The organism is Vibrio sp. B1FLJ16 (assembly GCF_905175385.1).
Classification (GTDB): Bacteria; Pseudomonadota; Gammaproteobacteria; order Enterobacterales; family Vibrionaceae; genus Vibrio.
In genome coordinates this window covers 1268774-1326444 of the sequence record NZ_HG992749.1, presented here as the reverse complement: position 1 = coordinate 1326444, position 57671 = coordinate 1268774, and the positions used below count along the sequence as shown (strand labels likewise).

46 protein-coding genes and 2 pseudogenes (2 of these 48 running past the window's edge) are annotated in these 57671 nt (G+C 44.4%); 25 read left to right on the top strand and 23 right to left on the bottom strand.

Annotation, left to right across the window (positions count from 1 at the left end):
* Positions 1-481, bottom strand: the start of a protein-coding gene (locus KHN79_RS06020) for a cysteine desulfurase-like protein (protein ID WP_182008012.1). Its footprint begins 755 nt before the window's first position; the window shows 481 of its 1236 coding nt (coding positions 1-481); it begins with the start codon at positions 479-481; its stop codon lies off the left edge, out of view.
* Positions 465-1121 (bottom strand): 2OG-Fe dioxygenase family protein, encoded by a 657-nt coding sequence (locus KHN79_RS06015; protein ID WP_182008013.1) that lies wholly within the window; start codon positions 1119-1121, stop codon positions 465-467. Before KHN79_RS06015 ends, KHN79_RS06020 begins: the two co-directional genes overlap by 17 nt.
* Positions 1122-1480: 359 nt before the next feature.
* On the opposite strand from KHN79_RS06015, the gene trxB reads away from it, so the two are divergent.
* From trxB to cydC, 3 genes are all read left to right on the top strand, one after another.
* On the top strand, positions 1481-2440 hold the full coding sequence (gene trxB, locus KHN79_RS06010) for a thioredoxin-disulfide reductase (protein ID WP_182008014.1): 960 nt from the start codon (positions 1481-1483) through the stop codon (positions 2438-2440).
* A gap of 104 nt (positions 2441-2544) precedes the next feature.
* Positions 2545-4332, top strand: coding sequence for a cysteine/glutathione ABC transporter permease/ATP-binding protein CydD (cydD, locus tag KHN79_RS06005; RefSeq protein ID WP_182008015.1), 1788 nt, complete (start codon positions 2545-2547; stop codon positions 4330-4332).
* Entirely contained in the window at positions 4325-6046 is a 1722-nt protein-coding gene (cydC, locus tag KHN79_RS06000; protein ID WP_182008016.1) for a cysteine/glutathione ABC transporter ATP-binding protein/permease CydC, read from the top strand. The genes cydD and cydC overlap by 8 nt, the downstream gene beginning before the upstream one ends.
* A gap of 97 nt (positions 6047-6143) precedes the next feature.
* On the opposite strand, the gene KHN79_RS05995 is transcribed toward cydC, so the two are convergent.
* The 3 genes from KHN79_RS05995 to KHN79_RS05985 form a co-directional block, all read right to left on the bottom strand.
* Positions 6144-6836, bottom strand: a complete 693-nt coding sequence (locus KHN79_RS05995) for a PEP-CTERM sorting domain-containing protein (protein ID WP_182008017.1) — start codon at positions 6834-6836, stop codon at positions 6144-6146.
* Positions 6837-7123: 287 nt separating this feature from the next.
* Complete coding sequence (serC, locus tag KHN79_RS05990) at positions 7124-8227, bottom strand: 3-phosphoserine/phosphohydroxythreonine transaminase (protein WP_182008018.1); 1104 nt, start codon at positions 8225-8227, stop codon at positions 7124-7126.
* Between the two features lie 242 nt (positions 8228-8469).
* Positions 8470-9717: a DUF945 family protein gene (locus KHN79_RS05985; protein ID WP_211907273.1), complete on the bottom strand. Its 1248-nt coding sequence runs from the start codon at positions 9715-9717 to the stop codon at positions 8470-8472.
* 204 nt (positions 9718-9921) lie between these two features.
* On the opposite strand from KHN79_RS05985, the gene KHN79_RS05980 reads away from it, so the two are divergent.
* The 3 genes from KHN79_RS05980 (at position 9922) to KHN79_RS05970 (ending at position 13104) form a co-directional block, all read left to right on the top strand.
* Positions 9922-11862, top strand: coding sequence for an ATP-binding protein (locus KHN79_RS05980; RefSeq protein ID WP_182008020.1), 1941 nt, complete (start codon positions 9922-9924; stop codon positions 11860-11862).
* Positions 11859-12356: a response regulator gene (locus KHN79_RS05975; protein ID WP_182008021.1), complete on the top strand. Its 498-nt coding sequence runs from the start codon at positions 11859-11861 to the stop codon at positions 12354-12356. The genes KHN79_RS05980 and KHN79_RS05975 overlap by 4 nt, the downstream gene beginning before the upstream one ends.
* 202 nt (positions 12357-12558) lie before the next feature.
* Positions 12559-13104 (top strand): hypothetical protein, encoded by a 546-nt coding sequence (locus tag KHN79_RS05970; protein ID WP_182008022.1) that lies wholly within the window; start codon positions 12559-12561, stop codon positions 13102-13104.
* Positions 13105-13462: 358 nt separating this feature from the next.
* On the opposite strand, the gene KHN79_RS05965 is transcribed toward KHN79_RS05970, so the two are convergent.
* Positions 13463-14050: a TfoX/Sxy family DNA transformation protein gene (locus KHN79_RS05965; RefSeq protein ID WP_182008023.1), complete on the bottom strand. Its 588-nt coding sequence runs from the start codon at positions 14048-14050 to the stop codon at positions 13463-13465.
* A gap of 371 nt (positions 14051-14421) precedes the next feature.
* Between KHN79_RS05965 and KHN79_RS05960 the strand changes: the two genes are divergently transcribed.
* The 5 genes from KHN79_RS05960 (at position 14422) to KHN79_RS05940 (ending at position 20121) form a co-directional block, all read left to right on the top strand.
* Entirely contained in the window at positions 14422-15342 is a 921-nt protein-coding gene (locus KHN79_RS05960) for an HDOD domain-containing protein (RefSeq protein ID WP_182008024.1), read from the top strand.
* Between the two features lie 122 nt (positions 15343-15464).
* Complete coding sequence (locus KHN79_RS05955; protein WP_182008025.1) at positions 15465-16370, top strand: lysine exporter LysO family protein; 906 nt, start codon at positions 15465-15467, stop codon at positions 16368-16370.
* A 209-nt stretch (positions 16371-16579) separates the two neighbouring features.
* On the top strand, positions 16580-17092 hold the full coding sequence (locus KHN79_RS05950) for a hypothetical protein (RefSeq protein WP_182008026.1): 513 nt from the start codon (positions 16580-16582) through the stop codon (positions 17090-17092).
* Positions 17093-17309: 217 nt separating this feature from the next.
* Positions 17310-18956: a pyridoxal-dependent aspartate 1-decarboxylase PanP gene (panP, locus tag KHN79_RS05945; protein ID WP_182008027.1), complete on the top strand. Its 1647-nt coding sequence runs from the start codon at positions 17310-17312 to the stop codon at positions 18954-18956.
* Between the two features lie 310 nt (positions 18957-19266).
* Positions 19267-20121 carry a MurR/RpiR family transcriptional regulator gene (locus KHN79_RS05940; protein ID WP_182008028.1) on the top strand — a complete coding sequence of 285 codons (855 nt, stop codon included), beginning with the start codon at positions 19267-19269 and terminating at the stop codon, positions 20119-20121.
* 79 nt (positions 20122-20200) lie between these two features.
* On the opposite strand, the gene KHN79_RS05935 is transcribed toward KHN79_RS05940, so the two are convergent.
* Entirely contained in the window at positions 20201-21439 is a 1239-nt protein-coding gene (locus KHN79_RS05935) for an iron-containing alcohol dehydrogenase (protein WP_182008029.1), read from the bottom strand.
* A 295-nt stretch (positions 21440-21734) separates the two neighbouring features.
* Here KHN79_RS05935 and KHN79_RS05930 point away from each other — a divergent pair, with 295 nt between their 5' ends.
* Both KHN79_RS05930 and KHN79_RS05925 read left to right on the top strand, forming a co-directional pair.
* Positions 21735-22004, top strand: coding sequence for a GrxA family glutaredoxin (locus KHN79_RS05930; protein WP_182008030.1), 270 nt, complete (start codon positions 21735-21737; stop codon positions 22002-22004).
* 175 nt (positions 22005-22179) lie between these two features.
* Positions 22180-23862 carry an aspartate:alanine antiporter gene (locus tag KHN79_RS05925; RefSeq protein ID WP_182008031.1) on the top strand — a complete coding sequence of 561 codons (1683 nt, stop codon included), beginning with the start codon at positions 22180-22182 and terminating at the stop codon, positions 23860-23862.
* Positions 23863-23952: 90 nt separating this feature from the next.
* Here KHN79_RS05925 and fabV read toward each other — a convergent pair whose 3' ends face one another.
* From fabV to KHN79_RS05885, 8 genes are all read right to left on the bottom strand, one after another.
* The gene (gene fabV, locus KHN79_RS05920; protein WP_182008032.1) at positions 23953-25155 is read right to left on the bottom strand and encodes an enoyl-ACP reductase FabV; all 1203 of its coding nucleotides are present in this window, start codon (positions 25153-25155) and stop codon (positions 23953-23955) included.
* A gap of 176 nt (positions 25156-25331) precedes the next feature.
* Complete coding sequence (locus tag KHN79_RS05915) at positions 25332-27614, bottom strand: acyl-CoA dehydrogenase (RefSeq protein WP_182008033.1); 2283 nt, start codon at positions 27612-27614, stop codon at positions 25332-25334.
* An 81-nt stretch (positions 27615-27695) separates the two neighbouring features.
* The gene (locus KHN79_RS05910; protein ID WP_182008034.1) at positions 27696-28322 is read right to left on the bottom strand and encodes a TetR/AcrR family transcriptional regulator; all 627 of its coding nucleotides are present in this window, start codon (positions 28320-28322) and stop codon (positions 27696-27698) included.
* Positions 28323-28854: 532 nt separating this feature from the next.
* Entirely contained in the window at positions 28855-30009 is a 1155-nt protein-coding gene (gene nhaA, locus KHN79_RS05905; RefSeq protein WP_182008035.1) for a Na+/H+ antiporter NhaA, read from the bottom strand.
* Positions 30010-30332: 323 nt separating this feature from the next.
* Positions 30333-31454 (bottom strand): lipocalin-like domain-containing protein, encoded by a 1122-nt coding sequence (locus KHN79_RS05900; RefSeq protein ID WP_182008036.1) that lies wholly within the window; start codon positions 31452-31454, stop codon positions 30333-30335.
* Positions 31454-33907 carry an ABC transporter permease gene (locus tag KHN79_RS05895; RefSeq protein ID WP_182008037.1) on the bottom strand — a complete coding sequence of 818 codons (2454 nt, stop codon included), beginning with the start codon at positions 33905-33907 and terminating at the stop codon, positions 31454-31456. Before KHN79_RS05895 ends, KHN79_RS05900 begins: the two co-directional genes overlap by 1 nt.
* Positions 33888-34559, bottom strand: a complete 672-nt coding sequence (locus KHN79_RS05890) for an ABC transporter ATP-binding protein (RefSeq protein WP_182008038.1) — start codon at positions 34557-34559, stop codon at positions 33888-33890. Before KHN79_RS05890 ends, KHN79_RS05895 begins: the two co-directional genes overlap by 20 nt.
* 194 nt (positions 34560-34753) lie before the next feature.
* A complete protein-coding gene (locus KHN79_RS05885; protein WP_182008039.1) occupies positions 34754-36130 on the bottom strand; it encodes an MATE family efflux transporter in 1377 nt (458 codons plus the stop codon).
* A gap of 94 nt (positions 36131-36224) precedes the next feature.
* Here KHN79_RS05885 and KHN79_RS05880 point away from each other — a divergent pair.
* A pseudogene (locus KHN79_RS05880) lies at positions 36225-37666 on the top strand (DUF2867 domain-containing protein).
* Between the two features lie 172 nt (positions 37667-37838).
* Here the strand turns inward: KHN79_RS05880 and KHN79_RS05875 are convergent.
* Together KHN79_RS05875 and KHN79_RS05870 are read right to left on the bottom strand one after the other, a co-directional pair.
* A complete protein-coding gene (locus KHN79_RS05875) occupies positions 37839-38444 on the bottom strand; it encodes a NapC/NirT family cytochrome c (RefSeq protein ID WP_182008040.1) in 606 nt (201 codons plus the stop codon).
* Between the two features lie 30 nt (positions 38445-38474).
* Positions 38475-39086 carry a cytochrome c-553 gene (locus KHN79_RS05870; RefSeq protein ID WP_244812609.1) on the bottom strand — a complete coding sequence of 204 codons (612 nt, stop codon included), beginning with the start codon at positions 39084-39086 and terminating at the stop codon, positions 38475-38477.
* A 584-nt stretch (positions 39087-39670) separates the two neighbouring features.
* Here KHN79_RS05870 and KHN79_RS05865 point away from each other — a divergent pair.
* The 3 genes and pseudogenes from KHN79_RS05865 to KHN79_RS05855 all read left to right on the top strand — a co-directional run bounded on the left by KHN79_RS05865 (position 39671) and on the right by KHN79_RS05855 (position 45009).
* Positions 39671-41976: pseudogene (locus KHN79_RS05865) on the top strand (OmcA/MtrC family decaheme c-type cytochrome).
* 53 nt (positions 41977-42029) lie between these two features.
* Complete coding sequence (locus tag KHN79_RS05860) at positions 42030-43022, top strand: DmsE family decaheme c-type cytochrome (protein WP_182008042.1); 993 nt, start codon at positions 42030-42032, stop codon at positions 43020-43022.
* Between the two features lie 10 nt (positions 43023-43032).
* Positions 43033-45009 (top strand): MtrB/PioB family decaheme-associated outer membrane protein, encoded by a 1977-nt coding sequence (locus KHN79_RS05855; RefSeq protein ID WP_182008043.1) that lies wholly within the window; start codon positions 43033-43035, stop codon positions 45007-45009.
* A gap of 82 nt (positions 45010-45091) precedes the next feature.
* Here the strand turns inward: KHN79_RS05855 and KHN79_RS05850 are convergent, their stop codons facing one another.
* From KHN79_RS05850 to rsuA, 3 genes are read right to left on the bottom strand one after another with little or no spacing between them, the layout of a single operon-like run.
* The gene (locus tag KHN79_RS05850) at positions 45092-45751 is read right to left on the bottom strand and encodes a DUF2913 family protein (RefSeq protein WP_182008044.1); all 660 of its coding nucleotides are present in this window, start codon (positions 45749-45751) and stop codon (positions 45092-45094) included.
* Positions 45751-46953 (bottom strand): Bcr/CflA family multidrug efflux MFS transporter, encoded by a 1203-nt coding sequence (locus KHN79_RS05845; protein WP_182008045.1) that lies wholly within the window; start codon positions 46951-46953, stop codon positions 45751-45753. Before KHN79_RS05845 ends, KHN79_RS05850 begins: the two co-directional genes overlap by 1 nt.
* Positions 46954-46988: 35 nt before the next feature.
* On the bottom strand, positions 46989-47690 hold the full coding sequence (rsuA, locus tag KHN79_RS05840) for a 16S rRNA pseudouridine(516) synthase RsuA (protein WP_182008046.1): 702 nt from the start codon (positions 47688-47690) through the stop codon (positions 46989-46991).
* 154 nt (positions 47691-47844) lie between these two features.
* On the opposite strand from rsuA, the gene KHN79_RS05835 reads away from it, so the two are divergent.
* The 7 genes from KHN79_RS05835 (at position 47845) to KHN79_RS05805 (ending at position 55581) form a co-directional block, all read left to right on the top strand.
* A complete protein-coding gene (locus tag KHN79_RS05835; protein ID WP_182008047.1) occupies positions 47845-49596 on the top strand; it encodes a DEAD/DEAH box helicase in 1752 nt (583 codons plus the stop codon).
* Between the two features lie 72 nt (positions 49597-49668).
* Entirely contained in the window at positions 49669-50091 is a 423-nt protein-coding gene (locus KHN79_RS05830) for a hypothetical protein (RefSeq protein WP_182008048.1), read from the top strand.
* A gap of 10 nt (positions 50092-50101) precedes the next feature.
* Positions 50102-50761, top strand: coding sequence for a response regulator transcription factor (locus tag KHN79_RS05825; RefSeq protein WP_182008049.1), 660 nt, complete (start codon positions 50102-50104; stop codon positions 50759-50761).
* On the top strand, positions 50751-52103 hold the full coding sequence (locus KHN79_RS05820; protein WP_182008050.1) for an ATP-binding protein: 1353 nt from the start codon (positions 50751-50753) through the stop codon (positions 52101-52103). The genes KHN79_RS05825 and KHN79_RS05820 overlap by 11 nt, the downstream gene beginning before the upstream one ends.
* A 283-nt stretch (positions 52104-52386) precedes the next feature.
* Complete coding sequence (rplY, locus tag KHN79_RS05815) at positions 52387-52665, top strand: 50S ribosomal protein L25 (protein ID WP_041156551.1); 279 nt, start codon at positions 52387-52389, stop codon at positions 52663-52665.
* A gap of 577 nt (positions 52666-53242) precedes the next feature.
* On the top strand, positions 53243-54946 hold the full coding sequence (ushA, locus tag KHN79_RS05810; RefSeq protein WP_182008051.1) for a bifunctional UDP-sugar hydrolase/5'-nucleotidase UshA: 1704 nt from the start codon (positions 53243-53245) through the stop codon (positions 54944-54946).
* Between the two features lie 413 nt (positions 54947-55359).
* On the top strand, positions 55360-55581 hold the full coding sequence (locus KHN79_RS05805) for a hypothetical protein (protein WP_182008052.1): 222 nt from the start codon (positions 55360-55362) through the stop codon (positions 55579-55581).
* Positions 55582-55664: 83 nt separating this feature from the next.
* Here the strand turns inward: KHN79_RS05805 and KHN79_RS05800 are convergent, their stop codons facing one another.
* Positions 55665-55913 carry a DUF1289 domain-containing protein gene (locus KHN79_RS05800; protein ID WP_182008053.1) on the bottom strand — a complete coding sequence of 83 codons (249 nt, stop codon included), beginning with the start codon at positions 55911-55913 and terminating at the stop codon, positions 55665-55667.
* 167 nt (positions 55914-56080) lie between these two features.
* Between KHN79_RS05800 and KHN79_RS05795 the strand changes: the two genes are divergently transcribed.
* Positions 56081-56527 carry an META domain-containing protein gene (locus KHN79_RS05795; protein ID WP_182008054.1) on the top strand — a complete coding sequence of 149 codons (447 nt, stop codon included), beginning with the start codon at positions 56081-56083 and terminating at the stop codon, positions 56525-56527.
* A gap of 113 nt (positions 56528-56640) precedes the next feature.
* Here KHN79_RS05795 and KHN79_RS05790 read toward each other — a convergent pair whose 3' ends face one another.
* Both KHN79_RS05790 and KHN79_RS05785 read right to left on the bottom strand, forming a co-directional pair.
* Positions 56641-57237 (bottom strand): response regulator, encoded by a 597-nt coding sequence (locus KHN79_RS05790; protein ID WP_182008055.1) that lies wholly within the window; start codon positions 57235-57237, stop codon positions 56641-56643.
* Positions 57227-57671, bottom strand: partial view of a sensor histidine kinase gene (locus tag KHN79_RS05785; protein ID WP_182008056.1) — the end only. Its footprint extends 1358 nt past the window's final position; the window shows 445 of its 1803 coding nt (coding positions 1359-1803); its start codon lies off the right edge, out of view — the gene reads right to left on this strand; its stop codon occupies positions 57227-57229. Before KHN79_RS05785 ends, KHN79_RS05790 begins: the two co-directional genes overlap by 11 nt.

Genomic DNA, 57671 nt, shown 5'->3' with positions numbered 1-57671 from the left:
ACAACAAACTCTGCAGATGTTCCAGATCAAGCGTACAGTCATGTTCATTTACGCGCACCTGATGAACGATCGCACCTTTATCTTCAGCGGCTTGCTGCCAGCTTGAAACATTAGAATAGTGGTCTAAGGCAGAAACAATAATTTCATCACCCGCTTGCCACTCACGACTGATTGCACGGCTGAGCTGGAACGTCAGCGATGTCATGTTCGCGCCAAACACAATGTTGCCAGAGGATGGCGCATTCAATAATGCCTGTGCTGACTCACGTGCACTTTGCATCACATCAACCGTCTTCTGACTGGAGAAGTAGTGCCCGCCTAAGTTGGAATTAAAATGACCAAGGTAGCCAACCATAGTCTCGAGCACAGACTGAGGAACCTGTGATCCGCCTGGCCCGTCAAAAAAGGTAACAGGTTTATCGTTATGATACTGTGCCAGCGCAGGAAACTGCTCTCTGATGTGATTAAGATTGAAGTTCATTGCGCTTATCCGTCGCCGTTAGAACAAACACGTCCATATGACCGGCCTGGTCATCAATCACTGATCGGATCGGACAAGCGTTATGCCAAAGTTTGCTGTCTGCCAGAATGGCGACTTCACCATTTTCTAATACCTTGCGAAAAAATGGTGCTTGGTTGTGACTGCTGTATAGCATGATATCGCCACCAATAATGTTATGACGACCAACGCCAACCATCGCGATATGATCAAATCCGTCCTGATGCACACCTTCTGGCGCGACTTGCGTTTCCTGCTCTAAAGCAGTGATGCGGATTTGGTGGATTTCGATCTCTTGTCCATTTTCTAAGTGATTAGCGCTGACAAACAACTCGCACATTTCTCGGAAGCCATCACTGCTCAGGATGTTCTTTTCAATCTGTTCAAACTGACGAACAACGTCACCCTGGAATCGGTTAATATCAGAAGATTGTACAAAGCTGTTTTTGTTTAAATCAACGACTTGTCCATCGGTAAAACGCACCACGGAATAACGTCTCAATCGGTATTGACCATCAGCATGTTCGGTATGAGGTAATGTTTCGAATGATGGTGAAAGTTGCTCAATTGCTGCCATGCTGAGCTGAGTTAAATGCAGAGTGTTCTCGCGTGAATGTAACATCATTTGCTCCTTTAATGAGGCACATTTAATTAACATTTAATTTACACGATAGATTACGCAAATATTCTGCAATTGCCAGCTTTTGACGTCGATAGCTTCAACAAAACACAAAAAACACAACAAATAACTAACAAAGCCACTCCATACAGATTCATGTTTCAGATTTTAACTTTCACAACATTTGAAACTAGTTTTCTCTACTGCGGACAGAATTATATACTGCAATAAAAATAGTCTGCACCACGATGGCAAGTTCTATTCTATAACCAATTATTAGAACTCAATCCTTGTTTATGCTTTAAAAGCTATAAGAATTTCCATACAATCGAGAGAAATGTTCAGCCCTTTTTGGAGCCATAATGAGCGACGTAAAACATTGTAAACTATTAATTCTGGGTTCTGGCCCTGCAGGTTATACAGCAGCTGTATACGCTGCGCGTGCAAACCTAAACCCGGTTCTTGTAACAGGAATGCAGCAAGGTGGTCAGTTGACCACAACAACTGAAGTTGAGAACTGGCCTGGTGACGCAGAAGGTTTAACTGGCCCTGCACTAATGGAACGCATGAAAGAGCATGCAGAGCGCTTTGAAACAGAGATTGTGTTTGACCACATTAATGAAGTTGACTTATCTCAGCGCCCTTACCGCTTGAAAGGTGATTCTGGTGAATACACTTGTGATGCATTAATCATCTCAACAGGTGCCTCAGCGAAATACCTGGGTCTTGAATCTGAAGAAGCATTCAAAGGTCGCGGCGTGTCAGCTTGTGCAACGTGTGACGGTTTCTTCTACCGTAATCAGAAAGTTGCCGTTGTTGGTGGTGGTAATACAGCCGTTGAAGAAGCGCTATACCTGTCTAACATCGCCTCTGAGGTTCACCTGATTCACCGCCGTGATTCATTCCGTGCAGAGAAGATTCTTGTAAACCGTCTGATGGATAAAGTGGAAAACGGTAACATCATTCTGCACACTGATCGCACTCTTGACGAAGTGCTTGGTGACGATATGGGTGTAACTGGTGTTCGTATTAAAGATGTTAACACCGGCGCAACGGAAGACGTTGATGTAATGGGTGCATTCATTGCGATTGGCCACCAGCCAAACACTCAAATCTTCGAAGGCCAGCTAGAAATGAAAGATGGCTACATCATTGTTAAGTCAGGTCTTGAAGGAAATGCAACTCAAACCAGTATTGAGGGTGTGTTCGCAGCAGGCGATGTAATGGATCACAACTACCGTCAAGCGATTACCTCTGCAGGTACTGGCTGTATGGCAGCATTAGACGCTGAGCGATTCTTAGACGCGCTTAACGACAAATAACTTTTCACATTTGTGTCATATCCTTAAAACCCAGCGGTATTCCCGTTGGGTTTTCTTTTGTATACTACCGCCTCATTAAAACAATTATCATTAAGCCTTCAATAATGGATAAGAAAAAGCAAAGCAGCTTGAATAAGTGGCTTAAGCAACAAAGTAAGTTAGCCAAGCGCTGGCTTATGATTGCGATAGGCCTAGGCGTACTTTCAAGCGTGTTTTTACTGGCTCAAGCAGCCCTTCTCGCCTCCATTCTTCACCAACTTATCATAGAGCAAGTCGATAAAAGTGACCTTATATGGCATTTTGTTGCTTTAGTCGCTACCGTAATCGGCCGTGCCGCTTGTACCTGGGGGCGTGAATTAGCCGGATATCGCTGTGGTGAACAGATCAGAGTTTATATTCGTCAACTTATCTTAGATAAAGTACATCAACTTGGACCGGCATATATAAAGGGTAAACCAGCAGGTAGCTGGGCAACACTGATATTGGAGCAAGTTGAAGATATGCAAGAGTTCTTCTCCCGCTACCTGCCTCAGATGTCACTGTCGGTTCTGATCCCTTTCATGATTCTTGTCGTCGTGTTCCCTGTGAACTGGGCTGCCGGGTTAATCTTCTTAGTCACGGCTCCTTTGGTTCCGATTTTCATGGCACTGGTTGGTAAAAAGGCGGCTGACGCGAACCGTAAAAACTTCAAGGCATTACAGCGTTTGTCCGGTCACTTTTATGACCGTTTGCAAGCCATGACAACCATCCGCTTATTTGACCGAACTAAGTCTGAAACAGAGATTCTCAGAGGAGCATCTGAAGTTTTCCGTACTCGCACTATGGACGTACTTAAAATTGCCTTCCTTTCATCGGCGGTACTTGAGTTTTTCACATCGATTTCCATTGCAATAACCGCGGTATATTTTGGTTTTAGCTACATTGGCGAGCTTAACTTTGGCTATTATGGTGCCGGTGTGACTCTGTTTGCAGGCTTGTTCATTCTTATTCTTGCACCGGAATTTTATCAACCTCTGCGGGATTTAGGTACGTACTATCACGCTAAACAACAGGCGGTTGGCGCGGCAGAAAGCATCGTAGAGTTCCTTGAATTAGAAGTCGATCAAGTCCGAGACGGCAGTCAAACCTTAGATAAAGAAGCGCCCGTTCAAATTGAAGCAAAAGATTTAGTTATCTTTAGCCCAGAAGGAAAGCAACTCGCTGGTCCCCTGTCCTTCTCATTAGAAGCGAACCAAAGTACAGCTCTCGTTGGCCCTAGTGGTGCGGGTAAAACCAGTCTGGTAAATACCATTCTTGGCTTTATGCCATATCAGGGCAGCTTAAAAATTAATGGCTGCGAACTTTCGCAACTCGATCTCGCTACCTGGCGAGGAGCTGTCAGCTGGATCGGTCAAAACCCGATGTTGCTTCATGGCAGCATTCGTGACAATGTCACACTGGGTAAACTCAATGTTCAGGATGAAGCCGTCAATGCTGTTTTGAAAGATTCCCACGCAGCAGAGTTTGTTGACATGCACGGCTTAGATTACCCGATCTCTGACCGATCTGGTGGATTATCTGTCGGCCAGGCACAGCGCCTCGCTCTTTCCAGAGCTATGCTTCAAAATGGCCGCTTTTGGTTGTTAGATGAACCTACTGCCAGTTTAGACGCCCGCAGTGAACGACTAGTGATGGAAGGTATCAGTAAATATACCCAATCGACCACCAATCTGATGATCACTCACCAACTTGCGCCACTGAAAAACGTCTCGCAAATATTAGTGATTCAAGACGGCCAGATAGTACAGCAAGGTGACTATACTACTCTCGCGTCAGAAAACGGGTTATTCAAAGACATGTTAGCGGCTAACTTAGCGCAACGAGAATCAGACAAGGGGAACTTAGATGCGTGATTTACTCCCTTATCTAAAACTGTATAAAAAGCATTGGTTTGGTTTGTCATTAGGAATGCTACTGGCATTTCTGACACTTGCCGCCTCTATCGGGCTATTAACGCTTTCTGGTTGGTTTATTTCCGCCGCTTCCGTAGCTGGCTTAACCATTGCCCGTGAGACGTTCAACTACATGCTGCCCGGAGCGGGTGTTCGTGGCGCCGCGATGGCCCGTACCGCAGGTCGCTGGGGTGAGCGGGTCGTCAGTCATAATGCAACTTTCAAGTTGCTCACCGATTTACGTATTTTCTTCTTTGAGAAACTTGCTCCGCTGATCCCGGGAAGGGTATCTACTATGCGTGATGCCGATGTACTCAACCGTTTGGTTGCGGATGTCGATGCAATGGATCACGTATACCTGCGTCTTATCAGCCCTGTCATAATTGGTATATTCGGAATTCTGACTCTGACTGCCGTTCTGGCATTCTTTGACTGGCAATTAGCACTGCTGTTGGGTGCAGTTCTGACGGTAATGCTTTTAGTATGGCCGGTATTGTTTTACAAACTTGGCAAAAACAATGGCGCGCATTTAACTCACCGTAAAGCTGAGCTACGTGTAGCAACGCTTGACTGGCTACAAGGCTATAGCGAACTTAGTATCTTCGGAGCTGAAGAGCGCTATCGCAACATGATTTTAGAGAAACAAAAGCAGCTTCTTTCAAATCAGTATGTTAATGCAAATCTTACCGGATTGGCATCGGGACTTCTTATGTTGGTTAACGGCCTGACACTGGTCGTGATGTTATGGTTCGCAGCAGATGGCGTTGGGGGGCGAGCTCCCGATCCATGGATTGCCCTGTTTGCATTTGCCACCATGGCAAGTTTCGAGATCCTGATGCCTATCGCAGGTGCCTTCCAGTATTTAGGTCAGACCCTGACTTCAGCCCGTCGTTTAAACGAAGTCATTCTGGCTAAACCTGATGTGGTTTTCCCTTCGCAATCTAATCGCGATGACAATCAACTTGATATTGAGTTTGACAACATCAGCTTTGCCTATCCTGACGGTCAGAAGAAAGTGCTGAACAACTTGTCTCTGTCACTCCCGCTTGGCTCGAGAACGGCAATTGTTGGTCAGACTGGTTCAGGTAAATCAACACTAATCCAGTTGTTATGCCGATACTGGGACGTGAACCAGGGTGAAGTTCGTATCGGTGGTGCTGCACTTCAAGACTGGAGCGAGTCAGACCTTCGTGCTGCTATTACCGTTGTCAGCCAACGTGTTGATGTACTCAATGGCACGCTGCGTGACAATTTACTGATGGCAGCGCCGCAAACCAGCGATGAGGAACTCGCCGAGATATTAACGCAGGTAGATCTGGCTGGCCTTCTGCAAGAACCTGGCTTGGATGCCTGGTTAGGCGATGGCGGTCGTCAGCTATCTGGTGGTGAAAAACGACGAATCGGTATTGCAAGAGCACTATTGCGTGATGCGCCGATCCTTCTGTTGGATGAGCCAACTGAAGGTCTTGATAAACGCACTGAACAAAAAGTGATGGCGTTATTCAATCAGCATTTTGCTAATAAGACGGTGATTTTCATTACTCACCGACTCATCGAACTAGAGAACATGGACAATATATGCTTGATGGAGCAAGGGGAAATCATTGAGCAAGGTAATCACCAGACACTGATAGCGCAGCAAGGCCGCTACCACCAGCTATTGCAGTCTCTGTAAGGTAACATCATACACACTATAAAGGGCTCATCTTCTGATGAGCCCTTTTAATTTGAGTCGTAGGAAAATATTGCCGTATCTTAATAAAGTTCAGTTACTAATTCATTTGTTTGCGTCTTAATAAGCCAATACCAAATAACGCTAAAGCAAATAGTGAAAGTGGTGCTGGCTCAGGAATGGTTCCCACTTGTGTATCTGGATCCTCAAATGATCCTCCAAGCAATTTTGATGAAGCAATGAAATTCATATTCCCTTCAACACTTTGAACTCTCATTCCAAACAATTGCTCGTCAAAAAGGACTTCATCTAATCCGGCGATCGTTAAATCAAAACTCAGGGTTTGAATAAATCCACTGGCCGCGCCATTTTGACCAGTTTCGACCACTAAATCCCAAGCACTCGTACCCGTACCATTTAAGTTATTGTTACCACCAAGTGCATTAGTAGCAAAAGCATCTTCACCAAACAGTAAAGACGACCCACTGAAGAACTCACTGCCCCCAATCGAGCTACCGTTGATAGATATATTACCCAAACTCGCTGTAGCCCCCAGACCAGAGAAGTCAGATAAATTAAACCAAACAGAAAGAATATCACCTTGGGTGAGGCCTGGGTTGATAGGATCTGCGATATCGGCAGTGATCGTAACTGTATCAGCAGCCGTATTTTCAACTGCTATTTTGGCGTATAGACCACCGCCTTCGGATACATCGACTAAGTCCGAGATAACAGTTGCTTGTACGTTCGTACAGAACAACAATAAACCACTATAAAACAATATTTTTTTCATGGATATATCCTTATAAACATGGTGTGAGACATCAGAACAAGAAGCAAGGATAAGTAAGCAAGAATAAGACCAACTATAAAACCTCTTTATTATCAATCATTTAACTTCAAGCAGTTTTATAGAATGTAAACCCATTTGACACAGTTTCTACAGACAGTAGGTTTACTTCTAAGCATTTAATAGTAAGGCACATTTGAAGTATAAATTAGCATTGGCCATTATGCACAAATGCGCATAAAAAAGCGCCGCAATTGCGGCGCTTAAATAGAGATGAAAGTTTACGTTAATTATGCGTATTTTCTCTCAAATTCTTTCATAAAGTCGACAAGCGCCTGAACACCTTCTAATGGCATTGCGTTGTAGATAGACGCACGCATACCACCTACAGCACGGTGGCCTTTAAGAGACTTAAGACCTCTCGCATCAGCGAGTTCTAAAAAGGTACCATCGAGTTCTGGTTTCGCAAGTTGGAACGGTATGTTCATTAGAGAACGGTTTTCTGGGTGGATACCATTACGGTAAAAAGCAGATTGATCAATGAAATCGTATAATAACTTAGCTTTTTCACGATTCACTTTTTCAATACTCTTTACACCACCTTCCGCTTTTAGCCATTTGAAAACAAGGCCAGAAAGATACCAGGCAAAAGTCGGTGGAGTGTTAAACATGGACTCTTTTTCAGCTAGAACTGTGTAATCTAAAACACTCGGTAAAACCTGCTTTGCCATACCCAATAGATCGTCGCGAACAATAGCAATCGCGATTCCTGATGGACCAATATTTTTCTGAGCACCTGCGTAAATAACGCCATACTTAGAAACATCGATCTCACGCGACAAAATGGTAGACGACATATCCGCTACAATCGGCTTGTCGGTCTCTGGCAGATCATTGATTTCGATACCGTCGATTGTTTCGTTCGGACAGAAGTGAACATATGCCGCGTCTGGTGCTATTTTCCATTCACTGGCAGGCAGTACTGCCGTTTTGCCATCAATTTCCGTTTTCGCATCAAAAACATCTGGTTGACAATATTTTTTCGCTTCTGCAACTGCGCTCTCAGCCCAGTAACCGCCATCAATATAGGTCGCAGTTTCAGCATCGCCTAAAAGGTTTAGCGGAACAGCAGCAAACTGTGCACGCGCACCGCCTTGGCAAAAGAGTACTTTGTAGTTATCTGGGATGTTCAAAAGGTCACGTAGGTCTTGCTCAGCTTCTTCAGCAACTTTGATGAACTCTTTGCTTCGGTGACTGATTTCCATCACTGAAGTACCAAGGCCTTGCCAGTCCAATAGTTCTTTTTGTGCTTGTTGCATAACCGCTTTTGGCAGACCTGCTGGTCCTGCGCTGAAGTTAAATACGTTGTCCGTATTTTGTTCCATGATGCTCATCGCTCCTGCTATGTAAATATGTCGAAATTAATGTACTCAAATAATCTCGAGATGCGTGGTTCAGAGAGATGTTCTTGGTTATCAACACAGCCTCATTTGTCAGGCTCTGGCCCATGAACAACGTTCTGATCCCTTCATCTTGATATATGTTGGGTATATCACGTTTTAACAACGATAAAAACAAGAAAAGAGGTCTTATGACCTCTTTTTAAACTGAAAATGCTAAATAATCTCAGCTTGGGCTAATTTTGCATAAGCGCTGGCATCAATAAAGCCATTAACGGGAACTCATGGCCGTTCTCAAACTTTAATTTTCCATCATCAATTTGCGCTTTAAGTCGGTATCCGCCTTCAACTTTTTCAATCAATTCCATAATGATAAGCTCATCAATACCCTCTTGTATGAAAGGATAATGTTCAACTAATTCATCGGAAAAGTATGTACTTAATTGACCGTTTGTTGCGGTCATCAGCTTCATCGGATCCTGGGTTATCTTGTCTGTTCCTTGCGGTACAGATAACTGCCATTCATTGTGAAACTTACCTTCGCCAAACGCGAGTGACAACTCATTGACTGACAGGCTAAAACCCTTGCTAAACAGGGTATCGATATGCGGTAGCAAGTCTGCTATATCCTGATCGCTTAACGTTGAGGCGCTTTGGTAAATCGACATAATCTGATCAAACGACTGACTATCTACATCTGCAATGGAGAAATCTAATTTAAAACTATCAACGTCCGTTCCATCTGTCAGGCGCATTTTTTGTGCATCAATATTAAACTGACTATTCAGCTTTTCACCTGATTCATCAGCAGCAGTATTTCCGCTGTAGTTGGCGTTTTCGATTAAAAATAAAGGAGTCGTAGTTGAGTCAACCACATCCAGTTTCTCTAAAGAAAATACCTGCTCACCAAGCCAATACCCTTTAACTTGCTTTCCTTTCCCCTGCCCCTTTAATCCATTCAAATGCAATTCCTCGCCATTGACGAAGTCCACCTGAACAGAAGGAATGGAAACTTGATAATTGAGGTCGCCTAAAACAGTAACATCACCAGTGACTTGAGCAGGACTTGAGGATAGAGAAAGACCTTCAGCCTCATTCCGATAATGCCAACTATCCAGATCCAACGTAAACGCGGTGTTACCATTGAGCTGAGTTTTGCTGTGCATAGTGAGTGGCAGGAAGTCATTATCTACAAACTTCGAATCTGCGGTTAAACTAGTCAGGCCGTGGCTTACATCACTGGTTACTTCAAAGTGAGTCGGCATTCCATCTTGAGTAAGCAGCGCCTTAAGCTCAGGGTCTACGACCGTATATCGAGTTAGCACTACAGAAGAAAGATAACCACGTTGGTAATCAACCACCTCTCCTTTGACCATCGTATCGCTCATATTAGCAATGCCGTCTTCAATAATGGATTGACCAATTTGACCAACCGCAAGCGGCCAACAAAGTGCTAATGAAATTGCACCACCAATGGCGCCGATTTTTTTTTAGATCTTGCATAACGTCACTAATAAAGAATTTGCACTCAGTCTAACCCAAAGCGTGGATGGATAAAACATTGAGATAAATCAGGTATTGTTGCGTATTCAGGATTAGTCATCAGGAATCATACTCAGCTCGCACTCACCGCTCAATTTTATTGATAAAGTGTAGCTGGCCAAGTTTCAACCGGAGCTCAAACACTCGTGAATCGTTACGCTGTATTGTGTCTCGACAATAATCCGATTAGTGCTGAACAATTCAGATTGGAGCTGTCTGCTTTCTCAGGAAAATTTGATATTTTTTCTGTTGAATCAATAGAAGAAGCACAGAGTGCACTTACCTATCTCGAGCAGAAAGATCAGTCAGTTGCGTTAGTCATCGCCAGTCATCATGCTCAGTTCAACGGCGTGGAATTTCTGATCAGCCTCGACAAAAAGCCACTCACAGAGCGCGCCCGGAAAATTCTTATTAGTTGCTCTTCAGATATCGACGCCATTCTTACCGCAGTTAATGAAGGTCGATTAGATCACTGCCTGACGAAACCACTTCCAGATAAAGTACTGTTCAACACCGTCCAAAAAGAGCTCACTCAGTTTATATTGCGTAATGGTAACGAAGATTTACTCAGCTATAGCCAGGTATTAGATCAGCACAAATTACTCCGGGCACATATCGAAAACCAGATGCAAAAATATCAAGCGGGGTTTCTCCATGATTATCACTCTTTGTCAGATAATGAACTCGCAGAACAAGTCATTAGTGGCCTACAACTGTTTTTTAAGGACAGAGATGATATCCATGCCTGTCGAACCTATTCGCCAGAGCACTTGCTGACAGTTGAAGGCGAACCAAACAACTTTCTGTGGTTTATCACCGGTGGCGAAGTGGCACTATACAAGAGAGATGACCAGGGAGCCCAACGCGAGGTAGTACGCTATACCAAAGGCAATATTGTTGGCAGTATGTCATTTGTCACCGGCGAAAACTCGTTCTCCACTGCTTTGACGTTAACAAAAACCGAAGTGATCAAGCTCGATCGCACGGTGTTTCAAAAAGTTATGCAGAATGATTCAAATCTCTTACCCCTGTTCACTAACCTATTACTCCGTCATTTTAATCGCCGACTGCAGCGGAGTATTAATACTAAGCTGAAACTACAAAAAACTTTAGAGTCTTTAGAATCAGCTCACCAACAACTGATCGAAAGGGAAAAAATGGCCATGCTCGGCCAACTCGTTGCCGGGGTTGCCCACGAGCTAAACAACCCTGTTGCCGCTATTTTAAGAGGGGTAGAAAACCTCACTCATACTCTTGAAGGTTTGCTTACCCAAATCCCTACCCCAGATGCACAAGCTAAAGGAGTACAACTCCTGACTCAAGCACAAAACTCAAAGCCCGAGTCGACCTCTGAATTACGGACGCGGGCAAGAGAACTCAGTAAAATCCTACCTGATCGTGCATTAGCGAAGAAAGTCGTTAATCTCGGGTTAGAAGCGGATCATCAGTTAGTAAATCAGTTAGCAAAGAGAAAAGATAATGCATCCGACGTACTTGGTTCGTTGGAGCAATACCATAAAGCCGGTGCAACTCTTCGTTCTATTAACGTGTGTGCAGCCCGAATTGCCGATATGGTAAAAAGTCTCAAGGGGTATGCTCGTTCTGATGATGAGAGTTTGCATTACTCCGATATCCACGAAGGAATTGAAGACACGCTGGTAATCTTCGAAAACAAACTGAAGCTTCATCAAGTTTCGACCGATTATGCCAAGTTACCACAAATGCTTTGTCAGCCTATCGCGCTGCAACAGGTCTGGACCAACCTGGTATCAAACGCCATAGATGCATTCCCGGAAAAAGGAGTATTAAAAATCCAGACCAGGATTCAAGAGAAAGATAACAAAAGCTATGCTGTTATATCATTCGAAGATAATGGATGCGGTATTCCGGAAACGCAAAAAGAAGCTATTTTCGAACTCAATTTTACCACTAAAAAAGTCGGCAACTTTGGCTTAGGTATTGGACTTTCAATCTGCCAGCAGATAGTTAACGCCCATAAAGGATGGATTGAAGTTGACTCAGAAGTTAACAAATACACTCGTATGACCGTCTGGTTACCAGTCATCGAAGAAGGAGATAAATTATGACCAAGTATCTGATTTTATGCGTCGATGACGAAAGAGAAGTCTTAGACAGTGTATTGCAAGACCTATCGCCTTTCGAAGAACACTTCATTCTTGAAGGCGCTGAGTCTGTAACGGAAGCTCGACAGGTTATTGAAGATATGGCAGATGAAGAAATTAAGCTCGCATTGATTTTATGTGACCACATCATGCCAGAACAAACCGGTATCAGCTTTTTGATCGAACTAAGTCAAGATGCCGAAACAAGAGGCGCACGGAAAGTGTTACTGACAGGTCAGGCAGGCTTAGAAGACACCGTGGAAGCCATCAACCATGACAGTTTAGATTATTACATTGCTAAACCGTGGAAAGGTGATGAACTAAGGCAAGCTATTACCGCTCAGCTCACCTCTTTCGTGATTGAACATGATGATGACTTGTTATCCTGGACAACAGTCCTGGACTCCGAAGCTATTCTGAATGCCATGGCGGAGCGAAGAGCAAGTTTTGGCGAGTAGTTTACGCTTGTAGCATTGTATTTCTTAGTGTCTTATGGCTCATTTTTTGCTTAAACCTCAAAACAATTAAGTTAATTGACAAAATATCGACACATTATATTGGTCGTTGGCCATTCTTTTTATTATGATGTCGGGCAAATTCGAATACGGTTCAAGTGCTTGCTTGAACCCATGGAAAAATAAACAAGGTTTATCGTTAGTTATGCGTAAGACACTATTAGCCACAGCCCTTTTGTTCGCATCAAGCCATGCTCTAGCTGCAAACGGCAATGCACCTGCAACTATGAGTAACTTTAGCTACGACTATTTCGAAGCTCGCATCGGCGCAAGCCCTGTGACATTTGGTGCTGGTGCAAGTAAATCAATTCACCCAAATGCGCACGTCCTGGCTCGTATTGATTCTGAGTTCGATGGCGACTTTGATTCTGCAGTAGGTTTTGGTTTCCACTCACCACTTAACAACTGGGCAGATCTAACTGGTGAAATGCTAATGCGTGTTGTCCAACCGACAAATTCAAGTAGCACAGATCTTGGTATGGAGCTGAATTTAGGCGTTCGTCAGTGGTTAGGCCCTCAGCTAGAAGTAGGTGGTAAAGTAGGCTACGTTTCTATTGACGACGACGATGATTGGATGGGCTCTGCTTATGCTCGCTTCCACTCAACAGAACTATTTTCTCTTGGCGCAGAAGCGCGTATCAACGACTTCTACGGTGATCAGGTGATGTTCACTACACGCTTTAAGTTCTGATAAGCGTAGAGTTAAATAAAGTAAACGTAAAAAACCGAGGCAATTGCCTCGGTTTTTTTATACCTATGCCAATAATTTAATTATCAGAAAATTGCACAGGAAAAATCGTTTAGTGCAAGGCAGAATTTGAAGTAACTAGTAGTTCTAATTATAAAAATTCTAACGTAGCAATAAGCGATTTTAACCAGCAAGAATGATGAGATAATTACTGGAATTGGTATGATTTCAAGTATTGTAATGACTAACTCAAATGAAGCGGCTAAAAGCATCAACTTCCATTTTCCGCTTTCAACACTTACTTTTGTGACTCGCTAACTTCATAACGACGAGTCAGTCATCATTGCATGAACTATGACCTCTATTCACACAGTGACAGTAACTGTTGTTTACGCGGTTCCTGGATGAGTTTCCAGTGAATACCATCAATAGCACCAGCAAACTTCCACAACAACTTAACATCAACGTCATTGCCATATGCTTGCTTCACTTTATTGAAAACCTCAACAGGGCCAAGTTCCAAAAACGCCTCCACGTCTTCAACACCGGCTTTCTTCACCATACGCTCAAGCGTAAGTTGCATGTTAGGTAGGTCTCTCAGCCGTCTGCTCGCCGAAGATTTTTGGTATTTTCTTTCCTTAATTGAGTAGTCTATTGACTTTTGTAACAGCTCATCAAGACCCGAAAAACCGGATTCGAACAGATCAGTCACATCATAATAGTTAACTGTTGCTGTCGTCTGTTTCTTGACGTGCTTATATTTTTCACAATTGAGTTGTATTAACTCTTCATCTAAACCATTACCACCGCGCAAATAACAACTATCGTTACTTACTAGCGCAAACATGGCGTCATCACAAAATAAACCGATGCCGCCAAACATGGAGCGTTTCTGATATTGACTAAAATTGCGTACGTATTTAAAAAAAGCTTGGTCTGTCATGTCCATTGACCTCTTTAATCTGAATAAATTACCCCGATTAGCGATGTCACCAGATGAACAGCAGCTTATAGCGAATTATAAAATGTCGAATTGTTGGCGATATATTTGTGAGTTGTGTTCACCAACTTGCTTAATCATACTTAACAATGAAAAATAAGTTAGGACTTCAGTCACAATTTCAGAAAGGTCAATTTACTCATACGTGATTGATTTCACAGTTACCTCTCGTTCGCGGTAGTTTTTTGACACCCCACTCTTCAGTAAACAACGAATAACAATGATCTGCTTGGCATTTGCGTATTATCCATAAGCATTTGATTGATAATACGCACAATCTAAAGGTACACTGTACGAAAGAAATTAAGTACAACGTCGCAATGGAACATCTATCATTTTATTGGCTACCAAATAACAAAGATAAGCTTTTAGAAGCACTTGAGTCAGAATTCGCGCAACTGGTGGAGCAGTCTATCGCTCTTGGAAAAATATCCCTTCCTCCAATACCAGATGTCGTGCTCAAAATTCAGCAGTTATCGCAGGAAGAAAATACCACTATCGCCGATGTGGCAAATTGCCTGTTGGAAGATCCCGGGTTAGCAGCGGTTGTGGTTCGAGTTGCCAACTCAGTAATTTTCAATCGTCGGAATATCACCTGTAATGATTTAACAACCGCAGTCTCTCGTTTAGGCATTCTGCGTGTACGTGATATTGTTACCGCTCAAGCAATCGAACAACTTAAGCATTCTCTTAACTTAACCAAAGAATGTAGTGGGATTATGGTGAAAAGCGCAGCTGTATCGCGTGAGCTTGGTGCCGCTATGGTTTTAATTACACAAGAATTCCGTAAGCATGATGCCCTTGCCTACGGCCACTTAGAACAAGAAAAAGCCTTGTTGGTTGGCCTGCTCGCGGACATCGGTTTGTTCTGCCTGATAAACGAATACAACCTGTATCTGGATAGAGGAAATTACCTTGACCCAGAGCTAGCACTGCAAATATTCCAGACCCGTTGCTCCGAGACAAGCAAACTGGTTCTCGAACGATGGGGATTTGACAACGATTTTCGTGAAGTTTCCTCTAACCAAAAATATCAGGAGACCCGTCCTGATGTCAGTTACTTGGATATAGCCAGAATTGCAAATCACTTATTGATGTTCCGCAATCAAGATGAGCGCATTGACGAACACGAAGTAGAGTTCAACGTAGTCGGCGCAGAAGTTCTATATGACCTGAGCAATATGAGTGACGCAGACTTCCGCAATGAAATGAGTGTAGTGTTAAGTGCTAGTGGCATGTAAACCCGTTACTCAATAAACCTTACTAAGTAAACGTTATTCGCGATAGATGAATCACTCAAGGTTGAGTGATGCTAGTCTTTGGCTTGTCCTAGTCTTATCTCATAAAGGAATCATGGAGTTTTATGTTTTCAGGGATGCTATTCATTTTTGCCCCATTAGTTGTCGGGTATCTAATTCCTATTTCTCGCGCTTCGGTGCTTGAGAGAATTAACCAATCTACATCACACCTTATTTATGTCATTTTGTCGCTAATGGGCCTAAGCCTTGCGGCTTTAGATAACCTGAGTAGTAACTTACAAAACATATTACTTTATGCGAGTACATTCTTTGTATGCCTGAGCGTATGTAACTTACTTGCTCTGCCAATAGTGGATAAAATTATCCCCCTTAAGACTGATAACACCCACACTAAGTTACCCTTATCATCCATGGCGTTAGAGTCTGCCAAGCTGATTGTTGTTGTTGGTGGCGGTTTACTGGCGGGGCTTATTTTGCCTATCGATTTATCTTGGGTTGATTCCGCGAGTGAATGGATACTTTTTCTTCTATTGTTCTTCATTGGTATCCAGCTGCGAAACAGCGGTCTGACACTGAGACAAATTTTATTGAACAAACAAGGCATGGCCATTGCTGCTGTCATCGTTGTAACTTGTATGGTCGGTGGTGTTATCGCGTCTTTTATTTTAGATCTTCCGCTCTATCAAGCACTGGCAATGGCGTCCGGATTTGGCTGGTATTCTTTAGCGGGTATTTTGATGGGCGACGCATTTGGTCCAGTATTTGGTGGCGCCTCATTCCTGATAGAACTTATGCGAGAATTAGTGGCCCTAGTAGCTATCCCCCTATTCATTCGCCATTATCCATGTTCCGCTATTGGTTACGCCGGGGCAACAGCAATGGACTTTACTTTGCCGGTCATTCAAACAACCGGAGGAGTACGCTGTGTACCCGTCGCTATTGTTAGTGGCTTTATTTTAAGTCTTCTAGTTCCGGTTATGATGCTTTTCTTTGTATCACTTGCTAGCTAGATCTCAGGTTTTATCTTTAACATCCATTACAATACGGCAAAAATTTAAAAACCTAGTTAACGTAGAAATGGTCGTTATAATATCGGTCTCTTAGCTCTCTTTTTATTTACAGCCCAATGATTCATTTGAATTCGATGAGATCTAAGAGTTATGCATCATATATTGCATGTTCACGTTAACTAAAGGTTTAACCACCAGAAGGAAGAAGTATGAAACGCTTTGTCGTTGCCGCGATCCTCGCGACGAGCTCAACTTTTACGTTTGCCGCAGATCAACAATGTCTGGCTAACAAATACGATGGCTATGTCGACGCTTCGCTACAATGGTATCAAGATCTCGTTGATTTGACCGTTACTCAATACCCTGACCTGGATGACGTTAGCCAATGGTTCCTAGATGGCCGTAAACACCATTTTGAGCTTAACCGAGAAGCCGTTCACTATTTTCTAAAGCACGATCCGAGTCGGGTTGCGACTGAGTTACCAGTTGAAGCATGGCTAAAGCTTGAGCAACACGACGTAAAACAGCTTGCAAGCCGCAGTGACAAACTGGGCGAAGCAGCACAGAAAACATTTACTGACCGCCAGTCTACAAACCACGAGAAAAACTACGAGCTTCGCTCTGCGTTTGCAGATTTGCTAAGCCACCCTCAAAAAATTGACTCTGCTCTTAATAAGTACAACCAGTCGATCGAGAAACTAGAAAAGCAGAAATGTAATTAAAACCCTATAACCCCAGAGCAGAAAGTGAACCAAGCTGCAAGACGCGATTCACTGCTAGAATAACCTGATAATGTTCAAGCTGTAATCTGGGGTTACTAAATGACTGCATTTCCATTTCTTCAACATGGCCTTTCATAATTAAAACGGGACTTTAAATCCGTTTTGGTTTAGATTGTGCCGCTCGCATTACCTAAATAATTACAAATGATTCTTTGCCATGGTTAAGGAACAAAAAACTGCTGACGTCAGCTTTGAAAGCTTGTTGAGGATCTTCACTATTCCAGAAGGTCCGGACTCGACGTTGACAAAAATTGACGAAAGTCTCTCTCGCAACTTGAACCAATTTCTTCGTGAGCACATCGTGGCAGAAGAAAAGCCTTTACGTGAAATCGAGAAAGACTTTTCTTCTGCTCAGATTCCCGAGCAACCTTCGTTTGTGTCGGACCACACCGAACACCTGCTCGATACCTTAGTATCGCACTCGGTTCATACATCTGCTCCAAGTTTTATTGGTCATATGACATCCGCACTGCCGTACTTTCTGATGCCTCTGTCGAAGATCATGATCGCTCTAAATCAGAATCTGGTTAAGATCGAAACCTCAAAAGCGTTTACACCACTAGAGCGTCAAGTTCTGGGCATGCTGCATCGTTTAATCTATGGCCAGTCAGAGTCGTTCTATAACCAGTGGATGCACAGCGCCAATCACTCCCTGGGTGCGTTTTGCTCCGGTGGTACCATCGCAAACATCACTGCTCTTTGGGTTGCACGGAACAAAGCGTTAAAAGCTAACGGCGAGTTTAAAGGCGTAGAAAAAGAAGGCCTCTTCAAAGCCATGAAGCATTATGGTTACGAGGGTTTGGCAATTCTGGTTTCTGAGCGCGGTCATTACTCGCTCAAAAAAGCTGCAGATGTACTCGGATTGGGTCAAGAAGGTTTGGTCGCTGTCAAAACCGACTCTAAAAACCGCATCATTGTCGACGATCTGAAAGCAAAAATCAGCGAGTTGAAAACACAGAACATCAAACCGATAGCTGTAGTTGGCGTCGCGGGTACGACAGAAACTGGTAACGTAGATCCTCTGGCTTCTATTGCTAAAGTTTGCCAGGAGCAAGACTGTCATTTTCACGTCGACGCCGCTTGGGGTGGTGCGACTTTAATGTCAAATCATCATCGCCACCTGCTAGACGGCATTGAGTTGGCGGATTCTGTCACTATTGATGCGCACAAACAGCTTTACATCCCAATGGGCGCCGGCATGGTGCTGTTCAAAGACCCTGATGCGATGAGATCGGTTGAACACCATGCGCAATACATTTTACGTAAGGGTTCTAAAGACTTAGGCAGTCATACCCTGGAAGGTTCTCGCTCTGGCATGGCGATGCTCGTGTATGCGGCTATGCACATCATTAGTCGACCGGGTTACGAGCTTTTAATTGATCAGAGTATTGAGAAAGCACGCTACTTCGCTGATTTAATTCAAAAACAAGAAGATTTTGAGCTGGTTTCAGAGCCAGAGCTTTGTCTGCTCACCTATCGCTACTTACCAGCAGACATCCGTAAAGCGCTAGAGAAAGCGCAAGGCGCTCAGAAAGAAAAGCTGAACGAGTTAATCAACCAGTTAACTCAGTTTATTCAGAAACGTCAACGAGAAACAGGTAAGTCCTTTGTTTCCCGTACCACTCTGAATCCGGTACAGTGGCAGCGCATGAGCACGATTGTCTTCCGTGTTGTTCTTGCAAACCCGTTAACCACCACAGACATATTTGATTCCGTACTGAATGAGCAAAGAGAAATTGCTCAGCAAGCACCAAGTTTGACCACAAAAATTCAGGAAATGGTTTCTGATATTCTGGCATCCTGACGAAAAGTTCGAGTTACATTGACTTGAAAATTTCTTTCTTTTTAATGTAACTCAATAATCATTATCGCTAAGGTATTGCAACAAACCTTCATTTCCACATTCATTTCTGTAGTTTTCAGAAAATTTTGTTTGAGGTTTGTCAAATTCTTATTAATTATTAACCGTTATTGGTTTAGTCGAGTTAAAGATCAGGTTTATACTGAATCTATGGCGCTGGTAGCTTTCGTTAACGAGCATATTACCGTAAATCCTGTGTGTTTCTATGCGTTAACAGAGCCAGCGAGTTGTTCTCTATACCCTCGTGAACACTATGAATACATTAGAAAAAATCCAAAAGAACCTGGAGAATTTCAGTAAGTCTGAGCGCAAAGTTGCAGAAGTAATTATGGCGTCTCCACAAACTGCAATTCATTCAAGCATTGCCACGTTAGCTAAAATGGCTGACGTAAGTGAGCCCACTGTAAACCGCTTTTGTCGCCGCCTGGATACTAAAGGTTTTCCAGATTTTAAACTTCACTTGGCACAGAGCCTTGCTAACGGAACACCATATGTAAACCGCAACGTAGAAGAAGACGATGGTCCTGATGCTTATACGCACAAAATCTTCGAATCTACGATGGCTTGCCTGGATGTTGCCAAAAATAGTCTTGATGCGATGCAAATCAATCGTGCAGTAGATTTGCTTACTCAGGCGAAGCGTATTTCTTTCTTCGGACTAGGCGCTTCATCTGCCGTAGCTCGCGACGCTCAAAACAAGTTTATTCGCTTTAATATTCCTATTACTTGCTTTGAAGATATCGTCATGCAACGCATGAGCTGCATAAATTGCAGTGACAATGACGTCATCGTTCTTATCTCTCATACTGGCCGCACGAAGAGCCAAGTAGAGATTGCGAATCTAGCTCGTGAAAATGGTGCAACCGTTATCGCAATAACGGCGAAAGACTCTCCATTAGAAAGAGCAAGTTCATTAGCAATTACGTTGGACATTCCTGAAGATACCGACGTTTACATGCCAATGGCAAGTCGTGTTGTTCAGATGACTGTTATCGATGTTCTGGCAACGGGCTTCACACTTCGTCGCGGTACAGGTTTCCGCGAGAACCTGAAGCGAGTAAAAGATGCGCTGAAAGACAGTCGTTACGACAAGCTTAGCCAATACTAATTGTCTATATCGATAAAGAAAGGGGAGCTACATGCTCCCCTTTCTTTCTTCATACCGTTATTTTCATTTTAACTATCGTTTATTCATTAACGCTCGATAGATCATTTCTCGATCCTAACACCTCAACAGTGCTAACTTTCGGCACCAGTTCTGTTTCGCAATCACTTCGACAATCACATACTTGTTTAAGAATATAGATCAGACGCTCCTGATTGAGAGGTAATGGATTCCCTTTTATCGCCATAGATTTAAGTGCATCTTTCGCAACCTGCTCAAATGAAGTCTGACATACGCCGAACTTACCTAAAGACGGTAATTCTAGCTTGTCTAACACCATACTTACCCATAAAACGCCATCGTGCTCATTTGCATTTGTACGATTCGTTACTATTTGGGCAATCTTTCTGTAACGATCGACCACATCTGCCCTGCCCGCTTTTTTCGCAGCGTTGATATTTTCCTGCATCACGTGAGGAGCCAGACGTGCCGTTATCACACTATGAGGTGCATCCAACTTTCCGCCCAGTGCGGAGGCCAGTCCATGGGCAGCACCCAATTTCGCGTTGGTGATCGCCATACCACCAAGCAAAGCTGCAAAAGACAAGTCCGAGCGCGCGCTATAGTTATCCTCTTTGCATCCGGCTACAACCGACTGGCTTAGACGGCGCAACCCTTCTTCACAAACCATATCAGTCAGTGGATTAGGAGCCCCGCAAACGTAGGCCTCCATCAAATGTGTGAAAGCATCCATCGCACCTCGGCCCGATGTATACTGGTCCGTACCATAAGTTAATGTCGGATCGACAATGGCGACGTCTGCCAACATCTCAGGGCTTCTTAGGCTGACTTTTACCTTATCCTGCCCGGACTTTAGCACGGCATTTCTAGTCACTTCTGAACCAGTGCTTGCCGTGGTTGGAATTGCAATAAAAGTGAGAGGCTTAGCCTTTAACGGGACATTGCGACCGACCACTTCAACGTAGTCATAGACATTCCCTTGATTGGGGATGATGGCCGCTAGCGCTTTACCCATATCGAGAACGCTCCCTCCGCCAATCGCAACTACCATATCTGGTTTAAACTTTCGGCCAATAACGGCTGTTTCCTCCACCATGGTAATATTTGGCTCACCGTCAATTGCGACATGCTGATAACGCATGTTTTGTGCTTTCAAGTAGTTCAGTATTGGTATAGCTCTTTGTCTGTCTTTGCCAGTCACCAACAGAACACTGTAGCCAAACTGATTAATAACGGTGAGTGAATCCCGTAGTGCACCCTCGCCGAATATAATCCTGGTTGCAGTCATGAACTGAAACATACACTTCCTCCCCGAACGATAACTTCTAGTAGAGTGCTATGGTTTGCAGTAAAAAAAGTTGACCTATTCCACCTTGCCATCAATATCCACATAAAAAATAAGTTTTTATGCGTCACTTCACAGCACTAATTCAAGAACATTTTTTGCTCGATAGATTTTACCTATATAACTAAGAGGGAATTGTTACTTTATTTCCTCAAAGGGATCGGGCATAGTTAGCCAAGTAAAAGAGAGCCACTTAAGCAATGCGTTTTTGTCTGCTTTCACTCAGAATAGATTTAGGAGAAATTAAAATATGTTCGTTGTTATCTTCGGTCGCCCAGCATGTCCTTACTGTGTTCGTGCAAAAGAGCATGCAGAAACGCTTAAAGCAAAACGTGATGACTTTAACTACCGCTATGTTGATATTCACGCTGAAGGCATTTCAAAAGCAGACCTAGAGAAAACAGTAGGTAAGCCAGTTGCAACCGTTCCTCAAATCTTTATCGACCAAGAGCACATTGGTGGTTGTGATGATTTTGAAGCTTACGCGAAAGAGCACTTAGGTCTATTTGACGCAGCGTAATATAACCAGATTTTCTAAAAAGCCGCTTCTAGCGGCTTTTTTGTTATTTATCAGACTGTTACTTCCCTAAGATAGCTAATGAAAAAAGATAAAAAATTTCACTTATCTTTTTGCTATATTTAGTTACAATCTCCGTCTATAACCTATCTTGGCACCCACTTTACCGAGCCACACAGTGAACATAGACGTCGTATATCTTCTCGAACAGAACCCAATTCTTCTCATCTTCGTCGTATTAGCCATCGGCCTTACCTTTGGAAAAATCCGTTTTGGAACGTTGCAACTCGGGAATTCCATCGGTGTTCTGATTACTTCCCTCATCATGGGCCACTTGGGCTTCTCATTTAATGCCGAAGCGCTAACTATCGGCTTTATGCTGTTTATCTACTGTGTTGGTATTGAGGCTGGACCTAACTTTTTTGGTATCTTCTTCAGAGACGGAAAACACTACTTCGTTTTAAGCATGACGGTACTTGTTTCGGCAGTAAGCTTAACTTATGGCCTTAGCCACTACTTTGGCCTCGAATATGGGCTATCCGCAGGTATGATGGCTGGGGCACTGACAGCAACGCCAGTACTTGTAGGTGCGCAAGATGCTCTTAATTCCGGACTTGCATCAGTACCGCGTAATATGGACTTTTCTCTGGTATTAGAAAATCTATCCGTAGGTTATGCGATGGCTTATCTGATTGGTTTAATCAGCATGATCATGTTTGCCAAATTATTACCAAAACTGCAAAAGCAGAACCTTTCCGACTCAGCGCAACAAATCGCTCAGGAACGTGGACTTGGCAACTCCGGGCAAAGAAAAGTCTACCTTCCGATCATCCGTGCATATCGCGTAGGTTCTGAACTGATTGACTGGACAGACGGAAAAAACTTACGCGAGTTAGGTATCTATCGTCAAACCGGTTGCTACATTGAGCGAATCCGCCGTAATGGTATTCTCGCACACCCTGATGGTGATGCCATCTTACAAGAGGGCGACGAGATTGCACTTGTCGGCTTCCCTGATAGCCATGCTCGATTAGACTCAAGTTTCCGTAACGGTAAAGAAGTATTTGATCGAAACTTACTCGACTTGCGCATTGTGGAAGAAGAAATTGTTGTAAAAAGTGATGCCATTGCTGGTAAGCGTCTATCTGATCTTAACTTATCAGAGTTTGGTTGTTTCCTTAACCGTGTGGTTCGAGCCCAAATTGAAATGCCAATGGACTTAGACATTGTGCTAGCCAAAGGTGATGTACTTCAGGTCAGTGGTGAAAAGAGTCGTGTGCACGGACTTGCTGAAAAAATCGGTTTTATCTCGATTCACAGTCAAATGGCAGACTTGCTCGCATTCTGTAGCTTCTTTATTCTTGGCATTATGTTTGGTTTGGTCACCATGACATTTGGCCAGGTTTCATTTAGCTTAGGTAATGCCGTAGGCCTGTTACTCTCCGGTATCACATTGGGCTTCTTACGAGCGAACCACCCTACTTTCGGTTACGTACCACAAGGGGCACTGAACATGGTGAAGGATCTCGGTTTAATGTTCTTTATGGCCGGTATCGGATTGAGCGCCGGTGGCAAAATGTTTGAACATTTAACCCAAGTAGGCCCGAAAGTCATCGGCTTAGCATTTATTGTCAGTGTGGTTCCAGTGGTTCTGGCATATTTGGTCGGTGCCTATTTACTTAAGATGAACCGCGCTTTGCTTTTTGGTGCAATCATCGGTGCACGTACCTGTGCCCCTGCAATGGATGTGGTGAACGACTACGCTAAATCGACGATTCCCGCACTGGGCTACGCAGGTACATACGCAATAGCAAATATTTTGATGACCCTAGCAGGTACAATTCTCATTATATTAAGTTGATTCGGGTACTCCCCCGCCCGCCCTAAAAATACAAAAAAGGCGCTCATTAAGCGCCTTTTTTACTAAGTAAGATTTAACCAATCAATAGCATTAGATTTGAATGAAATCTGCTTCTACAGCCGGGTTAACATCTGCTTCGTAATCCACACCGTCAACACCAAAGCCGAACAGCTTCAAGAACTCTTCTTTGTACTCAACGTAGTCAGTTAGCTCTTTAAGGTTTTCAGTTGTAATTTGCGGCCATAGTTCACGACAGTGTTGCTGAATGTCGTCACGCAATTCCCAGTCGTCCAGACGCAGACGGTTCATGTCATCGACTTCTGCCGCAGAACCATCTTCTTTATAAAGACGCTGGCTGAACATTCGGTAGATCTGTTCCATACAGCCTTCATGCACGCCTTCTTCACGCATTTTCTTGAATACCATTGCAATGTACAGCGGCATTACAGGAATCGCAGAGCTCGCCTGAGTTACAACAGATTTAAGTACCGCAACGTTAGCGCTGCCGCCAGTCGCAGATAGCTTATCGTTAAGTGCTGTTGCTGCGCGGTCTAGGTCCATTTTCGCTTTACCTAGCGCACCATCCCAGTAGATTGGCCATGTTAGCTCAGTACCAATGTAGCTGTAAGCAACGGTCTTACAACCTTCAGCCAGAACGCCCGCTTCAGATAGAGCATTGATCCAAAGTTCCCAGTCTTCACCGCCCATTACGGTTACTGTGTCTTTGATCTCTTCTTCTGTTGCAGGTTCAACACTTGCTTCGATGATCACATCTTTATTGGTATCAACCGCTGTAGACGTGTAAGTCTCACCGATTGGTTTAAGTGCTGAACGAACCAGTTCACCTGTCTCAGGCATTTTACGCACAGGAGAAGCCAGTGAGTAAACCACCATATCAACCTGACCAAGGTCTTCTTTGATCAGTTCAATGGTTTTTTCTTTTGCTTCGTTTGAGAAAGCATCGCCGTTTAGGCTCTTCGCGTACAGACCTTCTTCACGAGCCAGCTTCTCGAATGCCGCTGCATTGTAGAAACCCGCTGTACCTGGCTTTTTCTCAGTACCTTCTTTTTCAAAGAAAACACCGATAGTTGATGCACCGCCACCAAATGCCGCAGCGATACGAGAAGATAGACCGTAGCCACTTGATGCACCCACAACAAGAACGCGTTTTGGCGCGTTTTTAATTGGGCCTTGCGCTTTAGTGTAAGCGATTTGTTCTTTTACGTTAGCTTCACAACCAACAGGGTGCGTTGTAGTACAGATAAATCCACGAATTCTAGGTTTGATGATCATATTCAACTTCCTTTAAAAAACTTTGTAAGGATAAAAGTTTCGCTCCGAGTTCGCATCTAATTTCTGTCAAAATGCTCCTAAAATGCAAGTGGTTGGAGCACTCCGTTATCAATTTTTGTTCAACAAACAAAAAAGCACCTCAAAGAGGTGCTTTCATCGATAACTTTATTCGCTGATTAAGCGGCTGACGTCAGATGTGACTTTTTTGGCGCATCAGTGCGCAGCTCCGAAAAGTCATGACTGAAATGGTCAACCTGAATCGCTTTGTAACGCAGTTTATCCGCAGCTTTAATCTTATCGATTTCTTCTTGCGTCAGTACGCCAGCGTCAAATGCTTGCTGTAAGCGTTCATCCAGAAGACCTTTACGTGCAACTTTACCATCTTTCACTGCTTTAATAAGCTTGCGCTCTAGAGGCTTGATGTCGTACATCGCTAAGAACGCGTTTTCCATCAGACCGATGTTGTCATTTTCTGCTTTGCCGATGTAACACAAGTGAGTCAAACGGTCACGTTGTGCACCTGGAGTCATCATAGCCTCTGCAATGTTCACACTCAGTTCGTCACTAGGTTTGTTGAAGTGATTACCTAACGGGAACAGAAGCCCTTTCAGCACGCCGCCAACATATTTCACCGGGAAGTTCGTGTACGCTTCGTTCAGTGATTTAGCTGCATTATACAAACAGTGCTGTACTGCGTAGTGAACGAAATCCAGATCGCCTTGTTGACGTCCTTCATCTTCGTACTTCTTAAGTGCTGCTGATGCCATGTACAAGAAGCTCAGGCCATCGCCAAGACGAGCAGAGATCATCTCTTTACGTTTCAGGTCACCGCCCAATGTCAGCATCGCGAAATCTGCGCTCACAGCTAGTGCTCGGCTAAGACGTTTAATGTCTTTGTAGTATTTCTGCGTCGGACCGCTCATTTCTGCTTTAACAAAACGAGAACCAGTTAATGCAGCGCCGAGGGCACCAAATGTATTACCCATTGCGTGTTTGATGTGTTTGAACAGCAGTTCATCAAACTCTTTCGCACCTTGCTCAGTATCCGGATTTGCCGCAGCTTCCATTTCTTTTAGTACATATGGATGACAGCGAGTAGCACCCTGACCAAAGATCATCAGGTTACGAGTCAGAATGTTTGCACCTTCAACCGTAATCGCAACCGGAATACCTACATAGTGTTTCGCCAGGTAGTTCATTGGGCCATCCTGGATAGCGCGACCTGCGTGAATATCAAATGAGTCATTCAGAAGCGTACGGGCGATTTCTGTCATGTGGTATTTTGCGATTGCCGTAACGATGCCAGGTTTCTCTTTCATATCAAGTGACGTCGTTGTCAGCGTTCGAGTCGCTTCTAGAAGGTAAGTCAAACCACCAATACGACCCATCGCTTCTGCGACACCTTCGAACTTACCGATAGACATACCGAACTGTTTACGAACGTAAGCATAAGCACCGGTTGTTCTTGTTGTAAGGCTACCAATGGCCGCACCTAGTGCAGGCAACGAGATACCACGCCCGGCTGAAAGACATTCAACCAACATACGCCAGCCTTTACCTGCATAATCAGAACCACCGATCAGCCAATCCATTGGGATGAAGACATCTTCACCACGCGTTGGACCATTCATAAATGCTGAACCTAGCGGGTCGTGACGCTCACCGATCTCAACACCTTCATGGTCAGCAGGAATCAGCGCACAAGTAATACCGACATCTTTCTTATCACCAAGCAGGCCTTCTGGATCCTGAAGTTTAAATGCAAGGCCAAGTACCGTCGCAACTGGTGCTAGAGTAATGTAGCGCTTATTCCAGCTAAGGCGAACACCAAGTACTTCTTTTCCTTCGTGCTTACCGTAACAAACTACGCCCTGGTCCGGAATACCACCTGCATCTGAGCCCGCTTCAGGACCAGTAAGTGCAAAACACGGAATATCCGTACCATCAGCAAGACGTGGTAACCAGTAGTCTTTTTGCTCCTGTGTTCCGTAGTGAGAAAGAAGCTCACCAGGGCCTAGAGAGTTCGGTACCATGACCGATACTGCAGTACTGATGCTTCTGGTCGCGATAGTCGAGACAATTGTAGAGTTAGCCAGAGACGAAAATTCGCGACCACCGTACTCTTTAGAAATAATCAGAGAGAAGAACTTCTCTTTACGTAAAAACTCCCATACCTCCGCAGGTAAATCACGGTCCTCTTTTACGATCTTTTGATCGTCAAGCATTTCAAGAAGCGTTGCGAGCTCATTATCCATAAATGATTGCTCTTCCGCTGTCAGGGTCGGAGTCGGATACTGGTGTAACGTTTTAAAATTTGGTTTGCCGGAAAATAGCTCTGCATCCCACCACACGCTCCCCGCTTCCATCGCTTCTTTCTCAGTGCTGGACAACGGAGGGAGTACTTTTTTAAACATCTTAAATGCAGGGTCACTAATCCATTTTCTTCGTAGAGAGCTCATTGTTCAGATCCTTTTGTTCACGTCACCGCTTACGGCATAATTTTATTATTGGTTTAACTAAAAGCTTACTTGCTTGACCTATTACTTCACTGACATACCTGCAGACAAGTAAGGAATTAATGAATCGACTATGGACTTAACATCCACTTCTTTTTCGAATTTACTTTCTGCAAGCTCAAACAAAGCTTGGCTGGACGCCATCGTGAATACGCAAGTTCCCAGGGTGAAGTGCAGACGCCAAAACAGCTGTTCTTCCGTTAGGTCTGGGTTCGCTTTCATGATCGAGTCAGTAAACAGTTTCAATACTTCATTGTAACGAGTGGTAATAAACCAGCGTAAGTGGCCTTGCACATCCGTGTAACCCCGGCCTACCAAAAGCATAAACAAAGCGGTGCCGTTAGGACGTACATCATTTAGGCCACGCAATGGTAAGCGCAGCGATTCAAACACTTCTTCCATTGTGTAGTTTTCACGGGTATTCAGCTCTATCAGAGAGGCTTTGATACTTGGCATAAGTGCTTCTAAGTATCTGTCTAAAACTGCCCTGACGAGCGTTTTTTTGTCTCCAAAGTGGTAATTTACCGATGCAAGGTTTACATTCGCTCTGCCGGTTATGGTTCTCAGTGACGTATCATTGAACCCATGCTCCGCAAATAACCCTTCTGCGACATCGAGTATTTTTTCTTTTGTTGAAGTTCTCGGGGCCATTTTTATTTCAATCACTCGTATTAAACAACTGTTTGAAATATACATCCGAACAGGTGAGTTAACAAATGATTAACATCACATTTTCAAAAATTATTCTTTTAGCGAAAACACTCAACGTTTTAATGGACTGAATTTCCAATAATTGTAGCCAAAGCCAGAAACCGATTCAGAAAGGGAAATAATTTAATTTCTGTTAAACGATGGGCAGCTATGCTAACCACCTGACTTTCCTATCGAAAAAGCTAACAGGTTAAGAAGTATCAGCTGGAACAAAATTTTTTTGAAAAAAAAATGGAACTGACTGGGTAAAGCTCGGTCTGAATAACTGTAACAACTAGGGCATTATGAGTTTCACTGGCCGTCAAACTTTTCCATCTGATTGTTACGTTGCTGCTTTTTTCTTATTAACTCCTATGTTTGTATCCGCCCAGTCAATTTTTAGACTGGGCTTTTTTTCGCCTATAATTTATGCCTGTCCTCCAGGCATAAAAAAACCTCCCAAGCGGGAGTTTTTTCTTAGTTCATCAGCGTACTACGCATCTGCGTTTTTATTCGGCAGAGAAATACGTAACAACACATAACCAATGATTGCAGCCGTAGTTGACCCCATGAGGATACCAAGTCTAGCGTAGGTATCGAACTCTGGACTCACATTCGCGAATGCCAGTGAAGAAATGAAGATCGACATTGTAAAGCCGATACCACATAGCACAGACACTGCGAAGATATGCTTAAAGTTAATGCCTTCTGGTAGCTTCGCGACGCCCATTTTCACAGCAGCCCAGCTGAAAGTGAAAATACCCAGTGGCTTACCAACCAACAAGCCTAAAGCAATTCCTAGAGGAAGCATTGAAGTCAGACCAGACAACGACACACCTTCTAGTGAGATACCTGCGTTTGCAAATGCGAACAACGGAAGAATACCAAACGCCACATATGGGTGAAGTGCGTGCTCCATATGCTTAAGCGGAGAATGCTCGCCTGGCTTACCTTGAAGCGGGATTGAGAAACCAATTACCACACCAGCTAGAGTAGCGTGAACACCCGACTTAAGTACTGCAAACCATAGGATTGCACCTACAATCATGTATGGAGTCAGTTTGGTCACTTTCTTGGCGTTAAGCATGAACAGCACGCCCGTCATGACGAAGCCCACCAATAATGCCGTTGTAGACAGATCACCCGTGTAGAACAATGCAATGATCACAACAACACCTAAGTCATCGATAATAGCTAGCGCTAAAAGGAATACTTTTAGAGCAATCGGCACACGCTTGCCTAGAAGCGCCATAATGCCCAATGCGAATGCAATGTCAGTTGCTGCCGGAATAGCCCAACCAGAAATCGCCTCTGCGTCACCCGCGTTAAATGCAACGTAAATAAGTGCAGGTGCCAACATACCACCTACAGCAGCAATAGCTGGGAAGATCGCTGTCTCTTTTGATTTCAACGCACCTTCAAGTAGCTCGCGCTTAACCTCAAGGCCAATAAGCAAGAAAAACACAGCCATCAGGCCGTCATTAATCCAGTGGGATACTGACATGCCTAATACATAACTATGCAAAGCCGCCTGGTAAGTTTCGCCCAGCGGTGTGTTTGCAATGGTCATCGCAATTGCCGCAGCAATTACGAGAAGAATACCACCTGCTGATTCCATTTTGAAAAAGTCACGAATGACATCGTTCATAGCTTAATCCTTATTATAATCTCAATAAACGATTTACGAAGTAGATCCAGAGTTTATAACTGTCGAATGCTTTAGAATAATCGCTTGTTCAGAGTATAAACTTCGACTTTTCCGAACATTGGGATGCAATACATCGTATTTTCCAGCAGTAAAAATGTTATTATTATCTCTAAGAGTTATTCATTAATTAGTAGCATATTATAAAACTAGTTGATAAATCAGCATAACACGGTTGTGGTAGTTATGAAAAACAGAGCTATTTCACAAGCGTTTTTGCCTTATAGGCATAAACAAAAACCACCATCCTGGTGGTTTTTTAGCATTTAATAACCCGTCAACTGCATAAATCCCCATGCTTCGTTCGAGCCGGAAGCTGTTATTGGCCCTTCCCAATAAGGAATAACAAAGGGAAGCCACATATCTGAATTTGCAACTCGCGTAGTCAATTCTATGTTGTAAGCTGGGATATTGATAAGCCACTGTAACGGAAGTCGTTTATCTCCGGATAAACGAGCCACATGCATTGGTTTGATCGTGATCTCTTTTTCAGAAAGATTAATCACTTTACCAGAGCGAGTTGATAACGTACCAAAAATATGTGGCGTTTGACTATGATGTCGGTAGCGGCTGACAGTCAAAGCTCTTCCGTCATCTAAATTAAAAATGAACCAATCCCATCCTTTCTGTCCTTCTCCTATGAGACCACTTCCCCACTCTTTTTGTGTCCATGCAGAGCCAGATACCGCGATGAGTTTTCCTTCAATGTTCAAGGTACCTTTCACTTTGAGAAATGGAGCGCTGAAACTAAATGACGCTATAGACTGTAAGGCGTGTTTAACCTGAAACCCTCTGTCGCCATTTATAGCAAAAGGCCCGTTTGTCCTTGTATTAAGATCGACACTGAATTTATCCGTCGCCGCAACAAGCTTGCCAGGGAAAGGAGTAGTCCCGAGTGAACGCCAGTTCCAGTTATCTATCCACAGGCTAAATGGTCGGTTTTGCATCCCGGCCTGACCAATGCCTCCTCTGGCAACACGTTGCTCTTTCCAAACTTTAGAACCATGGCTGATAACGATGTGTGAGATATATAGCTGAGGATTTTGCCATCCACTCGTATCACGCTCATCCGTCGCAACTCGGAAGTAACTCCACTGAACGTTATAAGTTTCACCGTCGTTATCTTTAAGCTTTGCAAAGTAATTCCACCACTCGTGCTGATATTTGGGATGGAACTTAAAGTCAGCAGGTAGCGAAACGTGCTCGTTAGGCAAAACCGGTTCAAAAATGGTTTTGTTTTCTCTTGTCAGAATCGAACTGATTTCGCTCTCTTGTGTTGGAGTTTGTACTGGCCAAAATTCTGAGCGAATCAAACCTGCCAGAGTAGCAATAGCTACAACAACTAATACCAATAGTAAGACGCGTTTTTGTAAGTTCAGTTTTTTCACTACAACGCATCCCTTAATGACTTCATTGGCGTACTTTTTATCATTCTTATTACTGGTAGTGCGCCTGCGAGCATGATAGCTAACATTGCCCACGCGATGGTCTTAGCGTATTCCCAGGGAATCGTTTGTAGCTCTAGTGACCAACCAAATGACTGCTTAATAATGATATCCACGATCAGGTGAGCCAGAGCCAGACCTAACGGAACTGCGATCATCGCTGAGATAGCACCAAAGGCAAACAACTGAAGACCACCAAGCAAGACCAACTCTTTACCAGATACTCCCATACATCGGAGCAGTGAGAAGTGACGCTGGCGAGATAGTTCCCCTGCGAGTGTTGCGAAGAATAATCCAAAAACTGCAATGATAAGCGTAATGTTGCCTAACGTACCTGCTATAGCAAACGTATGGTCAAACACACGCATTGCCTGATTATAGATATTGCTGTTATCGAAAACGCGATCCTGAGGTAATCTGAACACATTCTCCAATCTATTCTTAAGTCCTTCACCATTAACATTATCGGTAAGCACTATACCCAAAGCGACATTACCCGTGCCGGCAAATGCGTAAAGCCAATTACGATGTGACATCAAGACCTGATTATAAGGATTTCCATAATCATAATAGACACCAGCAACTTGCCATCCCTCACCGAGTGGCGCTTGAAGATCAATCACATCACCAGGCCGGATATTGAGCTTTAATGCCATGGATTCACTGACCATCAAGCTTTTAGTGTTATTTAACTGGTACCAATAATTAGGCACACCCAATTTAACGGTTAAAGAATCCAACTCGCCTTCTGATGCGCCAGTACTTACAACTTGCAATGCGCCTTTATCTGTCGGAATCTCTTTCTCCCAACGCCACCATACCGCATCGACTTCAGGTTGCTTCTGCAACCAACCGCTCATACGTGCGGCATTGTTGTTGTTAGGATAAATATAAATATCCGCGGCCAAACGCTGATTGAGCCATTTATCAGTTGTGTCCCTGAAACTCCCCACCATGGTTTCCACACCAATATTTGCTGCCAGAGCAAGCATAAATGCCATGGTTGCTACGCCGCGATAACTCATACTTGCCGCAGCATCGGCAAAAAACCATCTGACGCGAACCCAGCGTAATGAGTATGAAAAACTCTGAAAGACATGCCACATGATAAACGGCATCAGCAAGGCCACACTGATCATCATAAGAGCGATAATAGAAAAGCCTGTTTCCTGTGTTTTAGGTGCTTGATAAATAGCGACCGCAGCAACACAAAAAGCGCATGCAGCCAGTGCTTGCCAAGAAAATTCGCGCCCAGCGAATCGCATCAGTGAAAGACGCGAAGAAAGGCGAATTGGCTGCGACTTAAGCAAACGAATCAACGGCCATAAACAAGATATCAACGCCCCCAGCGCAGACATAATTAAGCTGTAGATACTGGCCTGCCACGACCACTCGATCGACAAGCCGACGTTTGCATCATACAAATCACTGAGACTCGCTGACACCGTCGGAATAAGTTGATTCGCGAGTATTATCCCGAAGAAATTGCCGCATGCCCATGCGATAGTCACTAATATACTTAGCTCAAGTAATAGTGCTTGAGCAAGTTGCGTACCGCTAACACCAGCCTGTCGCATGATACCAACCAAACGCTGGCGTTGAATTAGCGATAACGACATCGCTTGATAAAAAATAAACAATCCGACTAAGAACGATAGCATACCCATAGCGGTTAAGTTCATATGAAACGCTTTCGTCAGTGATTCAAGTTCATTGCGGGTATTACGATTCAGCGACAGACCATTTGGTAACATTTTTTTCAATGCTGACAGTTTTTCTTCTGGCATTTCCCCACACAAAATTGAGGACAAACCGGAACTGCGTTTCAGCATTCTAAGGAGAGAAATGTCAGTGATTAACCTAGTACCTGAAAGCAAGTTATGTTGATCAACCTGCACCGGACCCAGACGACTACCGTCACTCATCTCAATAAAGTCACCATCTTTCCAACTCATATAAGATGCAAGATCCCGACTCATCAGAATCGGATAAGGTGGCTTCATTAATGACAATACTGGCATTTCACCTAACGACTTCCCTTGGTTCAGGGGAATCATAGACACTGGATCCACCCCCACCAGCATAAGGTCCATATCCGTTTTTGTGTCTAGGTGAAGTACGTCAAAAGGAGCACACTGATTAAAGCCAGCACGGCGTAATTGAATATAAAAGCCTTGAGGAACTTTATTAGCAGAATGCTTAGCGCTAATTCGATATGGCAGAGGGTTTGAAAAGAGCTTTTCGCCCGTGGCGTAACTCTCTTTCGCATGCTGGTTGATAGAAGTAACACCAACAAGAAGAGATACGCCCAGAGTTAGACCTAACCAGACGAGAATAATTTGCAGTGGGTAACGACGGTAATGACCGAGTAGTGCTTTAACTACGGGCCATAACATGCAGTTGCCCTCCCTGAAGCCGGATTTTGCCTTCCATGTGGTCTGCGACTTTTTCACTGTGAGTCACTAACAACAAGGTGCAGTTGAGTTGACGAGCTAAAGTGGTCAGCAAACGCATTACCGCTTCAGCGTTTCGCTCGTCCAAACTTCCTGTCGGCTCATCCGCCAAAAGCAATTGAGGTTCCATATACAGAGCTCGAGCGATGGCGGCACGTTGCTGCTGACCACCGGAGACTTCTTCAGGGTAACGGCCAAGAAGCGGCATGAGATCCAGAGCGGAAAGAATCTGGCGCCATAAGCCTTTATCTTCAGGTAAGCCTTTTAACTGACGGCAGAAACGAATGTTATCGGCAATATTAAGAGTAGGAAGAAGATTGAACTGCTGGAAGATATTGCCGATGTTATTGCGGCGGTATAACGTCCTTAAATGTTCAGGAGCATCATGCATAGCAAAACCAATGAACTGGATTTCTCCGGAATCAACGGTATCCAAACCAGCAATCAGGTTAAGTAACGTACTTTTTCCCGAACCACTCTCTCCCATCAACGCGACTTGCTCACCGCGCTGTAATGTTAATTCTGCCCCCTGTAAGACGGGGTGAAACTCTCCCCCATCAACATAGCCTTTACATAGGTCTGACAGTCTTAACATTAATATAGCCGCTCAACAGGTATTTAAAATTGGGTTCAGAATCTACACTAAAATCCGATCAGTAGGAAGTATTTTGAATACCAGATCACATTATCAAAGCGCAAATGCAACTCGATTCACTATCTTAATAAATTCTTGTTGAATTTTGGAACAATTTCCTATGTATCCTGCCCGTTTTTATCTTATATAAGTCTTCATTCTTCAATCAGGTTTTTCATCCACTTCTTACTTCTCATCCGTGGCAATGAAATTGCCCATTTCACTACCTCTTCAGTTAAAAATAACAGATACACCCACTGCGGATCCCAACCGAGATAAATGGCAGCAAACGCCGCCAGAGGAATACCAATTACCCACTGAGCAATAATATCCTGGTATAAACAGAACTTAACGTCTCCACCCGCACGCAGAACGCCCACAATCACCATCATTGGAATAGAGCGTAATACCACGCCAATTGCGAGAATCATCATAAATTGCTCTGACAACTGTCGGGTCTCTGGCGTCAATGCGCTGAATGCATTGAGTATCCATTGGTTTGAAAGCAGTAGCAGCAACGCAACCACAACTGCAATTACCAGATTCAAAATTACCGTTGCCCACGCTTGATAGTAAACCGGTTCAAAACTCTTTGCTCCGAGCTGGTTACCTACTAAAACAGCAGCCGCATTCGATAAGCCAATCATCATTGCCAGAGAGATCGACTCAACTGGTGTCATAACAGAGAGGGCAGCTAAGCCCTGAACACCCGCCTGCCCCATGATCGCATGGTAAACAAATAACCCGCCAGCCCAGGCAAGAAAGTTAAACGTCGTTGGTAAAGATAAGCTGAGAAAACGCGTTATTCTGTCGAGCATCAACCCAGAACGAATGTCATCCCAGTTAAAAGCAAGAATGTGCTTCTTAAACCACAAATATCCAAACAAACAGCCAACTTCAATCGCACCACTTATGACCGTAGCAATAGCAGCACCAGTAATGCCTAATGCAGGGAAACCTAAGTGACCAAAAATCAGTACCCAGTTTAAAAAGACATTCGAGATAATACCGATACCACTGAAGAAAGTACTTAAACCCGGCTGATGCATTGCTCGCAGTCCAACTGCCATACTGGCCACACAGGCGACGGCAAACATACTGGCAGACGAAGCAACCAAGTAGTTAGCACCTAAATCAATCACCTGTTGCGAATCGGTGGTGAGGCTCATGATTGGCTTAGGGTAAAATACAAACAGGGAAACCGCCATCGCAGCAAACACCATGGATATAACCCAGGTCAGCGCGGTACTTTGTCGTACTCCGGTCTTATCTCCGGCTCCCCAATACTGAGCGGTTAGCAGCGCCCCACCTGTTGTGACACCTACCAACATGATCGTTGTGACGAAGGTAGCGCGGGCAGCGACACCGACAGCGGCGATTTCAGCCTCGCCAAGCTGGCCTAACATCAAGACATCGACCAAGCTTCGGCTAGAGAACATGATGCTCTGTAACGTAATAGGCAGCGCTATCGCAAACAAACGACGCAAAAATGTTTTGTCTGCGTGAACTGATAGTTGAGAAAGGAAAGTCACAGGCACTCCAACGACAACTTATTGATAGAATGGGAAAAGTGTCTCATGATTATACCCAGTGGTGATGAATCCACCAGTAATAAAAGGATACATAATGAAAAAGGTGTTGGTACTTGGTGCATCCGGCTATATCGGCTCTCAGCTTCTCCCGTTGCTCCTAGATGAAGGTTACAACGTCACCGCAGCAGCAAGGCATATCAACTATCTGGAGTCTCGAACCAGCCCTCACCCAAACCTGACCTTAACTTATCTGGACTTGGCTGATGCTGAAGCCACATTTTCTGTCGTAGATGATTTCGACTTAGTGTTCTTTCTCGTTCATGGCATGGCTGAGGGAGATGATTTTGTTGAGTATGAACTGAACCTTGCCTTAAACTTTAAGAGTGCTTTAGAAAAAAGCCGCGTCAAACACGTAATCTATTTAAGCGCTATCCAGCCACAAACAGGCAATTCTCGTCATTTAGCAGCGCGAAAAGCGACCGGAAAGATCATTCGCCAGTCAGGAGTACCTGTTACAGAACTGCGTGCTGGGGTGATTATTGGTCCGGGCTCTGCTGCGTTTGAGATAATGCGAGATTTTGTTTACAACCTGCCTGTCTTAATCACGCCTAAATGGGTCGATTCCAACGCCAACCCTATTGCCCTGCCCAATCTAAATCACTATTTACTTGAACTTGCCGCTGCTACCCCACCAGTAGAAAGCCAGATTTATGAAGTAGGCGGCCCCGACATTCTCAGCTATCGTCAACAATTCGAAGTGATTTGTAAGGTGGTCAACAAACCGTACCGGTTGTGGTCTACCCCGTTGCTTACTCCCAAAATGGCATCACACTGGCTGGGAATGATTACTTCTGTACCAGCAAGCATAGGTAAAGCGTTACTGGCAGGCTTAGAACATGACTATATAGCGGATTCTACTGCTATTAACGAACGATTTCCGCAGCAGATGATTGGCTACGAACAGGCAGTGACCGATACCATTGCGACAGAAGGCACCTTTGTCCGTAGTAATGTCTGGGGCTTTGAACCCGCAGCATTAAAGCGCTGGCAACCCGGATATGGCTATTTTCCAAAGCAAGCAGGAGCCAGTATCAGAACCAAAGCTTCGGCAGAGTCATTATGGAAAGTGGCGCAGAAAATCGGCAGCAAAGAAAAAGGTTATTACTTCGCGAATATTCTGTGGCGCACCCGTGAGTGGCTAGATATCTTTTTTGGAGGGGGAAAACCCAAAAGAGTCTCGCCTCCGGGGCCAGAATTAAAAGTTGGTGACTATATCGACTCATGGAAAGTCATTCGATGTGAAAAAACCAGTTCCTTTCACTGTTTTTTGGAATGAAAGGACCTGGTTTAGGACGTTTAGAAATCACAATAACAGATGAGGGAGAAGAACGGGAGCTAGACATCACTGCATGGTGGCACCCACAAGGCTTTCTCGGCCTTCTGTACTGGTTTGCCATGATGCCCGCTCACCTTTTCATATTCAATGGCATGGTTAAAGCCATTGTAAAAGAAGCGAACGATGGTAACCATGAATAGAAACCCACATCAGATTTTTACATGGCTAGCTCATTTTCAGTTTATACCAATCACAGTAAATAAGTGATCAGAAATAGCGTAGAAAAAATGCTTGATAACAAGGCAAAAAATTTTGGTAAGTAGTTATTCTACAATCAAAATTTTTAACGACGTTATCGAGTATTTTAGCAAGCTAGAATGACCAGTTATTTACTACGATTGGTATTAGTGCTGCGCTAGTCTCCACTGCTTTTTCCGGCAACTTGTGTGCAATCCCGGCATGACAATCAATACATGACTGCCCTCTTTGCTCCATCATCTGGTGTCGCCTTGCGGTTGTACGGCCTTGCGCTTCAAAATCCATCCTATCGACTTGATGACAGTACTTACACTGCTTGGATTTCTCTGCTACAAACTGTTCAGTAACCTTAGCCGCTAGTCTCGGCCGGTGTTCAGTTTCAAAATTTTCCAGCGTGATATCACCTTTCAACTTGTGGAAAATATCAGATATTGCGGTGACCTTGACTACCATTTTGGGAATGAACTCACGTGGAACGTGACAGTCATTACATGTCGCCGCTATCACACCTTTGGAGTTTTTGAAGTGAATAGACTCTTGATACTCTTCAACAATCGTGTCCATCCCTATGTGGCAGCTAAAACAAAAATCATTGGTGCTTGAGAAATTTATTACGCCATGGAAAGCGCCCAGCGCCCCCACACCCAAAATAAACGCGATCAGTCCACCGAGTGGAATTCCGAGCATCCATTTTTTCTTTGGCCGACTCCACAATCCCATATCTTTCGCCTCATTTACTGAGAAACAGAGCTATTGATAACTCGCATAATATTCGGACAATGCGACTAAATCATCACTACTCAGTGCTTTGATGGCATCATCCATTTTCTTATCAACAGAGCGTGCACCGCTATGAAACTGTTTCAATGTAGTTAGCAGATAGCCTTTTTGCTGACCAGCTAAAATAGAGCTTTCATCCATAGGATCACTACCGCCATCAACATGACAACTGCTGCAGTTTTTCTCGTGGATCATTTTGCCTTTGTCTGCCAGTGACTGATCAAAACTTTGCTTCGCGCGCACAAATTCAAGCTGCGAGTAATGAGCTGCTAACTCCTCGACTTCCTCCTCAGATAATGATTTGACAATCGTGCCCATATCTCCGGTTTTACTGGTGTCGCCGTGGACGTGATTAACCGTTCCAGCTGGACGTCCTTCACCATATTTCAGCATCTGATCGACAAAGTTAAACTCTGGAAGACCAGCAATTGAGGGAATATCGGTATTTTGAGATACACCACCCGGCCCATGGCAAGCTTCACATTCCAAACGTTCGATCAGCTCCGGAGCCGAAGCTTGCACAGCTGATACGAGAACAAAGTTTGTTGCAATCAAAGCCAAAGCTTGGGTCAATTTTGTCAAAGAAGAACACATAGGTTGCGATTCCTAAGTTTAAACACCCACCAAACAAAAATGAGAAGAAAGCGAGGTATTGAGGTTAGATTAGACAAACAGAATAAATAACAGACGGTAGATGAGAATTTCGGGCATCCAAGTCATAATAAATATCCGCTTTGTTATAAACAATTCCTATAACAACCAAACCAAACCAACATCCCATTTACATACAACTTACATCGTAGACCAAGCTTTTGTGGTTTGCAGAACTTACAAAAGAGAATATTGACCATATTATCTATAAGCCATTGTTATGTATATAAAAACAACAAGCCTTTTCTATTCAATACCTTAAGTATCACTGTAATACGTGAAAAATCCTTACAAAAAAAGATGACTCTCTGAATTATGGCTATACTCATAGCATTCAGCGGTAGAGTGAAATGTTAATTTAACACCATCTTAGTTCACTCTTTCTAACGCATAAATTACAAAAATAAAGCAATCTTTTATAGCTGCCCTAACTCTCTAAGGGCAAAAATTCAGCAAGTCGTATCTAAACCAGTCCCACTTTTATTTAAATCAATTAGGTGAAAGCGAGAGGGAAAATGAACAATATAAAAGCAATTTTCATCACAACCTTTGCTATGCTCTTGGCTGCGTGTGGTCCGGGCGGTAAAAATGATCAAAATACCCCTCCACCTGATGTAAGTGCATTCAGTGTAGAAATTGAGACACCGATGCTCATAGACAGTGGTACTGAAACAAAATTGGTGGTGGATTTTAACGTTCTCGACGGAGCCGGACGCAACTACACTTTTGATACGGATAAAGATTTCCGTATAGCCGTTTTAAAAGCGATGCCAGCGCGTAGTGACGTTGAAGACACCAGCGATCCCGCATACGACTACAACGGAAGAAACGGCAATACGTTCTGGAAAAGCTACCACCACTCAAGTAACGCTACTGATAACAGAGCTTCGATGGAGAGTGTCTGGGATGGAGAGCTAGAACAAACAGACGATGGTTATCGGTATACCTTCGCCATAGCTGATATTTTAAAAGTCGCTGACCCCTACTCATCTGACTCCGCCGATAATAGCGGGTATATTAGCTGGGACGAAGACAAGCTACATCGCATCGTTCTCGCTTATGGCGATCAAGAAATTGGTTTTACCCATGTTTATGAGTGGATACCGGGAACAAGCTCAGAAAACACCGTTTCCCGAAACGTTATAGAAGACGGCACCTGTGCCAACTGTCATATGGATGAGCCACTTCACCATGGCCCGGGTTACCGCTCAATAGACAACAATATCGCCGTATGTACTTCCTGCCACAATGACAGTAACCCCGGCGCAGCGCCCGCTCGTCGACCACTGGCTGCTGTCGTACACCAATATCACGGTAATGTATTCAAACTGGGAAGTAATAGAGACGATCTTACCACTTACAAACAGCCCGTCGACGAAAGTGACCAGTTAGTCGCTGATATTGATGGTTTAGTCGTTGAAGGCAGTCCGTTCCCGCAAGATGCAAGAAACTGTACGACTTGTCACTCTAGCGATACTGCTAAAACGTCCGATGCAAACAACTGGTTTGAGCACCCGACTCAGGTTGCTTGTGAAACATGTCACTTGTTCCGTGACCGCGGAGCCCATAGTAACCAAGTGGGTACGGCATGGATTCGAGATGGAGAACCTCAAAATACCTGTACCGGATGTCACAGACCTTACGACCGTGACGATAACGGTGACCCTATTATTGGTCAAGATGCAAGCAGGAGTGCGAAAACCGTACATATGATGCGTCTGGCAAACCTTTCAACTGCCCGAGATACATTAGACGTCACGATAGAGCAAGCTCGTTTCATCGATGATAACTTTGAAGTTCAGGTTCGCATCATGAAAGACGGTGTGGGTATAAGCGATATGGATGACATCAATCCATATATCAATAATGACGACCACTTCTACCTTCTACTCAACTGGGATAACGGTGAAGGCCCTATCTTATCTTATTTAAGTCCTCTATCTTTCTCGTCACCGTCGCCTCTTCCAACTGTTGATCTGAACATGAACGGAGACGGTGCGACCGGAGATGGCTGTGTTGCTGAAGGCAATGGTCTGTTCACCTGTCATAAAGACTTGAGCGCTTCTGATGTGAAACCAACCAGCAACTCGAAACTGACCGTTAATATTGCAGATGTACCTTTATGCGCAGACAGAAGAGATGCCGTGCTAGCTGAATGTGTCAACTTTACCGGTATTGACTTAATCAAGAATCCATTCGTTATTGCAGCCAGTAACACTTCAGCCGCCTTTGATATTGGTGGAGTAGAAATCGCTCATGACCTCCCAATGGGAGCAGATATTGAGAGCTGTAACGGTTGTCATGAACAGTTAACAGTCCATGCTGACTCTCATGCTGCGACTGATTTCCAGCAATGTAAAAACTGCCATAACTCAGAACGCCCGTCTTTCTATGCAGGTATACCTGCAGATCTGAAATACCACGTTCACTCCTATCATGCATTTGGTTCTCATCGTAATGGTGAGGTTGTATTCCCTGGAGCGATAAACAATTGTGAAGCTTGCCATACTGCGTCTCAATTTAATCTGCCAACCAGGAAAATACGCGTCCATCACTGGCGAACAATACAGCAGGAGAAACTAAATACTTCAGCCCGGCTCTAGTGGCTTGTGGTGCCTGCCACCTTGAATCAGCGCTTGCTGACGCCGATCCTGAGACTGTCGCAGGTGACGCAATATTGAGCCATATGCTCAGTAACGGTGCGGTGTTTGGTGCTGACACAGCTGAAGAAGCGATGGGCTCTGAGCAATGCTCGACTTGTCACGCTATCGGCCAATCGCAGGGTGTCGATAAGGTTCACAAGGTATATGACTACCGTTGAAAACGTCATTGATCAAAAGTTATTGACGATTGAGGATGAAATAAGGAATTGTTATGAAAGCAATTATTCAGCGGTGGTTGGTGGTTTTACTTATCGGGTTTGGGGTTATTTTTACGGTAAATTCCGAAGACGTAGCCGAGGCCGAGGCCGAAGCTGAGCCTGAAACAGCGACGTTAACCAGAGAAGAAATAGAAACGATTCTGGATACGAAGTTTTCTGAAGGGAAATATTCGCGTCGTGGTCCGGATGGCTGTCTCCGATGCCATGATGATACGTCAGACAAACCTGCAACGGGTATTTTTGACAATATCCATGGTAAGTCTGCCAATATTCATGGACCAATGAGTGACAAACAGTGTGAGGCTTGCCACGGTCCGGCAAACAACCATGAACGTAACCCTCGCAAGGGGCAGATGCGTGAACCGATGATTACCTTTGGTCCTAGCTCACCTGTTCCGGTAGAGAAGCAGAACAGCGTATGTTTGTCTTGTCACCAGGATGCAGAGCGTTCTACGTGGCACAGCAGTGAGCATGCTTTTGAAGGTCTCTCCTGTTCAAGCTGTCATCAACTTCACCAAAAAGATGACCCTATGATGGTGGCCGAGCTGCAAGCCGATAAATGTACGGATTGCCACATCAAAGCGAAATCTGACATTCATAAACGCAGCAGCCATCCGGTACTTAACGGTGTGATGACCTGTTCGAACTGTCATAACCCGCACCAAACCGTAAACGAGTCGAGTCTCCATTGGTCTTCAATTAACGACACTTGTTTCGAGTGCCATGCGGAAAAACGCGGCCCGAATCTATGGGAACATGAGCCTGTAACGGAAGACTGTACAGCCTGTCACTCGCCTCACGGCTCGGTTAACAAAGCCATGCTTAACAAACGCTTACCAATGCTGTGCCAGGAGTGTCACCGTGTTCCTCATGCTAACATTGAAATCCCTGAAAACGATATGAAGGTTCGTGGTGGAAGTTGTATGAACTGCCACACTCAGATTCATGGTTCTAATCACCCACGTGGTCAGGCATTAAGATATTAAGGAGGGTAGCATGAAACTTTCAAAGATTAGCATTGCTATTTCCCTTGCTTTTTCACTAGCAGCTTACGCAGACGATTACTCACTGCAGAACGCCAAAGAGGCAAATACCAGTCGCTGGAATTGTACTGCCTGTAGTAGTGATGGTTCTTGGAGCAGTGAATTTGGCTTTGGTGTCGGTTTTCTCAACAACGACGATTCTACTCGCTTTTATAACTGGAACCCACCGGTTTATGACGCGAAAACAGAACACCTCAATGCTAGCCTGAGCGCGGATCTGGAACGTTACGAAGATGAAGGCTTTTACAATCGCATACTGGTGGAGGATCTCGGGTTACAACGATTCTTAGTTCAGTGGGAAGTAGGTCAATATGACGGTTTGCGTTTCCTCGGAAGTTACAGTGAAACCCCGTATTACTGGAACCGTTCATCATTGAGTGCCTATCACGGCAGCCGTAATACTTTAACCAGTGGTGATTTAGGTAAATATGACCATGAGGTGACGCGGGAGACCTTTAAATTAGAACTCAAGTACACCCCCCAAACGCCCTGGAAGCCATACGCGTCAATGAAACATGAACACAAAGAAGGCACTACTTCCCTCTACTCGACAACAATACCAGGCTATGGCAGCGGCCCCGGCTTTATCCCCAAAAACATTGACCACGAAACGCTGAATACCGAAGTAGGTCTGAGCTATATGGAAGATCTCTGGTTAGTAGACGTAGCCTATCGAGGTTCTTTCTTCCGCAATGATATGTCTGCACTGTACTACGGTGGGTACACCAATCCCTATGAGAATCAGATTTCTAACGAACCGGATAATGACTTCCATCAGCTTGCTGTGACAGGTAACTACCGCTGGGATCAGCATACCTTCAACGGACGAATTTTATGGTCACAAGCGGTTTCTGAAAGTGGCTTGCTGCCATACCCTTCTTCCCCGGCTAACTCTGACACGTTTCACGGAGAGACAAATACATGGCAAATTAGTGCTGACTACCATAATAAGATCTCGCGCAACACTTCACTGAAAGTCTCTGCCGACTACCTGGACAAAGACGACAAATCAGAAAGACATGACGTCGTCGGTGCGACCCGTGAGAGCTATGACCGCACCAAAACCAAATTAGAAGCGGCAGTGACGCATCGTGTCAACCGAGATATCAGAGTGAATGCTGGGTATGACTATACCCAAGACAAGCGGGATTATGCTGATCGCAAGCGTACCGATGAACATAACGTGTATGTAGGCACTCAGTATCGTCCAGATGCACCGTGGCAACTCGGTGGTAAGCTATCCTACACATCCCGAGACGGCTCCTCGTGGCAAAACTCGAGCAGCGACTCACCAAACTTACGACAGTTTTACCTAGCCGATAAAAACCGCTTTGAACTACGGGGAGATGGTAGTTACGACGTATCAGAAAGTGTTCAGGTCCTCGCAGAAGTTTGGTATGGCTATGATGATTATGCGAAACCAGACATCGGTCTCAGTGAAGGCGAAGACTACGGCTATGATGTTAGCGTCAACTTTAACCTAGCCGAAGGACTCAATGGTCACGTATTCCTTAATCAGCAAGTGATTCGATCAGAGCAGCTACAAGCGAATTTTGACGTAGTTGGATGGAATCGCTACAAAACGGAGCTTAAAGACGACATCACCACCGTTGGATTTGGAGTAAGCAAAGAAGGGCTTCTCGAGGATAAGTTAACTGTCTCCATCGACTACAGCTATAGTCAGGCTGACAGTAAATCGTCGACTACCTCTAGCGGTTATCAGTACCCGGACAATGAGTACAAGTCCTCACGTATTGAAGCTATTGCAGATTACGCCATCTCAGAAAACCAAAACGTTCAGCTCAACATTCGTTATGAAGATTACTCTGAAGATGATTACCTGTTCAACAACGAAGTGAGCAATATGGGTGATGTTCTGCAAGACTATAGTGGTGTTTACGGCGGCGTTTACTGGAAATTCCGTTTCTGACGCTGTGAGTCCACCAGTTAAAAGCTAAAAGCCTCAGATTGTCAGTCTGAGGCTTTTTTATTTTCGCTGTCTTGTCTCTCAACTAAGCTTGAAAGCTCAATGGAATTTCAGCTAACTGATCGCCTTGGTTAGCAGGGAATATTAGGTATTCACCGTGATATTTCACCATCGATTTATAATCCGTTACCTTGTGAACCATAAAACCAGCTTGCGCAGCTTTTTCAACAAACTCAGCATGGTTGCCACGAACAAACCAGCTCATTGGTTTGACAAGCAGCTCGCCATCAAAGCAGCTTTCACACTGGTCAGCACATAATGCCAGTGAATTCTGACCTTCAGTAAAAATTTGCACTTTACCGAAGCCCACCAGCGGCTCAGAGGTAGAGACTTCCCAATTAGCCTGCTCCATCACATCCAGAAAAGCCTCAACATCAGAGTCTTTAATCACTTTGACGTCTTCACCCTCAGGGAAGAACTGAGCGTAGAAACCAGAAATACGTTTAAATATAAACAACAGCCCAGCATCATTACCTTTTGAGCGCCCTGCTTTTTGCCAACGAGTCAGGTCATTGCTAACTGCTTTACCAAAGCTCTGAGATTTCAGAGCCTTAGTGACCCAACGTACCAGATAGTGGTTGTTCGCAACAGGGGCATTAGCCAACTTTCCAGAGCGGTGCTCTTGGTCTAAATCTGCCAGTGCAGAGTTAACCAGATTTTGAATTTCTTTGGTGTAGTCCGACATTACGCCTTTCTTCCTAAAGTCCAATAAAACAGTGCTGAAAGCACAGAACAAGCAAACATTACGATGACCATTGGCCATGCGACATCACCGGGTAAAGCGGCCACAAGAACACCAATCAGAGAACCGGTGCCAAATCTTAATGTGCCCGCCAAAGATGACGCCGTGCCTGCCATTGAAGGGTAACCACTCAAAAGTAGTGCCATCGAATTACTGCCAATGGTCGACAACGTACCAATAAAGAGCACTACAAAAGGTACCATACCCCATAAACCTGCGCCCATTAACCAACCAACCAGTAAGCCGATTCCCGCCAAAAGCTGAACAGACAAGCCAAAACGAAGCATGGCATGTGACCCAACCTTTTTAACCAAGCGGCCGTTGATGCTGGTCATGATAATCATCGCAACGATGTTCAATCCAAACAGGTAACCAAAGTAATCAGGTCGGACACCGTATATATCAATATATACAAATGAACCTGCGGTAAGGAAAGCGAACATCCCGGAAAACGAAAATGCACCGGATAGCATCAGACCTAACGCTTCTGAGCTGGAACATAAACGTGCGTAATTTTTAATTGTGGTACGGAAACGCAGTGGTTGACGATTTTCTGGTTTTAACGTTTCTGGAATTTTCCAGAAAACGAGCAAAATCACGACAATCGCAAATATAGCTAGCACCCAGAAAATCGAGCGCCATCCAAACCAAATCGCTAAATGACCACCAATCATTGGAGCAACTAAAGGTGCAATTGTGATTACCAGAGTCACAAACGACATAGTGCGGGCAAAATCTTCACGTTCAAACATGTCGCGAACGACAGCCTGGATAATTACCGCTGCCGCAGCACCGGCAAAACCTTGCGCAGTCCGGACATAAGTCAGCGCGTCAATACCATTTGTGGTTGCACTTACAACAGCTGCGACACCGAAGAAAAACACCCCAAGAATCAGTACAGGTCTGCGTCCAAAACTGTCAGAAAGCGGCCCGTGGAGCAACTGTCCGATAGCAAAGCCCGCTGTGTATGCTGTTAACGTAATCTGCACTGCTCCCGGAGATACACCAAGATCTTTCGCGATCGCAGGCATAGCCGGCAGGTACATATCAATAGCAAGCGGTGTTAGTGCACCAATCGCCCCAAGTACTATGAAAAGTAGGAAGGAGAGTTGGGATTGCGGCGCACTTTGAACTTTTTCGGTCATTCTTTTACCTTAAGTTGTAGGACTAGTGTGTTGTACTAACCCCAAACAGAATCAATTTCTTCTTGAGTCAAATAACGGTAATCGCCAGGTTCCAGAGCTTCATCGAGTTCGATAGCACCAATACGCTCACGGTGCAGATACTCGACCTTATTACCCAAAGCCGCAAACATACGTTTTACCTGGTGATACTTACCTTCAACGATGGTCAGCAACAGTTCATTTTCCGCTTCGTTAACTACTTCTAAATGCGCAGGCAATGTCGCTTCCTGCTCATTGCGAAGCATGATCCCTTGAGCCAGCTTTTCTGCGTAATCAGGCTGAATCGCATCTGCCAGCCAAACGCGGTAGGTTTTCTCGCATTTGTGCTTTGGAGAAGTAATGCGGTGAGACCACTTACCATCATCAGTAATTAACACTAAACCTGTAGTGTCCACGTCTAGTCGGCCAGCAAAGTGAAGGTTCTCGACTTTCGGCTCATCGAGCAGTACAAATGCGGTTTGATTGTAACTGTCTTCGTGCGAACAAACGAAATCAGCAGGCTTGAACAACATAATATAGCGAGGGCCCGGCGCACCAACGACACGGTCTTCCCACATAACTTCGGCACCTTCTAATACCTTGAATGCACCACTTTTTTGAATTTCACCATTTACTGTTACTTCGCCACTTTTGATGATCTTAGTTGCCTGCTTGCGAGTCGCACCCAGAGCATCACACAAATATTTATCTAAACGCATGAATACCTCATTGAATTATACCCAAGCAACCTCTCACTCTCGGCTTGAAAGACGAGTACACAACCTGAATCTTGCGCTTAAAGGTCACTTGGGTATAAAAGTCAGGTATTATAGCCTTCCTATCCGGAATAGTTGAGCAATTTCACATTTTTTCATGTATACACTTCGCCCCTACCAAGCAGACTCTGTTAAAGCAGTCATTCATTACTTTCGTAAACATTCGACTCCCGCAGTGATTGTGCTGCCAACTGGCGCGGGTAAAAGTCTGGTAATAGCAGAACTTGCCCGTCTGGCTAAGGGGCGAGTTCTAGTTATGGCTCACGTTAAAGAACTGGTGGAGCAAAACCACGCCAAGTACGAAGGTTACGATCTAAAAGGCTCCATTTTCTCAGCAGGTCTTGGGCGAAAAGAAACAGACCAACAAGTCGTGTTCGCCTCTGTTCAGTCAGTAGTCCGAAATTTGGATTCATTCAAAAACCAATTCTCCCTGCTGGTCATCGATGAGTGTCACCGCGTACCTGATGACAAAGACAGCAGCTACCAAAAAGTGATCACTCACCTCAGGGAGCTTAACCCAGGTATTAAAGTTCTTGGACTTACCGCTACTCCGTACCGATTAGGTATGGGCTGGATTTACCAGTACCACACTCGCGGACAGGTACGCACAGAAGAGTCTCGCTTTTTCCGCGACTGTATTTTCGAATTGCCAATTCGCTACTTACTCGATGAAAATTTTCTGACTCCAGCGCGCATGATGGATGCTCCCGTTTTGTCTTACGATTTTTCTCAACTTAAACCAGCTAATACGGGTCGTTATAAAGAAGCAGAAATGGACATGGTGATCGACAAGGCCAAGCGCGCCACGCCACAAATCGTCGAGCAGATTATCCAGCACGCTAGCGAACGTCACGGGGTGATGATTTTTGCGGCCACCGTTCGTCACGCTCAGGAGATCCACGGGCTCTTGCCTGAAGGCGAAACCGCTATAGTGATTGGCGATACTCCGACACCGGAACGGGATGCAATAATCCAGGCCTTTAAAAACCGTGAGATAAAATATCTGGTTAATGTATCGGTTCTGACCACCGGCTTTGATGCGCCGCACGTAGACCTGATTGCTATTTTAAGACCGACAGAATCGGTGAGCCTGTATCAGCAGATCGTTGGGCGCGGATTACGCTTGTCAGAAGGTAAAACTGAATGTCTAGTTCTCGATTACGCTGGGAACAGTTATGACTTGTACCAGCCTGAAGTCGGCGATCCTAAGCCAGATTCCACCAGCGAGATCATTACCATCCCCTGTCCTGCCTGCGGTTTCAATAACAACTTTTGGGGCAAATTAGACAGCAATGGCTTTTTGCTGGAACACTTTGGCCGCCGTTGCCAGGGTTACTTCGAAGACGAAGAAACCGGCGAGCGTGAACACTGCGGTTACAGGTTCAGAGCAAAATATTGCGGTGATTGCGGTGCCGATAACGACATAGCAGCGCGAATTTGCCACGAATGTGATGCGACATTAGTTGATCCTGACAAAAAACTGAAAGAAGCACTTAACCTGAAAGATGCGCTAATCTTCGAATGTACTGAAATGGATCTTTCGGTGTTTAAAAGTAACGATGGAAAATCTCAGCTCAAGGTCTCCTACTCCGGTGAGCCGTACCAGGGTGAAGGCCATGCTTTGGTTCATGAGTTTTGGTCGCTCAACACCAAAAAGCAAAAGCAGAACTTCAGAGATCAGTTTGTCCGCCCTCACCTCGCAGATAAACATCGTCCGTTTGAAGAGGCATCACCGACTCGCGTTGTCGCCAATCAACACCGCTTTCGTTTGCCACAATTCGTGATTGCCAGAAAGTCAGGACGCTTTTGGAAGTTACGAGATAAAATATTTGATGATGAGCTGAAATAACCGATTCACTTTCTGTTCATCTCTCGCTGACTACAGTGTGTAGAGACGTTTTTGTTCAGCAAAGGTTTTGTTATGAGTAAACCAACCCGCTCTCAGCATCTTACATTGCTCTTCGGCCTGATTCCTATGCTGGCTTCAGCACCAATATTCGCGCAGCAGCTTGATATGGTCGCGTCACAAGACGGCCATGCCATGGTGCAAGATGTCGTCAAACCCGGAACTCAGATAGAGTTTGGTGAAGATCAGGATAAGGTGTACCGCGCAGTCCAAAATGGCCACATCCGACCGTTTTCAGATCTCTATGCCACTGTCGAGAAAGACCTGTATGGGCGTATTATTAAAGTGGAGCTGGAAGAAGATGACAATGAATGGATTTATGAACTCAAAATCCTGTTCGACAACAGCGTACTTAAAGTTGAATACGATGCTGCGACCTTAGAAATGCTCGAGGTCAGAGGTCGTAACTTCAATAAAGCACTAAAGACACAACAATAAGAACACTACCATGAAAATACTTGTAGTCGAAGACGATCCTCGTATCGGTGAGCAAATTATTGAGACCCTGGAAAGTACGGGCTGGGTACCCGAACTCTCTCAAGACGGGGTTGACGCCCTCTATCGAGCAAAATCAGAAGAATGGGATGTCATTGTTCTCGATCTCGGCTTACCTAAACTCGATGGCTTAGCCGTGCTGCAAGGCATTCGGGACGAAAACATTAATACGCCAGTCGTTATTCTCAGTGCACGTGACACGTTAACGGAAAGAGTTGAAGGACTGAATGCCGGGGCTGATGATTACCTGACCAAACCGTTCGAGATGGTTGAGTTAATTGCTCGTATCCGAGCCCAACTAAGACGAGCATCTGGTAACGCTGCCCCTGTCATGCAAATCGGTGACTTAAGTCTGGACACCCGCACGTCTAAAGTGATGTGGAAAGGTAAACCGGTAAATTTGACTGCGCTGGAATACAAAGTGGTCGCCTACTTTATGCATAATCCCGAGAAAGTCATTTCCAGGACGGAGCTCGTCGAACATATTTACAAACAGGATTTCGACCGGGATTCCAACACGATCGAGGTTTTTATAGGCCGAATCCGTAAAAAAATAGCACCTAAAATCATCAAAACCGTTAGGGGCTTGGGGTATCAGTTAAATGCAGACTAGAGATCGGCTGCCTCTGTATACATTAAAACGGCTTAGTATCAAAAGCCGGCTAGTGTTAGCAGCTGTCGTCTGGCTTTCGGCGATGATTCTTGCCGCAGGCGTCATTATTCCTACTCAGGTCTATCACTACATGGTGGACGATTCTCGCGAGCAGTTGAGTGTCTTCATGGACGAAATCGCCGCTCAATTAGAAGTCGATCACCGTGGTGGGCATTTGGCTCTAGCAGCGCCGCTCTCTGACCCGAGATTCAGACAACCGTACAGCGGGCTATACTGGAGCGCCTCAACCAAAACCAGCCTAGTGCGTTCACGTTCATTATGGGACCAAAAAATTGAATATAAAGCGCACGATAAAGGTGCTTATGGTGCGAGAAACGAAAAGTTGGTCACTCTCGAAAAGGTTCTCTATCTGCCAGACTATGACGGGCCGATTCATGTTGTTGTCGGTATTGATGAAGGCCCGATTAAAAGCACCCTTCAAACCTTAATCGGGCAATTGTGGTTAATCTTAGGTTTGCTGTTTGCAGGCGTACTCACGGTTATTCTGCTGCAAATTGCCTGGTCTTTAAGCCCCTTAACGAAACTGCAGAAAGAGCTCGCTGAGCTTAAATCAGGAAACAAAAAGAGTTTAGAAGAGACTTACCCCAAAGAAATTTCACCTTTAATTGCCGATCTGAATGCGTTGTTGTTCCACTACCAGGAGCTTTTGGAAAGAGCACGCAATCATGCCGGGAATTTATCACACGCATTAAAGACGCCGCTATCCGTCCTCAAAAATGAAGTGCGAACACTAGAGCCGAAAACTCAATCTCGGTTAGAAGAGCCACTTAAGCAAATTCAGGAGCACATAGATTATCATCTGGGCCGGGCTCGAATGGCAGGCTCGATGAACATTCTTTCTGTTAAAGCCAATCCTGCGGAACGAGTTGATGCCATATCGATGGCATTTGATAAGGTTTATGCCCACCGCGATATAACACTAGTTAACGAGCTCGACTCCGAACTAAACGTTGCCGTCGAGAAAACCGATCTCGACGAGATGGTAGGTAACCTGCTTGAGAATGGTTACAAGTGGGCGAAACACATGATTCGCGTCCATTCCGTACAAGACAAAGATAACGTCCAAATCATTATTGAAGACGATGGTCCGGGTATTCCTAAAGAACAGCTAGCTAAGGTTACGCAACGAGGATTCAGGCTGGATGAAGCAACTCCGGGATCGGGGCTGGGTTTAAACATTGTCTGTGAAATGGCACACAGCTACCGTGGCCAGCTAACACTGGATAAGAGCAATATGGGCGGCTTAAAAGCAACGCTGGCATTACAGATAAGTCGTACTTAACCCCTTTCAGCTCATGTCTTCGTAATCTCTCCATTAATATAGAAAGCGGTGAAAATAGGGGTAAAAAGAACATTTATTGTCCTAAACAAGTAAAACGAGCAACTTAGACAACATTTATTAGGGTGTTTTTGCTGATTTAGGTACGATTTGGGTTGCTGAATTCTGGGCGGAATGATAGTATCCGCGCTCGCTTGAACAGTTCCTGTTTCAAGCCTTACCACGGACAACAAGGTCGCATTGTTGACTGTGAAAATTTTATTTTACTAATTTGAGAGTAAATACTATGAAATTCGAAGCAGTAGTACGTACTGAACTAGGTAAAGGTGCGAGCCGCCGCCTACGTCACGCTGGCAAATTCCCTGCAGTTGTATACGGCGGTGAAGAAGCAGCAGTAGCTATCGTTCTTAACCACGACGACGTCATCAACCAAATGGACAAGCCTGAGTTCTACGAAGGTCTAGTTCTAGTAATCGATGGCAAAGAAGTTAAAGTTAAGCCACAAGACGTTCAACGTCACGCGTTCAAGCCAAAAGTTGAACACATGGACTTCATCCGTATCTAATTCCCTACCAAGGAATTACTCGGATTAAATCCAAACCTTTTGCATAACAGATAATCGGACTTACCAACCGAGACATCTAAAAAATTTCAAAACCCCGGAGACTTACCACCTCCGGGGTTTTACTATTTAAGCCAAGTCAAAAAACTCACTTCTTACTCTCCGCTCCCCGAAGATAGTTACTCATACTGTTGTTTGAACAGAAATATACGCTTTCTTTCTTAAATACCCTATTCAGAAAATGGCCGCCAAACACAAAAATCAGAAATTCTCTATCTCTTAACTGAGAAACTATTGAGATAAAAAATAAACCCTTTCAAGAGCGATCAAGATCTCATTTGTATGTACGCTAATTCATACAAATAGCGTGCATTCAACTATCCTCTTCACAAAATTACGTTAAAGAAAACGTCGAATATTAACTGAAAACCGATTCTGTTTATTTATCGACGGAGTTTAAAAGGTTATGAACTCGCTTATTTGATACAAGTATAAATAAGACACAGATCACTAAAATATCAAATTTAATCAGTATATTGCACGCCGTAATAATAACAAAATCACGAAAAAGGATCCCCCTATGAAATTCTCCAAATCGCTCTTGGTACTTTCGGTTGGTATTGCTCTTGCTGGATGTGACTCAGACACTGATACCATTGCTATCAGCTGTGAAGCAGCAGATTCATGTACAAAATTCACCATTCTTCACACTAACGATAACCACGGCCGTTTCTGGGAAAACGACAGTGGCGAGTATGGTATGGCTGCACGTCAAACGTTAATCCAGTCTCTTCGTGCAGACGTGACAGCAAATGGTGGTGAATCTATTCTCCTTTCCGGTGGTGATATCAACACAGGTGTGCCTGAGTCAGACATGCAAGATGCTGAACCGGATTTCATGGGGATGAATCTGCTGGGTTACGACGCGATGGCCGTCGGTAACCACGAGTTTGACAACCCTCTCGATGTCCTCAACAAGCAAATTGCATGGGCAGACTTCCCTATGCTGGCGGCCAATATCTATAAGAGAGATTCTGAAGGCAACGTGACCGACGAACGTTATTTCGCTCCTTATAAAGTTTTTACTCTTAATGGCCTTAAGATCGCGGTAATTGGATTGACAACGGAAGCGACCGCCAAACTGGTAAACCCAGACAACGTTGCGGATATCTACTTCGAAGCTCCTCAAGTAGAGATTCAAAAAGTCTTAAAAGAAATTGAAGAGAACGAAAGCGTCGACCTGGTTTTCGCAACCACACATATGGGTCACTACCAAAATGGTAATTACGGCAGTGAAGCACCTGGTGACGTAATGCTGGCTCGTTCACTTGAAGAAGGACAGCTGAATGCCATCATTGGTGGCCACTCACAAAACCCTGTATGTATGGAGCCTGGCACAAACGACTATGCGGACTTCACCCCAGGTGATGACTGTACGCCAGATCAGCAAAACGGTACTTACATTATGCAGGCGCACGAGTGGGGTAAATATGTTGGCCGTGCAGACTTCGAGTACTACGACGGTAAGCTACACCTGGCAAACTACGCACTAATACCAGTCAACCTACTCGATGAGAACGACGAGTTTATCGGCGGGTACATTGAACCTGATGCGGAGGTGAAACAAACCCTTCAGGTTTACCAGGATCAAGGTCAGGAACTGTTAGGGGAAGTGATCTCCAATACAGACGGTAAGCTAGAAGGCGACCGTGCCATTGTTCGTTCAGAGCAAACTAACCTGGGTCACCTGCTTGGTGAAGCTTACCGTACTTACGAATTAGTAAATGCTGATTTTGGTGTAATGAACTCTGGTGGCGTGCGTGATTCCATTCCAGCAGGTGACATTGCCTACCGAGACGTACTAACAGTACAACCTTTCGGTAACTTCGTCACTAAAGCGACCATGACAGGTCAGGAAGTTGAAGACTATCTGGACGTAGTAGCAACGAAATCTGCCGGCTCTGGTGCTTACGCTCAGTTAGACAACATTACGCTGGACGTTGACTGTGATGCTGGCTCGGTAACAATCACTGATATTAACAATAAGGGATTTGAACTAGACGCCGAATACACGTTTTCTGTAATCAGCTTCAGCGCCGCAGGCGGTGATGATTACCCTGTAATCGACGTTGAATCGACTCAGCTGACAGACGCTTACGTTCTTCGCGAATTCTTCGTCAAAAACCCTCAGATTTCAGCTGCGGACTACGAAAAGAACTTAGGCAACATTCAGTACTTCAGCAATGGTCAGTCGGTAACAGGCTGCCCGGCGACAGGTGATTAACAATGTAATCTCTTCATGAAGAGGTTGCTCTCAGACACGAACCAAAATTTCTGACGAATATGACCGGGGTCTTTAAGGCTCCGGTTTTTTATTTCTCTTAAATCTCTGAAAATATTCCACCTTCACAAATTGTTCAAAAATTGTTCATTTATGTTGTTGACGCCCCCATATCGGGCTTCTATGTTTGATAAGGTCTTTCTTATATACAGACTCGTTAATTAACTTTCCGCACAACTTTGGACGTTATTGAGAGCAACTGTAAGAAAGACGTAAATGGCGTTATAACTTCTGCTCTCAAACGACTTGTCTTTTAGACTCCAAACTAAGGTGATTCGCCTCAATGCGACACCAATGAGCAGTGTTCCGGACGCCAATATGTGTCAAATGCTGCCATCGAGTTCTGGAGGTGAAAAATGAAACGAGCCAGCAAGAGCTACAGACTTGAAATTATCAAAGAAGTGGTCGTACGCAGAGAGCGAGAAGCATGTACTGATCCTATGGCGAAGTATATCCACCGACTTATGGATGAACGCCCGACAAGCAAGTTAGATGTTGAACTGAACCACCGATTTGCAGGAAGTCACTTCGACGAACAAGCAGGAGGCTGGATTAGCGATACTTGGTCAATGAAATAACGCCATTTAGGATAATAGCTAGAAGCTTCCCGGCTCACAGCTTCTTGGTTCACAAAGAAACCACGAGCCGGGAATAAATCTCATTAGAACAGATCTTGCTGTGGGGAGATAGCTTCTTTTGGCTGCTCAGCCCTCCCCTTACTTGCTGACATTTTTCTTCTGTAACGCTGACGGCATAACTTAATCACGTAGAGCTGCTGAGCAGGTGTGTATTTCTGCCAGTTAAACCGCTCTTCTCTTTTGCGCATACATCCTTTGCAATACCCTTTCTCGTCGGCACTACAAATGCCAACACAAGGACTGGGGACAGTAAAAAACTCCAATTGCTCCATGCTAAAACCGTTCTTTTATTCTCGTAACTTACTCCAACCGTAGATCGGTGCTAATCAGTAACATGTACTGCAATGAGCTGCGTTATATCAAACTATTACCGTATACTGACAAAAACAGTGTTTTATTACGTATACTTATCCTCGTTTTGTATAACGGAGTCTATTAAATGAAGCTTAGTCTAAAAACGTTAGTTGCTGCAATTTCCCTACCTGTTCTAATGACGGCATGTACAAGCAACGGTGACAATGTGAAAGAAATAACGGCTCAAGACTTACAGCACCATAATTGGGAGCTGGTTCAGATTGATGGTAACAAGATCGAACTTACCGAACGCCAAAAAGCACCCCGCCTGGAAATTGGTGAAAATCTGACCGCTAACGGCAATGCTGGCTGTAACAATTTCTTTGGTCAGGCTGAGCTGAAAAATAACCAACTACGCATCGATAAAATGGGCATGACCATGAAAATGTGTATTGGTGACATCATGAATATCGAGAAAGCAATGTCTACAACGCTATCTGACTGGAGTGATATTACACTGACTAAAGATGGCTTAGTTCTTAAAAATTCAGAGCATGAGTTAACATTTACTCTTCGTGATTGGGTTAATTAACCAATTGATATACTGATTAACCTCAAGATGATCGGTTCAGCGAGAATGACTTGGGTATATTATTAAAAAGCAGCCAAACGGCTGCTTTTTTATTTCTAAACCATTTTTTGTTTTTAAATCAAATGCCCTACTTTACGAATGAGCACCGCCAAATTGTCGGCTTCAAGCTTCTTCATCACATTAGAGCGATGCACTTCGATGGTTCTTAATGAGACGCATAACTCATCTGCCATTTGCTGATTCTTTTTACCTTGAACAATTAAATCCAGCACTTCTCTTTCCCGTTGAGTTAACGACTCGATCGCTTTAGATTCTGCAAATCCCTTTGCGCTAGATTCAGAAGCCTGCATGGCTTTATCAATAGCAGTCACCAGACTATCTCCATCAACCGGTTTTTGAAAAAAATCAATGGCACCACTTTTTAACGCTTCTACCGCCATAGGTATATCGCCATGGCCTGTTAAGTAGATGATGCTTAACGCGCTGTTCTGATTGCTGAGTATTTTCTGAATATCTTGGCCTCTGAGACCCGGCATTCGACTATCCAGTAACACACAACCTATCTGATCGGTGTCAATCGCATCAAGAAACCCTTGCCCCAGATTAAATGTTTCTACTCGATAGCCATAGCTCTCAAGCATAAACGCCATAGATTCCAGCACCGATTCTTCATCATCAACAATATAAAGTGGGTATTGATCACGACGCATCGTTTTCCTCCAGGTAAGGTAATTGAATGGAAACCTGACAGCCTGTCGGTTCAACATGTAAGAATCGTATCGTGCCGGAATGCGCTTCAATGATATCCCGGCAGATAGCAAGCCCGAGCCCGAGCCCTTCAGCCTTAGTCGTATAAAAAACCTGTTCCAGAGGGATTTTGCTTTCATCAAAGCCGATACCATTATCAATAACATCAATCGAAAGCTGATCGTCACCAAAAACAATGTCGATAGTGACTAATAACGGAAAAGACGGATTGTCATGACTCTGGCATGCATCTTTGGCATTAGTTAATAAATTGAGCATCACTTGAAGGAAGCCTGTAGGGTCAACGTAAACCAAGCGCTCAACTCCGGTGAAAGCTACTTGCAGACGAACGCCTTTACGTTCAAACTCATATTCCACCAGCTTTATTGACTCTGAA

Bases quoted from the DNA above. Each gene is read 5' to 3' on its own strand.
- KHN79_RS06015 (WP_182008013.1), bottom strand. From the start codon at position 1,121: ATGTTACATTCACGCGAGAACACTCTGCATTTAACTCAGCTCAGCATG.
- trxB (WP_182008014.1), top strand. From the start codon at position 1,481: ATGAGCGACGTAAAACATTGTAAACTATTAATTCTGGGTTCTGGCCCT.
- cydD (WP_182008015.1), top strand. From the start codon at position 2,545: ATGGATAAGAAAAAGCAAAGCAGCTTGAATAAGTGGCTTAAGCAACAA.
- cydC (WP_182008016.1), top strand. From the start codon at position 4,325: ATGCGTGATTTACTCCCTTATCTAAAACTGTATAAAAAGCATTGGTTT.
- KHN79_RS05995 (WP_182008017.1), bottom strand. From the start codon at position 6,836: ATGAAAAAAATATTGTTTTATAGTGGTTTATTGTTGTTCTGTACGAAC.
- serC (WP_182008018.1), bottom strand. From the start codon at position 8,227: ATGAGCATCATGGAACAAAATACGGACAACGTATTTAACTTCAGCGCA.
- KHN79_RS05975 (WP_182008021.1), top strand. From the start codon at position 11,859: ATGACCAAGTATCTGATTTTATGCGTCGATGACGAAAGAGAAGTCTTA.
- KHN79_RS05970 (WP_182008022.1), top strand. From the start codon at position 12,559: ATGCGTAAGACACTATTAGCCACAGCCCTTTTGTTCGCATCAAGCCAT.
- KHN79_RS05965 (WP_182008023.1), bottom strand. From the start codon at position 14,050: ATGGACATGACAGACCAAGCTTTTTTTAAATACGTACGCAATTTTAGT.
- KHN79_RS05960 (WP_182008024.1), top strand. From the start codon at position 14,422: ATGGAACATCTATCATTTTATTGGCTACCAAATAACAAAGATAAGCTT.
- KHN79_RS05955 (WP_182008025.1), top strand. From the start codon at position 15,465: ATGTTTTCAGGGATGCTATTCATTTTTGCCCCATTAGTTGTCGGGTAT.
- KHN79_RS05950 (WP_182008026.1), top strand. From the start codon at position 16,580: ATGAAACGCTTTGTCGTTGCCGCGATCCTCGCGACGAGCTCAACTTTT.
- panP (WP_182008027.1), top strand. From the start codon at position 17,310: ATGGTTAAGGAACAAAAAACTGCTGACGTCAGCTTTGAAAGCTTGTTG.
- KHN79_RS05940 (WP_182008028.1), top strand. From the start codon at position 19,267: ATGAATACATTAGAAAAAATCCAAAAGAACCTGGAGAATTTCAGTAAG.
- KHN79_RS05935 (WP_182008029.1), bottom strand. From the start codon at position 21,439: ATGTTTCAGTTCATGACTGCAACCAGGATTATATTCGGCGAGGGTGCA.
- KHN79_RS05930 (WP_182008030.1), top strand. From the start codon at position 21,735: ATGTTCGTTGTTATCTTCGGTCGCCCAGCATGTCCTTACTGTGTTCGT.
- fabV (WP_182008032.1), bottom strand. From the start codon at position 25,155: ATGATCATCAAACCTAGAATTCGTGGATTTATCTGTACTACAACGCAC.
- KHN79_RS05915 (WP_182008033.1), bottom strand. From the start codon at position 27,614: ATGAGCTCTCTACGAAGAAAATGGATTAGTGACCCTGCATTTAAGATG.
- KHN79_RS05910 (WP_182008034.1), bottom strand. From the start codon at position 28,322: ATGGCCCCGAGAACTTCAACAAAAGAAAAAATACTCGATGTCGCAGAA.
- nhaA (WP_182008035.1), bottom strand. From the start codon at position 30,009: ATGAACGATGTCATTCGTGACTTTTTCAAAATGGAATCAGCAGGTGGT.
- KHN79_RS05895 (WP_182008037.1), bottom strand. From the start codon at position 33,907: ATGTTATGGCCCGTAGTTAAAGCACTACTCGGTCATTACCGTCGTTAC.
- KHN79_RS05890 (WP_182008038.1), bottom strand. From the start codon at position 34,559: ATGTTAAGACTGTCAGACCTATGTAAAGGCTATGTTGATGGGGGAGAG.
- KHN79_RS05875 (WP_182008040.1), bottom strand. From the start codon at position 38,444: ATGGGATTGTGGAGTCGGCCAAAGAAAAAATGGATGCTCGGAATTCCA.
- KHN79_RS05860 (WP_182008042.1), top strand. From the start codon at position 42,030: ATGAAAGCAATTATTCAGCGGTGGTTGGTGGTTTTACTTATCGGGTTT.
- KHN79_RS05855 (WP_182008043.1), top strand. From the start codon at position 43,033: ATGAAACTTTCAAAGATTAGCATTGCTATTTCCCTTGCTTTTTCACTA.
- KHN79_RS05850 (WP_182008044.1), bottom strand. From the start codon at position 45,751: ATGTCGGACTACACCAAAGAAATTCAAAATCTGGTTAACTCTGCACTG.
- KHN79_RS05845 (WP_182008045.1), bottom strand. From the start codon at position 46,953: ATGACCGAAAAAGTTCAAAGTGCGCCGCAATCCCAACTCTCCTTCCTA.
- rsuA (WP_182008046.1), bottom strand. From the start codon at position 47,690: ATGCGTTTAGATAAATATTTGTGTGATGCTCTGGGTGCGACTCGCAAG.
- KHN79_RS05835 (WP_182008047.1), top strand. From the start codon at position 47,845: ATGTATACACTTCGCCCCTACCAAGCAGACTCTGTTAAAGCAGTCATT.
- KHN79_RS05830 (WP_182008048.1), top strand. From the start codon at position 49,669: ATGAGTAAACCAACCCGCTCTCAGCATCTTACATTGCTCTTCGGCCTG.
- KHN79_RS05825 (WP_182008049.1), top strand. From the start codon at position 50,102: ATGAAAATACTTGTAGTCGAAGACGATCCTCGTATCGGTGAGCAAATT.
- KHN79_RS05820 (WP_182008050.1), top strand. From the start codon at position 50,751: ATGCAGACTAGAGATCGGCTGCCTCTGTATACATTAAAACGGCTTAGT.
- rplY (WP_041156551.1), top strand. From the start codon at position 52,387: ATGAAATTCGAAGCAGTAGTACGTACTGAACTAGGTAAAGGTGCGAGC.
- ushA (WP_182008051.1), top strand. From the start codon at position 53,243: ATGAAATTCTCCAAATCGCTCTTGGTACTTTCGGTTGGTATTGCTCTT.
- KHN79_RS05805 (WP_182008052.1), top strand. From the start codon at position 55,360: ATGAAACGAGCCAGCAAGAGCTACAGACTTGAAATTATCAAAGAAGTG.
- KHN79_RS05800 (WP_182008053.1), bottom strand. From the start codon at position 55,913: ATGGAGCAATTGGAGTTTTTTACTGTCCCCAGTCCTTGTGTTGGCATT.
- KHN79_RS05795 (WP_182008054.1), top strand. From the start codon at position 56,081: ATGAAGCTTAGTCTAAAAACGTTAGTTGCTGCAATTTCCCTACCTGTT.
- KHN79_RS05790 (WP_182008055.1), bottom strand. From the start codon at position 57,237: ATGCGTCGTGATCAATACCCACTTTATATTGTTGATGATGAAGAATCG.